This is a genomic window from Saccharopolyspora sp. NPDC000995 (assembly GCF_053599315.1).
Map to the genome: position 1 here is coordinate 1 of NZ_JBSFLZ010000043.1, position 45,797 is coordinate 45,797.

Annotated in this window: 41 protein-coding genes and 1 riboswitch; of the genes, 19 read left to right on the forward strand and 22 right to left on the reverse strand. The window is 70.1% G+C overall.

Translation table 11 applies throughout. The features are described from left to right. Positions 1 to 172: 172 nt before the first annotated feature. The 3 genes from ACWDKQ_RS16410 to ACWDKQ_RS16420 form a co-directional block, all read right to left on the reverse strand. Positions 173 to 1,291, reverse strand: a complete 1,119-nt coding sequence (locus tag ACWDKQ_RS16410) for an XdhC family protein (RefSeq protein WP_450139584.1) — start codon at positions 1,289 to 1,291, stop codon at positions 173 to 175. Between the two features lie 203 nt (positions 1,292 to 1,494). Beyond that, positions 1,495 to 2,619, reverse strand: a complete 1,125-nt coding sequence (locus ACWDKQ_RS16415; RefSeq protein WP_450139585.1) for a vWA domain-containing protein — start codon at positions 2,617 to 2,619, stop codon at positions 1,495 to 1,497. A gap of 84 nt (positions 2,620 to 2,703) precedes the next feature. Next, positions 2,704 to 3,591 carry an AAA family ATPase gene (locus ACWDKQ_RS16420; protein WP_450139586.1) on the reverse strand — a complete coding sequence of 296 codons (888 nt, stop codon included), beginning with the start codon at positions 3,589 to 3,591 and terminating at the stop codon, positions 2,704 to 2,706. A 486-nt stretch (positions 3,592 to 4,077) separates the two neighbouring features. Here ACWDKQ_RS16420 and ACWDKQ_RS16425 point away from each other — a divergent pair, with 486 nt between their 5' ends. Both ACWDKQ_RS16425 and ACWDKQ_RS16430 read left to right on the forward strand, forming a co-directional pair. After that, complete coding sequence (locus ACWDKQ_RS16425; protein WP_450139587.1) at positions 4,078 to 4,635, forward strand: suppressor of fused domain protein; 558 nt, start codon at positions 4,078 to 4,080, stop codon at positions 4,633 to 4,635. 335 nt (positions 4,636 to 4,970) lie between these two features. Further along, positions 4,971 to 5,219, forward strand: coding sequence for a PspC domain-containing protein (locus ACWDKQ_RS16430; RefSeq protein WP_450139588.1), 249 nt, complete (start codon positions 4,971 to 4,973; stop codon positions 5,217 to 5,219). Between the two features lie 81 nt (positions 5,220 to 5,300). Here ACWDKQ_RS16430 and ACWDKQ_RS16435 read toward each other — a convergent pair whose 3' ends face one another. Further along, a complete protein-coding gene (locus ACWDKQ_RS16435) occupies positions 5,301 to 7,301 on the reverse strand; it encodes a beta-N-acetylhexosaminidase family protein (RefSeq protein ID WP_450139589.1) in 2,001 nt (666 codons plus the stop codon). A 149-nt stretch (positions 7,302 to 7,450) separates the two neighbouring features. Between ACWDKQ_RS16435 and ACWDKQ_RS16440 the strand changes: the two genes are divergently transcribed. Next, positions 7,451 to 8,116 (forward strand): hypothetical protein, encoded by a 666-nt coding sequence (locus tag ACWDKQ_RS16440; protein ID WP_450139590.1) that lies wholly within the window; start codon positions 7,451 to 7,453, stop codon positions 8,114 to 8,116. On the opposite strand, the gene ACWDKQ_RS16445 is transcribed toward ACWDKQ_RS16440, so the two are convergent. The 5 genes from ACWDKQ_RS16445 to ACWDKQ_RS16465 all read right to left on the reverse strand — a co-directional run bounded on the left by ACWDKQ_RS16445 (position 8,106) and on the right by ACWDKQ_RS16465 (position 13,398). After that, on the reverse strand, positions 8,106 to 8,765 hold the full coding sequence (locus ACWDKQ_RS16445; RefSeq protein ID WP_450139591.1) for a copper homeostasis protein CutC: 660 nt from the start codon (positions 8,763 to 8,765) through the stop codon (positions 8,106 to 8,108). The genes ACWDKQ_RS16440 and ACWDKQ_RS16445 overlap by 11 nt on opposite strands. A 249-nt stretch (positions 8,766 to 9,014) precedes the next feature. Continuing rightward, positions 9,015 to 10,643 (reverse strand): chaperonin GroEL, encoded by a 1,629-nt coding sequence (gene groL, locus ACWDKQ_RS16450; protein ID WP_450139622.1) that lies wholly within the window; start codon positions 10,641 to 10,643, stop codon positions 9,015 to 9,017. A 246-nt stretch (positions 10,644 to 10,889) separates the two neighbouring features. After that, positions 10,890 to 12,128: a serine/threonine-protein kinase gene (locus ACWDKQ_RS16455; protein WP_450139592.1), complete on the reverse strand. Its 1,239-nt coding sequence runs from the start codon at positions 12,126 to 12,128 to the stop codon at positions 10,890 to 10,892. A 158-nt stretch (positions 12,129 to 12,286) separates the two neighbouring features. Continuing rightward, positions 12,287 to 12,490 carry a cold-shock protein gene (locus tag ACWDKQ_RS16460; protein WP_450139593.1) on the reverse strand — a complete coding sequence of 68 codons (204 nt, stop codon included), beginning with the start codon at positions 12,488 to 12,490 and terminating at the stop codon, positions 12,287 to 12,289. A gap of 224 nt (positions 12,491 to 12,714) precedes the next feature. After that, positions 12,715 to 13,398 carry a TIGR00266 family protein gene (locus ACWDKQ_RS16465; protein WP_450139594.1) on the reverse strand — a complete coding sequence of 228 codons (684 nt, stop codon included), beginning with the start codon at positions 13,396 to 13,398 and terminating at the stop codon, positions 12,715 to 12,717. A 314-nt stretch (positions 13,399 to 13,712) separates the two neighbouring features. Between ACWDKQ_RS16465 and moeA the strand changes: the two genes are divergently transcribed. From moeA to ACWDKQ_RS16490, 5 genes are all read left to right on the forward strand, one after another. Next, positions 13,713 to 14,957, forward strand: a complete 1,245-nt coding sequence (gene moeA / locus ACWDKQ_RS16470) for a molybdopterin molybdotransferase MoeA (protein ID WP_450139595.1) — start codon at positions 13,713 to 13,715, stop codon at positions 14,955 to 14,957. 100 nt (positions 14,958 to 15,057) lie between these two features. Continuing rightward, complete coding sequence (locus ACWDKQ_RS16475) at positions 15,058 to 17,025, forward strand: M48 family metallopeptidase (protein ID WP_450139596.1); 1,968 nt, start codon at positions 15,058 to 15,060, stop codon at positions 17,023 to 17,025. 526 nt (positions 17,026 to 17,551) lie between these two features. Beyond that, positions 17,552 to 18,274, forward strand: coding sequence for a phosphatidylserine decarboxylase (locus ACWDKQ_RS16480; protein WP_450139597.1), 723 nt, complete (start codon positions 17,552 to 17,554; stop codon positions 18,272 to 18,274). Then, positions 18,271 to 19,212, forward strand: coding sequence for a CDP-diacylglycerol--serine O-phosphatidyltransferase (pssA, locus tag ACWDKQ_RS16485; RefSeq protein WP_450139598.1), 942 nt, complete (start codon positions 18,271 to 18,273; stop codon positions 19,210 to 19,212). Before ACWDKQ_RS16480 ends, pssA begins: the two co-directional genes overlap by 4 nt. A 240-nt stretch (positions 19,213 to 19,452) precedes the next feature. Further along, a complete protein-coding gene (locus ACWDKQ_RS16490) occupies positions 19,453 to 21,675 on the forward strand; it encodes an AAA family ATPase (RefSeq protein WP_450139599.1) in 2,223 nt (740 codons plus the stop codon). 35 nt (positions 21,676 to 21,710) lie between these two features. Here the strand turns inward: ACWDKQ_RS16490 and ACWDKQ_RS16495 are convergent, their stop codons facing one another. Beyond that, a complete protein-coding gene (locus ACWDKQ_RS16495; RefSeq protein WP_450139600.1) occupies positions 21,711 to 22,340 on the reverse strand; it encodes a LytR C-terminal domain-containing protein in 630 nt (209 codons plus the stop codon). After that, the gene (locus ACWDKQ_RS16500; protein WP_450139623.1) at positions 22,340 to 22,645 is read right to left on the reverse strand and encodes a DUF3263 domain-containing protein; all 306 of its coding nucleotides are present in this window, start codon (positions 22,643 to 22,645) and stop codon (positions 22,340 to 22,342) included. The genes ACWDKQ_RS16495 and ACWDKQ_RS16500 overlap by 1 nt, the downstream gene beginning before the upstream one ends. A 320-nt stretch (positions 22,646 to 22,965) precedes the next feature. Between ACWDKQ_RS16500 and ACWDKQ_RS16505 the strand changes: the two genes are divergently transcribed. Continuing rightward, complete coding sequence (locus ACWDKQ_RS16505; RefSeq protein ID WP_450139601.1) at positions 22,966 to 23,541, forward strand: peptide deformylase; 576 nt, start codon at positions 22,966 to 22,968, stop codon at positions 23,539 to 23,541. Here the strand turns inward: ACWDKQ_RS16505 and ACWDKQ_RS16510 are convergent, their stop codons facing one another. Further along, positions 23,542 to 24,198 carry a Uma2 family endonuclease gene (locus tag ACWDKQ_RS16510; RefSeq protein ID WP_450139602.1) on the reverse strand — a complete coding sequence of 219 codons (657 nt, stop codon included), beginning with the start codon at positions 24,196 to 24,198 and terminating at the stop codon, positions 23,542 to 23,544. 196 nt (positions 24,199 to 24,394) lie between these two features. Between ACWDKQ_RS16510 and thiC the strand changes: the two genes are divergently transcribed. The 4 genes from thiC (at position 24,395) to ACWDKQ_RS16530 (ending at position 29,568) form a co-directional block, all read left to right on the forward strand. Continuing rightward, positions 24,395 to 26,044, forward strand: coding sequence for a phosphomethylpyrimidine synthase ThiC (gene thiC, locus ACWDKQ_RS16515; RefSeq protein ID WP_450139603.1), 1,650 nt, complete (start codon positions 24,395 to 24,397; stop codon positions 26,042 to 26,044). 343 nt (positions 26,045 to 26,387) lie between these two features. Further along, positions 26,388 to 27,254, forward strand: coding sequence for a bifunctional hydroxymethylpyrimidine kinase/phosphomethylpyrimidine kinase (gene thiD, locus ACWDKQ_RS16520; RefSeq protein WP_450139624.1), 867 nt, complete (start codon positions 26,388 to 26,390; stop codon positions 27,252 to 27,254). 172 nt (positions 27,255 to 27,426) lie between these two features. Next, positions 27,427 to 29,412 carry an FUSC family protein gene (locus ACWDKQ_RS16525; RefSeq protein WP_450139604.1) on the forward strand — a complete coding sequence of 662 codons (1,986 nt, stop codon included), beginning with the start codon at positions 27,427 to 27,429 and terminating at the stop codon, positions 29,410 to 29,412. Between the two features lie 21 nt (positions 29,413 to 29,433). Next, complete coding sequence (locus ACWDKQ_RS16530) at positions 29,434 to 29,568, forward strand: hypothetical protein (RefSeq protein ID WP_450139605.1); 135 nt, start codon at positions 29,434 to 29,436, stop codon at positions 29,566 to 29,568. 31 nt (positions 29,569 to 29,599) lie between these two features. Here the strand turns inward: ACWDKQ_RS16530 and thiG are convergent, their stop codons facing one another. From thiG to thiO, 3 genes are all read right to left on the reverse strand, one after another. Then, positions 29,600 to 30,364 carry a thiazole synthase gene (thiG, locus tag ACWDKQ_RS16535; protein ID WP_450139606.1) on the reverse strand — a complete coding sequence of 255 codons (765 nt, stop codon included), beginning with the start codon at positions 30,362 to 30,364 and terminating at the stop codon, positions 29,600 to 29,602. 147 nt (positions 30,365 to 30,511) lie between these two features. Then, on the reverse strand, positions 30,512 to 30,712 hold the full coding sequence (thiS, locus tag ACWDKQ_RS16540; RefSeq protein ID WP_450139607.1) for a sulfur carrier protein ThiS: 201 nt from the start codon (positions 30,710 to 30,712) through the stop codon (positions 30,512 to 30,514). Next, positions 30,700 to 31,830, reverse strand: coding sequence for a glycine oxidase ThiO (thiO, locus tag ACWDKQ_RS16545; RefSeq protein ID WP_450139608.1), 1,131 nt, complete (start codon positions 31,828 to 31,830; stop codon positions 30,700 to 30,702). Before thiO ends, thiS begins: the two co-directional genes overlap by 13 nt. Then, positions 31,821 to 31,926, reverse strand: a riboswitch (TPP riboswitch). Its footprint overlaps the gene before it by 10 nt. 121 nt (positions 31,927 to 32,047) lie before the next feature. Between thiO and thiE the strand changes: the two genes are divergently transcribed. After that, positions 32,048 to 32,719 (forward strand): thiamine phosphate synthase, encoded by a 672-nt coding sequence (thiE, locus tag ACWDKQ_RS16550; RefSeq protein ID WP_450139609.1) that lies wholly within the window; start codon positions 32,048 to 32,050, stop codon positions 32,717 to 32,719. Positions 32,720 to 32,831: 112 nt separating this feature from the next. Here the strand turns inward: thiE and ACWDKQ_RS16555 are convergent, their stop codons facing one another. From ACWDKQ_RS16555 to ACWDKQ_RS16565, 3 genes are all read right to left on the reverse strand, one after another. After that, positions 32,832 to 33,959: a S1 family peptidase gene (locus ACWDKQ_RS16555; RefSeq protein WP_450139610.1), complete on the reverse strand. Its 1,128-nt coding sequence runs from the start codon at positions 33,957 to 33,959 to the stop codon at positions 32,832 to 32,834. Between the two features lie 156 nt (positions 33,960 to 34,115). Beyond that, the gene (locus tag ACWDKQ_RS16560; protein WP_450139611.1) at positions 34,116 to 35,039 is read right to left on the reverse strand and encodes a hypothetical protein; all 924 of its coding nucleotides are present in this window, start codon (positions 35,037 to 35,039) and stop codon (positions 34,116 to 34,118) included. A 251-nt stretch (positions 35,040 to 35,290) separates the two neighbouring features. Next, a complete protein-coding gene (locus ACWDKQ_RS16565; protein WP_450139612.1) occupies positions 35,291 to 36,046 on the reverse strand; it encodes a GntR family transcriptional regulator in 756 nt (251 codons plus the stop codon). Positions 36,047 to 36,356: 310 nt separating this feature from the next. Between ACWDKQ_RS16565 and ACWDKQ_RS16570 the strand changes: the two genes are divergently transcribed. The 4 genes from ACWDKQ_RS16570 (at position 36,357) to ACWDKQ_RS16585 (ending at position 40,527) form a co-directional block, all read left to right on the forward strand. Further along, positions 36,357 to 37,625 carry an extracellular solute-binding protein gene (locus ACWDKQ_RS16570; RefSeq protein ID WP_450139613.1) on the forward strand — a complete coding sequence of 423 codons (1,269 nt, stop codon included), beginning with the start codon at positions 36,357 to 36,359 and terminating at the stop codon, positions 37,623 to 37,625. Positions 37,626 to 37,627: 2 nt separating this feature from the next. Beyond that, positions 37,628 to 38,593 (forward strand): carbohydrate ABC transporter permease, encoded by a 966-nt coding sequence (locus ACWDKQ_RS16575; RefSeq protein WP_450139614.1) that lies wholly within the window; start codon positions 37,628 to 37,630, stop codon positions 38,591 to 38,593. Then, positions 38,590 to 39,411, forward strand: a complete 822-nt coding sequence (locus ACWDKQ_RS16580; RefSeq protein WP_450139615.1) for a carbohydrate ABC transporter permease — start codon at positions 38,590 to 38,592, stop codon at positions 39,409 to 39,411. Before ACWDKQ_RS16575 ends, ACWDKQ_RS16580 begins: the two co-directional genes overlap by 4 nt. A 66-nt stretch (positions 39,412 to 39,477) precedes the next feature. Continuing rightward, positions 39,478 to 40,527 carry an SIS domain-containing protein gene (locus ACWDKQ_RS16585; protein ID WP_450139616.1) on the forward strand — a complete coding sequence of 350 codons (1,050 nt, stop codon included), beginning with the start codon at positions 39,478 to 39,480 and terminating at the stop codon, positions 40,525 to 40,527. Positions 40,528 to 40,751: 224 nt separating this feature from the next. Here the strand turns inward: ACWDKQ_RS16585 and ACWDKQ_RS16590 are convergent, their stop codons facing one another. Further along, the gene (locus tag ACWDKQ_RS16590) at positions 40,752 to 41,594 is read right to left on the reverse strand and encodes an amidohydrolase family protein (RefSeq protein WP_450139617.1); all 843 of its coding nucleotides are present in this window, start codon (positions 41,592 to 41,594) and stop codon (positions 40,752 to 40,754) included. A gap of 234 nt (positions 41,595 to 41,828) precedes the next feature. Between ACWDKQ_RS16590 and ACWDKQ_RS16595 the strand changes: the two genes are divergently transcribed. Next, positions 41,829 to 42,791 carry an N-acetylglucosamine kinase gene (locus ACWDKQ_RS16595; protein WP_450139618.1) on the forward strand — a complete coding sequence of 321 codons (963 nt, stop codon included), beginning with the start codon at positions 41,829 to 41,831 and terminating at the stop codon, positions 42,789 to 42,791. Positions 42,792 to 43,003: 212 nt separating this feature from the next. Here the strand turns inward: ACWDKQ_RS16595 and dapA are convergent, their stop codons facing one another. The 3 genes from dapA to ACWDKQ_RS16610 all read right to left on the reverse strand — a co-directional run bounded on the left by dapA (position 43,004) and on the right by ACWDKQ_RS16610 (position 45,658). Further along, entirely contained in the window at positions 43,004 to 43,843 is an 840-nt protein-coding gene (dapA, locus tag ACWDKQ_RS16600; RefSeq protein ID WP_450139619.1) for a 4-hydroxy-tetrahydrodipicolinate synthase, read from the reverse strand. Between the two features lie 29 nt (positions 43,844 to 43,872). Then, positions 43,873 to 44,517, reverse strand: a complete 645-nt coding sequence (locus ACWDKQ_RS16605; protein WP_450139620.1) for a DUF3159 domain-containing protein — start codon at positions 44,515 to 44,517, stop codon at positions 43,873 to 43,875. A gap of 409 nt (positions 44,518 to 44,926) precedes the next feature. After that, positions 44,927 to 45,658: an ESX secretion-associated protein EspG gene (locus ACWDKQ_RS16610; RefSeq protein ID WP_450139621.1), complete on the reverse strand. Its 732-nt coding sequence runs from the start codon at positions 45,656 to 45,658 to the stop codon at positions 44,927 to 44,929. Between the last annotated feature and the right edge of the window lie 139 nt (positions 45,659 to 45,797).

Below are 45,797 nucleotides of genomic sequence, written 5' to 3' on the forward strand. Positions count from 1 at the left end.
CGAAGCCCTCATCGCTCTCGTCATGCTCGCCCTCGGCGGCCACCCACCCACCCTCCCCGGACGAACCTGACACCCACGGAAGCAGCAGAAGAGCCGGAAATTGCGGAAGTTCCTCCACAGCCGCGCGGGGTTGTCCACAGCCGCGGGGTGTCATGACGTCGAAGACGAATGCTCACGAGTGGTGGTGGATGGGCCCCTCGACATCGGAGAGCCGCACGCCGCGGCCGCCCCAGCGCAGCGCGATCAGCTCGGCCGCGATGGACACCGCAGTCTCCTCCGGGGTCCGCGCGCCCAGGTCCAGGCCGATCGGCGAGGACAGCTTGGCGAGCTCGTCCCCGGTCAAGCCCTGCTCGCGCAGCCGCCGCAGCCGGTCCTCGTGGGTGCGGCGGGAGCCCATCGCCCCGACGTAGCCCAAGTTCTGCCGCAGCGCAGCCTCCAGGACCGGCACGTCGAACTTCGGGTCGTGGGTGAGCACCATGACCGCGGTCCGCTCGTCCAGGCGCCCGGCATCCGCCTCGGCGGCCAGGTAGCGGTGCGGCCAGTCGACGACCACCTCGTCCACGCCGGGGAACCGGCTGTGCGTGGCGAACACCGGCCGCGCATCGCAGACCGTGACCCGGTAGCCGAGGAAGGCGCCCATCCGGGCCATCGCGGAGGCGAAGTCGATCGCGCCGAACACCAGCATCCGCGGCGGCGGCTCGAAGGAGTTGACGAACACCCGCAGCCCTTCGCCGCGGCGCTGCCCTTCCGGGCCGTACTCGATGACGCCGCTGCGGCCGCTGGCCAGCATGCCGCGCGCATCGTCGACGACCGCGTCGTCTATCCGCGCCGATGCGAGGCTGCCGCTGGTGCGCTCGCGCCACACCAGCAGGTGCGACCCGACCTTGCTCTCGTCCGGGTGCTCCAGGACGGTCGTGACCGCGACCGGCTCCTCGGCCCGGACCGAGGCCGCGACGGAATCGAGCTCCGGGAAGGTCTCGTGGTCCACCCGCTCCACGAAGACGTCGAGGATTCCGCCGCAGGTCAGGCCGACGGCGAAGGCGTCGTCGTCGCTGACTCCGTAGCGTCGCAGGACCGGATCCGCGCCTTCCAGCACGCCGGTTGCCTCCTCGTAGACCGCGCCCTCGACGCAGCCGCCGGAGACACTGCCGACGGCCTCGCCACCGCTGGTCACCAGCATCGACGCCCCGGGCGGCCGCGGCGCCGACCGAAACGTCGCTACCACGGTGCCCAGCCCGACGGCCTCGCCCGCTTCCCACCGCTTGGTCAACTCGTCCAGCACGTCACGCACAGCGCACCTCCGCTTCCTCAACGCCTCCCGGCGCAGCGCCATTTCCGCCGGAACGCGACTCCGGCGCGGCGCCCGGCTTGGGGTATGGGGCGAACGGCCTGTTCACCTCACCTATCGAGGCGAACGGCTCGTTCGCCCAACCGGGCCGTGCCGGAATGCGTGCCCCGACTACCCGGTCAGTTCTGCCAAAGTCCGACACTTCGCTACTCCGGTGCTATCCGCGGCTGGGACAACCGGTGCACCCACGACCACACGTCCTCCAGTGAACGCAGGCTGTGTCCCGCCACCATCCGGTCAACGTGCGGCATGGCCGCGACAATCCCGGACTGCACCGGCTGGTAACCGTCGTGCCCGGCGTGCGGGTTCGCCCAGATCACCGCCCGAGCCAACCGCCGCAACCGCCGCATCTGGTCGCCCAGTTCGGCCGAGTCGCCGCGCTCCCAGCCATCGGAGAACAGCACGACGACCGAACCGCGCGCGATGCCCCGCTGCCCCCACCGGTCCAGGAACACCCGGAGCGTCTCGCCGAGCCTGGTGCCACCGGAGAAGTCCGGCACGGCGCGGGAAGCCGCCTGCAACGCGGCCTCCGCATCGCGCTGCCGGAGCTGCCGGCTCACCCGCGTCATCCGGGTGCCCAACGTGAAAACCTCGGTGCTGGCGGGGGAACGCCGAACCACGACGTGCGCGAACCGCAGCAGCGCATCCGCATACGGGCTCATCGACCCCGAGACGTCGATCAGCAGCACCACCCGGCGCGGTCGCCGAGAACGCTTCTGGCGCTGCAACCGCAATGGCTCGCCACCGGAGCGCAGCAGCTCGCGGAGCGTCGCGCGCGGACTGAGCGGGCCGCGCTTGCTGCGGCGATGCCGCAACGCGGGGCGCGACGGCGGCTCCGGGCGCAGCACCGCGAGCATGCGCCGCAGATGCTCGCGCTCCGCAGCACCTAGCTCCGCGAGGTCCCGACGGCGGAGCACCTCGGCTTCGCTGGCGGCGGCGGCAAGCGGCCTGTCCGCGTCGCCGTCCTGGTCGCCGCCGTCAGCCGTGGAGAGCGCAGCGATCCGCGCCGGACGCGGCAGCGGACGGCCCAGCGGCTCGGCGGAGCGCGCAGCGCCGCCGAACCAGCAGCCGAAGGCTGCGTCGTAGCGCGCAACGTCGTCCGGTTCGGAGCACAACGTAAGGCGGCCCGCCCAGTAGACCGCGCAGCGGTCGTCGAAGCCAACGTGCTCGGTGGCGGCGAGGAAAGCCTGGACGCGGGTGGGGCCGCAGGCCATCCCGGAGTGCCGCAGGGCGCGGGCGAACCCGACCAGGCCGGTCGCGGTGTGCTCCATCAGCCCCCTCCTGAACGTTGCGTTTCGGTGGTCCGCAATTTCCATGGAAATCGAAGGTTCGATTTTCATGGAAATTGCGGACGGTCAGGGCGCCACGAGGCCCGCGGCGCGGACCCTTTCGGCGTCCTCCCGGTACTTCAGCACCGCGCCCAGCGTGGTCGCGGCGATCTCGGTGTCCAGTTCGTTCTGGTCCAGCGCTTGCAGCGCCTGCGCCCAGTCCAGCGCCTCCGCCACCCCGGGCGGCTTCAGCAACTCCATCTGCCGCATCCGCTGCACCGCCGCGGCCACCTGCTCCGCCAGCCGGGCTTCCAGACCCGGCAGGCGGCGTCGCAGAATCGCCACCTCCCGCTCCAGGTCCGGGTGCTCCAGCCAGTGGTAGAGGCAGCGGCGCTTCAGCGCGTCGTGCACTTCGCGGGTCCGGTTGGACGTCAGGATCACAATCGGCGGCACCGACGCCCGCACCACTGCGAACTCCGGAATGGTCACCGCGTATTCCGACAGCACCTCCAGCAGGAACGCCTCGAACTCGTCGTCGGCGCGGTCGATCTCGTCGACCAGCAGCACGCAGGGCGACTCCTGCAACGCGCGCAACAGCGGCCGCGCGAGTAGGAACCTCGGCGTGTACAGCGAAGATTCGGCGGCGTCGGCGTCCATCTCGCCTCCGGAAGCCGCCTCCAGGGTGCGCAGGTGCAGTAGTTGGCGCGGGAAGTCCCAGTCGTAGAGCGCTTGCGCGGCGTCGATGCCCTCGTGGCACTGCAACCGGATCAGGCCCACCCCCAGCGCCGTAGCCAGCGCCTGCGCCAGCGCCGTCTTGCCGGTACCGGGTTCGCCCTCGCACAGCAGCGGGCGGCGCATCCGCATCGCCAGGAAGGCCGCCGTCGCAATGCCCTCGTCGGGCAGGTAACCGGTCTTGTCCAACGCCGTCGCGACCTCGGCCGGGGACTTCATGTCGAGCCCGTCATCCACCGCCATGCCGCCGAGCGTATGCGAACAACCGGCACCAAGGCGATCATCCGATCATCCGGCAAGCAGGTCGCGGACCGCGTCGCCCACTGTGCCAACCTCCAAGGCGGGGATCGGCTCGCCGCGCACCAGGTACCGCCGGAGCACGGCGTAGGGCAGGTCGATCACCACCGGTCGACGAGGCCACCGCCGGAGCGCTGATCGACTCGCTGGCGAGCCCGCACGAATAGCTATGGCCGCACGACCAGTGGCCCGCGATGCGGTTCGATCGGCCGCTCGGCGTGGGCGCCGCGGGCGGTCACGGCCCGGTCCGCTACCAGGTCGTCGCATACGTGCCCGGCCGTTGAATCCGGTTCCGCTTCACGGCACCGCGCGCTTTCGACCGGGACCCAGGAATTCACCGTGCACCGCGACGTGCGCGCACCCCGGCCCACTGGTCGTGGTGGGTGCGCTTGCTCGTTTCCGTAGGATCACGGGGGTTTCGGAGGTTGGTGCATGAGCCGGTTCAGCGGGTTCCCCGCGCACGTTGAGACGCACATCGGCCGGGTCCGCGGCGCCCGTAGCCGGGACGCCAACGGCCGCGACCGGGGCTACTACCTCGTCTACTGCGACCACCCGGACGGCGCACACGTCTCGGTGCTGACCAGCGGCCTGCGCGAGCGCACCGCGGGCGCGCCGCTGCCGCAGGAACTCGTGTGCACGTTGCAGGCAGACCAGGAGCTCTACGCGCGACACCTGACCGGCGTGGTCGCCGAGCTGCTGGTGGAGAGCAACAGCCGGGTCGGCTACGGCGCGCTCATCATGAACGACCGGATCCTGTTGCCGGACACGGAGATCTGCGGCGCGCTCGCCGCACCTCACCCCTACCTCGGCGACTCCTTCGACGTCCTGCTGAGCGAAATCGGCGAACCGGTCCTCCAGCTGATCACGCTGGTCCCGATCACCCGGGCCGAGGCGCAGCTGGTGGCCCGCTACGGCCGAGACGCGCTGTACGACCGCTGGGAGCAGCAAAGCTCCAACCTCCTGGACATCCACCGCCCCTCCGCCGCCTGAACTGAATAAAGCCTGTTCCAGGCCCGTTTCGCGTGGCCGTGCGGGTAGCGGAACGTCGTCAGACGCCGCCCGCCCGCCGGGATCCTGACTCGTGCACGACCCGCGCAGCGCTGGGGCCCTCCTCGACAGATGACGTCTGAGAACCCGCGGCGGGCAAAGTGACCAAGCGGCTGGCGCCGCTTCGAAGACACCTGACCCGTGAGCACTTCTGGGCGCTGCAGCACCGAAAATCGCCGGGTTCCACCTGCTTCTCAGGGGCCGGCCATCGGCGAATCCGGGTGGGGTCGGGGTTGTACCCCGAGGCTTTTCGCTCCCCCGCAGCCCAGACTTGGGGCATGCCCGAGAACATCTCCTCCATCGACAGCAGCCAGACCACCAACGGCAGAACGGCCGAGCGGCCGACGTGGAAGTTCCGGCGGAGCCGGGACGACGCCATGATCGCCGGCATCTGCAGCGGCATCGCCAAGGACCTCCGCGTCGACGCCGTGCTCCTCCGCGTCCTGCTGGTCGCCGCCACCCTGCTCGGCTTTGGCGCCGGGATCGTGATCTACCTGGTCTGCTGGGTGCTCGTACCCCAGGAATGACCGGCATCCCGACCAGCAGTTTCAAATTGGAACTGCGATCACCGATGTGAGGCCAGCAGTTTCAACTGAAGCTGCGCGACTTCACCGGATGCCGGGCGCCTGTTCGACAAACTTGTCCAGGACCCCGTCGCCGACCAGGACCTGCCCCTGGGGGCGGACTTCGCCGGGCGGGGTGCGGATCTGCTTGGCCCGATCCGCGAACTGCCGCGCCGCGGCGAAGTGCTCGAAGGTGCGCCCCTCGTCGCCGTCCGCCCGCGCCTGCAGGCCGTCCATCGTGGCAACCAGGGCGTCGCCCCAGAGTTCGGTGGCCGTCAGCCATTGCTTCACGTCGCCAGCGAAATCCGCCGGCGCACCCTTGCCGATCTGCTCCGGGGCGTCCGCGATCGCCTGCGCGTAGCCGCGCAGCTCCCGCACCGCGCCCGCGCGATCGCCGCGCTCCCAACCGACGCGGAACTCTTCGATCCGCCGCGCCAACTCCGGCGCCTGCGGCAGCCACGGTCGGCCGCTGGGCAGCGGCGCCATGTGCTCCAGGTCGAAGAAGACCATCAGCGCGTCGACGGTCGCCGGGTCGGCGACCAACCCGGCCTGCCCGGCAGCCCGTTTCCCCGCCAGGTACTCGGCCGCCGCCCGCCAGGCCCGCTGCGGGTCGAAAGCCGTGTCGTTCCAGGCGAAATCGGCCGCGCCGAGCTCCACGACCTTGCTCGCCGCCGCTAGGTTCATCGGGTTGGACACGTCGCCGACGAGCTGCCCGCTCAACCCCTGCTCCCGCTTGTCGTACGGGCCGAGCAGCACCCGCCCGAGGGAGCCGTCGAAGTCGTTGACCGGGTAGTTGTCCCACAGGAAGAGCTTGCGCCCCCAAACCTTCTCGGCCTGCTGCGCATCGGAAACGGTGATCTGGCGCGGGATCACGCCGTCGCCGGTCCACATCACCACTACCCGCGGGTCGAGCGCCGAGCGAATCGCGGTCTTGTACGCCGAGTCCTCCACGTCGGAGTACTCGGTCGGCACGAACTGCAACGGCGCCGCACCAGGATGCGCATCGACGAATTCGCGCTGCACGCGGTTGAGCAGCTCCACCTGTGCCTTCCCGGCCGCGCCCTCGGACGGCTGGCCGTACTTCGCCTGGTCGCCCGGGCAGTTCCAGCGGGTGTAGGAGATGTCGTCCAGCGGCACGGAGAAGTCGCGGACGCCCTCGTCGTACACCGTTTGCAGCTTCGCCAGCAGCGCGCGGAAGTCCGCGTCGTCGCTGTAGCAGATGGAGGTTCCCGGCGAGAGGGCGAAGGTGAACTTCACGTGGTGCGCCTGGGCCTGCCGGATCAGCTCCTGCACCTGGGCGAGCTCGTCCGCCGGGTACGGCTCGCGCCACTTCTCCCGGTGGTAAGGGTCGTCCTTGGGCGCGTAGATGTAGGTGTTCATCTTGACGTCGCCGTAGAACGCCAACTGGTCCATGCGCTCGGCGTGCGTCCAGGGTGGACCGTAGAAGCCCTCGACGGTGCCGCGCAGCGGCATCGACGGGTGGTCCACGATGCCGACCCCGGAGATCCGGCCCGGCGAGGCGATCTGGCGCAGCGTCTGCACGCCGTAGTAGGCGCCGGCCGCGTCGGATGCGCCGATGAACAGGATCGCGCGGTTGCCGCCTCGCCCGGCCAGCACGTAGCCCTCGGGTGGCAGCGGCGCGGGTGCGGCGTAGCCGAGCTCCTGCAGGCCCTTCACCACCGACGGCGAGTTCCGGTCGCCGATGCGGATGCTCAGGACGCTGTCGCCGGCGGGTGTGCCGGGCTCGCGCACCGTCACCCCGCTCGCCCCGGCGAGCGTCAGCACCTGGACCGCGAGGTCACGGGTGGGCTGGTCGACGAGCGGATCGACGACCACTTCGACCCTGCCCCGCACCGGGATGTCGTCGCCGAGCCGCTTCATCTCCTGCGGCTGCGGCGTGACCTGCGGCAGGCCGGTCGCTGGTAGCGACTGCGACGGTGGCGCGGTCGTCGGCGGCGCCTGCGGCGTGGTGTTCGTGCAGCCCGCCAGCACCGCGCTCGTGAGCGCCGCGACCAGCGCCGACCACCGGACCTTTCGACCGAGCATGTCCCCTACCTCAACCTGGACTCCCACCGCCCCCCAAGGACATCACACGCCGATTACGCCCGCCGACGCACCCGAAACTAGACACCCCGAAATCATTCGTGCTACAAACGATTTACTCAACGAATAATAACTGAAGGCGGAGCTCGCCCATGAACACCCAACAGGCCCCATCCCGGCAGGTCGGCCCGCCACTGCTGATCGTCGGCATCGTCTTCGTCGCGCTGTTCCTGGCCGGACTGGTCATCTCGACCGCGATGGCGGGCGGCGCGACCTACCCGAGCCCCTTCGAAGCGCCAGAAATCGTCGAGCGCTACCTGACGGCGCACGGCGGGGCGGCGGCGGTCGCCGGGTTCTTCCAGCTCGCCTCGGCCTTCCCGCTGCTGGTGTTCACGGCGACCGCGGTGCACCGCCTGCGGGCCACCGGCGTGACCGTGCCCGGCACCTACATCGCTGTGGTGGGCGGCGTGCTCAGCGCCGGATTCACGATCCTCAGCGGGCTGTTCCAGTGGGCCGTCTCCCGGCCGGTCGTGCTGAGCAGCCCCGACGCGATGCACCTGGCCCACCAGGTCTCCTTCGGCCTCGGCGGACCGGCCTACGCGGCATCCTTCGGCCTCCTGGCGGCCGGGCTCTCGGTGCCGGTGCTCATCATGCGGCGTGGGCCGCGCTGGGTCGGCTGGCTCGGCCTGGCCGTCGCCGCCGTCGGCATGCTGTCCACGCTGACGCTGATCGTCCCGGTCTTCGCCTACCTAATCCCGCTGACCCGTTTCCCCGGTTTCATCTGGCTGATCGCGATGGCCGCGACGCTCAGGCGGTGAGGTTCCGCCAGCTCCGCACCCGATCCGCCCGCACCGACCCGTCGGCGCGGGCGCCGGTGCCGATGTGGAAGGCGCGCGCCCCGGCGGCCCGCAGGTCGGCCACGTGCTCCTGGCGCAGGCCGCCGCCGACGAGCAGCGTCACGCCGTCGACGTCCTGCCGCGCGGCGAGTTCACGCAGGTCGGCAAGGCCCTCGTCGACCCCGCCAGGTGCGCCGGCGGTGAGCACGGTGTCCGGGCCGAGCGAAACCGCGTGGTCCCAGGCGAGCCGGTACTGGGCGCAGTGGTCGACCGCGCGATGGAAGGTCCACGGGCAGCCGTCGAGCTCTGCGACGACATCGCGAGTCGCGCCGACGTCGACCTGGTCGTAGTCGTCGAGGAACCCAAGGACGAACTCCTGCGCCCCGGCCGCGCGCAGCTCTCCGACCCGCCGCCGCAAGGCGTCGACGTCCGCGGCGAAGTCAGGCTGATCGCGCACCATGACCCGAACCGGCAGATCCGTCGCCGCGAGCACGCTGCGCACGGTGGCCGGATCCGGCGCGAGGCCGTCGGCGGCCAGCTCCCGCACCAGCTCCAGCCGGTCGGCGCCGCCCTGCTGAGCGGCCTCGGCCTCGGCGGCGTCGAGCACGATCACTTCCAGCAAAGCACCCACACCGGCACCGTAGCCGGACGGCGGAAAGACTGCGACGCCCACCTATTCCGGCTGGTCAAGGTGCATGAGTCCGGTACTAACGGGTGCGCTTTGCCTTTGCTCTCGGCGAGGGGATCGCAATTTCCATTGAAATCGAAGGTCCGATTTCCATGGAAATTGCGTGGGACGGACACCGGACGGTGCCCCGAGACGTTCGAAGGGCCGCCCCCGAGCGGGGACGGCCCTTCGTAAACGCGGCAGCAGCGTGGATCAGAAGTCCATGCCGCCCATGCCACCGGTCGGGTCCGGAGCGCCGGCCTTCTCCTTCTCCGGCTTGTCCGCGACCACGGCTTCGGTGGTCAGGAACAGCGCGGCGATGGAAGCGGCGTTCTGCAGCGCCGAGCGGGTGACCTTGGCCGGGTCGAGGACGCCGGCCTGGACCAGGTCCTCGTACTCGCCGGTCGCGGCGTTGAGGCCGTGGCCGGAGGTGAGGCCCTTGACCTTCTCCGCGACGACGCCGCCCTCGAGGCCGGCGTTGACGGCGATCTGCTTCAGCGGTGCCTCGACGGCGATCTTCACGCTGTTGGCGCCGGTCGCCTCGTCACCGGTCAGGTTGAGGCCGTCGAAGGCAGCCTGCGCGGCCTGCAGCAGCGCGACGCCGCCACCGGCGACGATGCCCTCCTCGACCGCGGCCTTGGCGTTGCGGACCGCGTCCTCGATGCGGTGCTTGCGCTCCTTGAGCTCGACCTCGGTCGCCGCACCGGCCTTGATGACGGCCACGCCGCCAGCCAGCTTGGCCAGCCGCTCCTGCAGCTTCTCGCGGTCGTAGTCGGAGTCAGAGCGCTCGATCTCGGCGCGGATCTCGTTGACCCGACCGGCGATCTGCTCGTCGTCGCCGGCACCCTCGACGATGGTGGTCTCGTCCTTGGTGACGACGATCTTGCGGGCGCGGCCCAGCAGGTTCAGGTCCGCGTTCTCCAGCTTGAGGCCGACCTCTTCGCTGATGACCTGGCCACCGGTCAGGATCGCCATGTCCTGCAGCATCGCCTTGCGGCGGTCACCGAAGCCGGGGGCCTTGACAGCGACCGACTTGAAGGTGCCGCGGATCTTGTTGACGACCAGGGTGGCCAGGGCCTCGCCCTCGACGTCCTCGGAGATGATCAGCAGCGACTTGTTGGCCTGCATCACCTTCTCCAGCAGCGGGAGCAGGTCCTTGACGTTGGAGACCTTGGAGCTGAGCAGCAGGATGTACGGGTCCTCCAGGACCGCCTCCATCCGCTCCGAGTCGGTGACGAAGTAGGGCGAGATGTAGCCCTTGTCGAAGCGCATGCCCTCGGTGAGCTCCAGCTCCAGGCCGAAGGTGTTGCTCTCCTCGACGGTGATGACGCCTTCTTTGCCGACCTTGTCCATCGCCTCGGCGATCAGCTCGCCAATCTGGCGGTCGCCAGCCGAGATCGCGGCGGTGGCGGCGATCTGGTCCTTGGTCTCGATCTCCTTGGCGTTCTTGAGCAGCTGCTCGGCGATCGCCTCGGTGGCCTTCTCGATGCCCCGCTTCAGGGCGATCGGGTTGGCGCCGGCGGCGACGTTGCGTAGGCCCTCGCGCACCAGCGCCTGGGCCAGCACGGTGGCGGTGGTGGTGCCGTCACCCGCGACGTCGTCGGTCTTCTTCGCGACCTCCTTGACCAGCTCGGCCCCAATCTTCTCCCACGGGTCCTCGAGCTCGATCTCCTTGGCGATGGAGACGCCGTCGTTGGTGATGGTCGGCGCGCCCCACTTTTTCTCGAGCACGACGTTGCGGCCCTTCGGCCCGAGCGTCACCTTGACGGCGTCAGCGAGGGTGTTCATGCCGCGCTCAAGACCGCGGCGGGCGTCCTCGTTGAACGCGATCATCTTGGCCATTGCGGTGTGGTCCTCCACCTGTCTGGACGCCGCGGTGGTGGGTTTGCGCACCCCACGGCAGGACTCGTGCTCGGCCAGGCTCGGTGCCCGCGACGGACGACCGTGCGGCGGCGCCGTCGGGTGGCACCGCCGGAGACGGCCTCACCGTCCCGGCCTGGCACTCAACCTTGCTGAGTGCCAATACCGTGTTTAGCACTCTCACCAGTCGAGTGCAAGCGGCGTTCCCGGTGCGGCGGAGCGCGACCGTCAGCGGGTCGGGACCGAAGTCGGCAGGTGGTTGTGGTTGTAGGAGGAGGTTTCCGAAGTCGTCGCGTCCGTACTGCTGCCGCCGGAACCGCCGATGGAGTTGGCCATCACAACGAAGATGACCACGATGACCACCAGCGCGACACCGGCGAGCACCGGCACGATCCACTTCGCCGAACCGCCCGACTTGGTCGCGAACGCCGCCGAACCGGCCGGGATCGGCGGGCGCAGCCGAACCGGGTCGTTGCCCGGCGGCGGCAGCGGGCGCGGCGGCTGCTGGTACTGCGGGTAGCCGTGCGGCGGACCGGTAGGCGCGGTCGGGCCGTACTGGACCGGCTGCGGGCCGGACATCGGAGCCACTGGAGCCACCCGAGCCGCCTGTCGGGACGGTGGTGGCGTGTCCCCGGCCGCCACCCCGAGCGCGGCGCGGGCCGCCGCGACCAGCTCCTTGCAGTTGCCGAAGCGCTGGTCGGGGCTCTTCGACATGCCGCGGCGCAGCACCTCGTCGATGCTGCCGGGCAGCACCACCAGCGCGGTCGCGGGCGGCGGCTCGGCGCCCAGGTGCCCCTGAATGACCTCCTGCACCTGCCCCTGGAACGGCGGTCGCCCCGTCAGGCAAGCGAACAGCATGCAGCTCAGCGCGTACTGGTCGGTGCGACCGTCCACCGGCTCGCCGCGCAGGTGCTCGGGGGCCGCGTAGGTCGGCGAGCCCAGAAAGTCGCCGCTGGCGGTGCGGTGCCCGGTCGCACCGCGCCGAGTGAGCCCGAAGTCGGCCAGGTAGACGTGCTCGTGGACGGATTCGCGCGAGGTCACCAGCACGTTGGCCGGCTTGAGGTCCAGATGCACCAGGCCGCGCTCGTGCAACATGTCCAGCGCCTCGGCGATCTGGGAGAGCAGCTCCATGGCCCGCTTGGGCGAGATCGGCCCGTCCTTGATCAGGCTGGCCAGATCGGAACCGTCGACCAACCGCATCGCGATGTAGAGCATGCCGTTGACCTCGCCGAAGTCGTACAGCGGCACGATGTTCGCGTGGTCGATGGCGGAAGTGTTGCGCGCCTCGTCGACGAACCGCTCGCGGAACTCCGCGTCACCGGTGATGTGCTCGCCCATGACCTTGAGCGCGACCTTGCGACCCAGACGGGTATCGGTGGCGCGGTACATGACGCTCATCCCACCGCGGCCGAGCACTCCGTCGATCTTGTAGTGGCCGAGGCGCTGCCCGGTGAGGTCTTTCGACACGCGCAGCAGCCTAACGTTTCGAGATCACGCCCGTCTTTCGGTTCGGCAACACCGTCTCGGGTTCGCCACACCGTGACGAGTCGATTCCGGACCGGCCGAACGCGCCACGGCCCGGCTCCCCACCCAGAGGAACCGGGCCGTGCACATGACGTTCTTCCTCAGACCCTGCGGACTCCGTCTGCTTGGGTGCGGCCGTCACGTCCCGCTTTCACTTCGAATTCCACTCGATCCCCTTCGGAAAGGGTTCGGAAACCAGACATGTCGATCGCGGAGTAATGGACGAACACATCAGATCCACCGTCCGTTGCGATGAATCCGTAGCCCTTCTCCGAGTTGAACCATTTGACCGTGCCGACCGCCACGGCGTCCTCCTCATGAAAAGTGATGCACGACGCGGCAAGCGTCGCTGGAGCAACGGCCACGCTACCCCAGAAATGGGGCCTCGTCGCGGGTTAGGCAATGCGACTTTTCCGTTAAACACTGAGCCGAACGGGTGCCATCGGCGGCCACGTTCAGTTATCGAAGTGGAAGTGACCTCGCGAATTCGTCCGAATGAACGAGTCCATTTGCGCTCTCGGCGAAATCATCAAGAACGAGCGCCTAGTCCATTCGCCTGCAACCAGGTGACGAGTCCTCGAGGATTGCGAGTTTGGGTCAGCACCTGGCCGGGACCCGCGAAATCGAACACCAGACCCTCACCGCTTTTGAGCGACTGCACCACGCCCTGGTTCATTTGCCGCAACCGGCTCTGCACCGTATCGGCGTAGGCCACCACGTGGCCGGTGTCGATCGTTACGTACTCGCCGGGCTGCAGCGTCACCACGTCCAGCGCGCCGTAGCAGGACACCACCACCGGGCCCTGGCCGACGAAGTGCGTCAAGAAGCCGCCCTCGCCGCCGAAGAGGTTCTGGAAACCGCCCCACTGCGTCTCCAGCTGCACGGTGCTCGCAGAGGCGAGCCAGCAGCCCCTGGTCACGCACCAGCCGACCCGGCCGTCGAGCTCCAGCACGTTCAGGTCGCCGGGCAGGTTCGGCGCCACGTCCACCCAGCCGCCCTGCTGCGGGGCCGTGTAGGTCGAAACGAAGAACGACTCGCCGCCGAGCGCCGCGCGGGCCAGCGACTTGAGGAAACCGCCCTGGGCGCGCGCCTCGACGGTCACGCCGTAGCTGGTGGCGAGCATCGCGCCGGATTCGACCTGCACCGGCTCGCCCGGGGCGAGCATCAGCCGGGCCACCCCGAACGACGGCGTGTGACGAGTGCGAACCTGCACCGGAACCTCCTATCTCTGGCACAAGCACGGCCGGAAGCGCGCCGGTTCGGGCTGGCCACCCACCGTCGGGCAAGCGGTGCCAGCCGCTTTCCACCACGCGAGCGAGGTGACCACCCGCGAGTTCCCGGAGGTCTTCTCGCGAGGGCAGCCCCGACGTGGCGCACCGGAGAGGAATCGGGACCCCGGAATCGAGAGGGCGTGGCGAAGTTCCGCTGCGGGAAAACCTACGCAGTACGACCCACGCTCTCCCTGAGAGTCTGCCACGCACGATCATTGCGACGATTCGCACGCCGGTAGGGACAGCAGGGGTGTCGATGACCGATGATCTGGGCGTGTCGCACGGAACCGGAAGCCCCGCCCTGACCACGGTCGCCGACCACCAGTCGAAGATCGCCGCCTTGCTCGCCCCGACCCCGGTGGCGGCGAAACCGCTGGCGGACTGCCTGGGCCTGGCCCTCGCCGCGGACCTGGCCGCGCCGATCTCGCTGCCGCCGTTCGACAACTCCGCGATGGACGGCTACGCCGTCCGCTTCGTCGACCTGGCCGGTGCGACCCCGGACCAGCCGGTGCGGTTGCCGGTCCACGAGGACATCCCGGCGGGCCGGGTCGACGCGCCGCCGCTACAGCCCGGCACCGCGCACCGGATCATGACCGGCGCCCAGATGCCGCCGGGCGCGGACGCGGTGATCCCGGTGGAACGCACCGATGGCGGAATCGAGCAGGTGCAGGCGTTCGCCTCGGTGCAGCCGGGGGCGCACGTGCGGCGCGTGGGCGAGGACGTCTCGGTGGGCGCCACGGTGCTCACAGCAGGCACAACGCTGGGGCCCGTGCAGCTGGGCGTCGCGGCCGCCGTCGGGGCTTCGGAGCTGCCCGTGCACCGGCCGGTCCGGGTGCTGGTGCTGTCCACCGGTTCGGAGCTGGTCGCCCCGGGGACCGAGCTGCAGCCGGGGCAGATCTACGAGTCCAACGGCTTGATGCTGGCCTGCGCGGTGCGCGAAGCCGGCGGCGAAGCGACGCTGCTGCGGTTCGTGCCGGACGATGTCGATGCCTTCCACGCCGCGCTCGCCCCGCGCCTGGCCACCACTGATCTGCTGATCACCTCCGGCGGCGTCAGCGCCGGGGCCTACGAGGTCGTCAAGGACGCGCTCACTGGCACGGGCGTCGAATTCACCAAGGTCGCGATGCAGCCCGGGATGCCGCAGGGCTGCGGCCGCTACCGCGACGGCATGGCCGTGGTGACGCTACCGGGCAACCCGGTCAGCGCGATGGTTTCATTCGAGGTCTTCGTGCGGCCCGCGCTGCGCGCCGCGGCCGGGCACCACGCCACCCGCCGCCCTGTGCGGCAGGCGACGCTGGTCGAGCCGCTGTCCGCGCCGGCCGGCAAGCGGCAGTACCGCAGGGGCCGGTTCGACCCGGCCACCGGCACCGTGACGCTGCAGGGCGCGCCCGGCTCGCACCTGTTGGCAGGCCTGGCCAAGGCGAACTGCCTGCTGGAGATCGCCGAGGACGTGACCGAACTTGCCGCGGAGTCCGCAGTGGACGTGATGCTGCTGGATTGAGCGGGAACGCGGCGAGCCCGAAGATCACCTTGTTGACGGATCGCCGCGCTTCCCCGAGACTGCACCACCGTCCCGACCCACCCCTCCGGAGTGCTGCACCGTGCGTGGCCCCTGGCGCGCCGCCCTGGCGCTGGCGTTGCACATTGGCTTCTTCCTCGCGCCGATCGCGCTGGTCCTCGGGCTGCTCGCGATCGCGGCGCTCACCTTCCGGTACGACCAGGGCGGCGGGGCGAAGGCCGCGCTCGCGGCGGTCGCGGTCGGCGCGATCTTCGCGATCGGTCTGCGCGCCGTGCTGCGCAACCGGGTGCGGCCGCGCGGCGTCCAACTGGGCCGGACCGAGCAGCCGCAGCTGTGGCGGATGGCGGAGTCGATCGCCGCCGCCGCCGACGCCCCGGTGCCCGACGAAATCCGCATCACCTCCGAACCGAAGGCGACCATCCACGAGGACACCGCGCTGCTCGGCTTGCGTACCCGCGCCCGGTACCTGGAGCTTGGGCTTCCGCTGCTGGCCGCGCTCAACGTCAGCGAGCTGCGGGCCGTGGTGGCGCACGAGCTCGGCCGGTTGACCGGCCGCAACCGGCTGACCGTGACGGCTTACCGCGCGTCGGCGAGCGTCGAGCGCACCGTCGCGGGCCTCACCGGCGGCCCCGTCAAGTGGCTGTTCACCCGCTATGCCCGGCTGTTCACCGCGGTCACCGCCACCACCGGCCGCGACCTGGAGCTGGCCGCCGACGCCATCGCGGTCCGGGAAGTCGGCACCCGCACAGCCGTCACCGCGCTGCGCAAGGCGATCGCCATCGAGATCGGCTGGCAGGGCTACACCGACGACTACCTCAGCATGGCCAAGTCGGTCGGCCACGCGCCGGACGTGCTGCTGGGCTTCCGGTCCTTCATGGAGCACCCGGGCCGCAAGCCGCAGCTCGCCGAGCGCGTCAAGCAGACCATCGCGGAGGAGGCCGACGGCAGCCGCACGCGCCCGTCCGCGCGCAAGCGCATCGAGGCGATGAAGCGGATCAAGGTGGGCAACAAGGAGCTCGACGACCGGCCCGCGTTCGCCATGCTGCGCAACCCGCGCAAGAGCGTGCCCGAGCTCGAAGACCGCCTGATGGTCGAAGGCCTCAAACGGCGGCTCGCGTGGCCGGAGCTGGCCCGGCTGGCCGGCGCCGCGCACGTTGCCGAGCGGGCCGCGCTGCTGAGCTCCGCCGCGGCGCAGAGCGGCCTGCCGGTCGAGCCGACGATCGTCGGCATCCTGCCCGCCATACATCGCGGCCAGGGCCACGACCTGGTCAATCCGGTGCTCAACCCGGGCCTGTGCCCGGAACGCATCGACGAGGCGGCGGTCGACACGCTGACCGAACTGCTCGGCTGCGCCGTGGTGGACGCGCTGATCTGCGCCCGGCGGGCGCACCACGAACTGGACTGGGGCGGCCCGTCGACGGTGCGGCTGGCCAACGGGCAGCCGCTGGACCCTGACCGGCTGGTCCGCCCGGCGGTCTCCGACCCCCGGCTGATCCCGGGGCTGCACCGGGCGCTGGTCGACCTCAAGGTGCCGTTGACCCACGCGCGTCGGCCCGCCGCCGAGCCCGAGCCGACGCTGGCTGGGATCGTCAGCCCGGTGCAGTGCGCCGACGGCAACTACGACCTGCTGGTGACCGACCGGGGCCTGGTGCTGCTGCCCAGTTCGGCCAGCACCACGAAGCGCCTGCTGGCGGGCACCCTAGCCCGGTTCCGCAAGGCCGAGCAGGAGCAGCTCGCCGAGCTGGCCGCGACGCCGATCAGCGAGCTCCGGAAGCAGCCCGGCGCGCAGTGGGTGGACAGCCGGGACGTGGCCAGCGCCCGGCTGGACCAGGACCGCGGCGGCTGGTCCCTGTCGCTGGAGCTGTACCTCGACGAGTACGCGGTGTCCGAGCTGGAGGACGTCGGCGCGCGCGACGGCGAGGACGGCATGTCCGAGCTTGAGCTGCGCAGCACCGCCGACGGCGTGGAGCACGGCGACCCGTACCGGGGCCTCGGCGAGTTGATGGGGGCGCGGATGAACCTCGACGAGCCTGCCTACGCAAATGAGTGAAAATCGTCCGAACCTCGATAACTCGCTGTCATGTAACGGCCGACTCAGGTCCTCCAAAAGCGGCTACGGGCTTTTTGTGAACTCAATTACACTGGAAACTGCGTTACGAACCGTCGATCAAATACATCTCCAAGACGTCCGCATGAACCCACTCCTGTTACCGGTGGGGCGGACACGCCGAGGACCGTGCGCCGTCGGGGGGTGCACGGACCCGCACAGGGGAGGCCGTTCGACGTCTACGGGGAGACGTCGGATGGCCTCCCCGCCGGTTGCGCGACATTCGCGGTCCCCAACGCTCTCTTCACCCGAGTGGGTGACATGAGTGTCGTCTTGACGGTAGCATCCCCGGATCGAATAAATGCAGGTCAGCAAGGCAGTTCTTGATCAACTGCGCCCCCTGGCGTCGGTTGACCCGAGGCGTCCGCGATGCTGTACCGACGACGGCACCGGTCGACACCCCGTTCGCTCCGGGACACCCGACCGAACCGCCGCACCATGACCGCCGACGCAGGGGCGTAGCAGCTCGATGACCACCGCGAAAGAACCGAAGAAGAACCCGCTGGCGCACCTCGCCGCGCTGGCCCGCGACACCATCCCGCCGATGCACCCGGCAGGCCGCCCGTTCGTTCTCGGTGCCGCCATCGCGACCCTCCTGCTGCGCCGCCTGTGGCGCCCGGCGGGCGTGCTCGGCGGCATCGTCACCGCGTGGTGCGCGTGGTTCTTCCGCGAGCCGGCCCGCACCACGCCCAGCCGCGAGGGGCTCGCCGTCGCACCCGCCGACGGCACGATCTCGCACATCGAGCCCGCGGTCCCCCCGACCGAGCTCGGCCTCGGCGACGAGCCGATGACCCGCATCAGCGCCTTCCTCACGATCTTCGACGTGCACGTCCAGCGGATCCCGCTGAGCGGCAAGATCGAGACCGTCGCCTACCGGCCCGGCAAGTTCCTCTCCGCCGACCTGGACAAGGCCAGCGAGGACAACGAGCGCAACTCGATGGTCATCCGCGCCGACGACGGCACCCAGGTCGCGGTGGTGCAGATCGCCGGCCTCGTCGCCCGGCGCATCGTCTGCTCCGTCTCCGAAGGAGACGTGCTCCAGGCCGGCAGCACCTACGGCCTGATCCGCTTCGGTTCCCGGGTAGACCTCTACGTGCCCACCGCCAGCCGGATCCTGGTCGAGCCCGGCCAGCGCACCATCGGCGGGGAGACCGCCCTCGCCGAGCTACCGCGGGGGAAGCGCGCCTCATGAGCATGCACACCGCGCCAGGCGTCCGGTTGCTGCCCAACGCGATCACCGTGCTGGCGATGTGCGCGGGGCTGTCCGCGGTCCAGTTCGCGCTCAACGGCCAGCCCAAGGGCGCGATCGCGGCCGTCGCGGTCGCGGCCGTGCTCGACGCCCTGGACGGGCGGATCGCCCGGCTGCTCGACGCCACCTCCAAGATGGGTGCCGAACTCGACTCGCTGTCCGACGCGATGTCGTTCGGGGTCGCCCCGGCGTTGACGCTGTACGCGTGGCAGCTGCAGGACAACCGGGCCGGCTGGATCGTCGCGCTGATCTTCGCGGTGTGCATGGTGCTTCGCCTGGCGCGGTTCAACACCCTGCTCGACGACACCGACCAGCCCCCTTTCACCAAGGAGTTCTTCGTCGGGGTGCCCGCCCCGGCCGCCGGGCTGCTCGGGCTGCTGCCACTCGTCCTGACCGCGCACTTCGGCTACCTGGGCTGGTGGGCGAACCAGAACGTGGTGATGGTCTGGATGGTGCTGATCGCGGCGCTGATGGTCAGCCGCGTTCCGACGCTGTCGCTGAAGACCGTCAAGGTGCCACCGCGGGCCGCCGCGCCGCTGCTGGTGATGGTGGCGCTGCTGGCAGCGGCGATCATCATGTTTCCGCTGATCTCGCTGGCCATCGCCATGGTGCTCTACCTGCTGCACGTGCCCTACGCCGTCTACCGGCACAACTGGCTGGCCAAGCACCCGGAGGCGTGGAGCGCGCCACCGCGGGAGCGGCGCGCGATCCGGCGGCGCACCCAGCGGAGGCTCGGCCTGCGCCCGCCGCTGCGGCGACGCGTAGCGGGAGCCGCGAGGCGGGTGCGGCTGCCGCGGAGGCACAGCCACCCGGACGGCCCGCGGCGAAGCTGGCGGCGCCTGGAGTTGCGGCGCAGCCGCAACGACGGCCCCCCACGCTAGCGGGCGCCGAACCCCGGTGCACCGGGATTCGGCGCAATTTCAACGGAAATCGGAAATCCGATTTCCGTTGAAATTGCGGAAGTGTCCACAGCCATCCGGCGTTGTCCACAGTCAACCGGCGTTGTCCACAGCCATCGGCGTGTCGGGCGCACGGCACACCGGAGCTCACCACCAGCCCGGAACTCCCCGTCGAAGGCCGAAGGCACCGGTGCCGGATGGCGGCGCGGTTAAGCTCGCGGCGTGCCGTCGATAACGTTGACCGCCCGTCTCTCCCCGTCCGCCAAGGACACCCGTCGCGGGGTCGTGCGCCTGCACCCCGAGGTGCTCGACGCCCTGGGGTTGCGGCCGTGGAACGCCGTCCAGCTGACCGGCGCTCGGGTCACCGTCGCGCTGGCCGCTGCCGCCGAGGTCGGCAGCCCGACCGGGATCCTGCTGCTCGACGACGTGGCGTTGATGAACCTAGGCCTCACGGAAGGCTCCGAGGTCGGCGTCTCGCCCGTGAAGGTCGCGGCGGCGAAGCGGGTGAGCATCGCGGGCTCCCGGCTGGCCCGCGCCACCGTCGCCCCCGAGACTGTGCGGTTGGCGTTGACCGGCAAGGTCTTCGGCACCGGCGACGCGGTGTCGCTGCTTCCGCAGGACGTCGCACCGGCGACCACCGCGAACGCCGGCGAGGTGCGCCGCAAGCTCTCCATGGCCATCGGCATTACCTGGACCAACGAGCTGATCACCATCGCCGCCACCGAACCGCCCGGTGCGGTGGCCGTGCAACCGTCCACAGTGGTCGAATGGCGGGACGGCGCGACACCGGGAACTACCCCGGCCCCGCAAGCGGCACCGCAGCCCGAACCGGCACCGGTCGAGCCGACCGAGCCGATGGTCCCGGTCGCCGACCTCGTCGGCTCCCGCGAAACGGCGAAGCGCCTCACCGAATGGCTGCGACTGGCCTTCGAACAGCCCGAGCTCCTGCGCCGCCTCGGCGCCGAACCGCACCTCGGCGTGCTGCTCAGCGGCCCGGCCGGGGTCGGCAAGGCCACCCTCGCCCGCGCCGTGACGAGCGCGATCGGCGCTGACCTAGTCGAACTAGCCGCGCCCAGCGTCGCTGCGCTCGAACCACGCGCCGCCGCCAAACGCCTGCAGGACGCGATCAACCGCGCCACCACCTCGGAGGGCGAGTGCGTGCTGCTGCTGACGGACGTCGAGAGCCTGCTGCCGGGCACCGGGCCGCCGCCGCTGGCCACCGTGGCGCTCGACGCAATCCGCGACGCGATCGGCACCGACCGGCTCGCCGTGGTCGTCACCAGCTCGCAGCCGCAGGCGATCGACCCCAGGCTGCGCGAGCCCGGCATGGTGGACCGGGAGCTCACCCTCGGCCTCCCCGACGACGCCACCCGCGCGGACCTGCTGCGCGTGCTGCTACGCAACGCGCCGCTGACCGACGACGTGCGGCTCGCCGAGGTCGCCGAGCGCGCCCCTGGATTCGTCGTCGCCGACTTGGTGGCGCTGTGCCGGGAAGCCGCCGTCGGCGCTGCGCTGCGGCACCAGGACGACGCCGTGGATCCCCGCATCCAGCAGCAGGACCTGCTGGACGCGCTGTCGTCGGTCCGGCCGATCTCGATGTCCACATCGGACAACTTGCAGACCGGCGGGCTGACGCTGGACGACGTCGGCGACATGGCCGAGGTGAAGCAGTCCCTCACCGAGACGGTGCTCTGGCCGTTGCAGTACCCGGACTCGTTCACCCGGCTCGGGGTCGAGCCGCCGCGCGGAGTGCTGCTGTACGGACCGCCTGGCTGCGGCAAGACGTTCCTGGTGCGGGCCCTGGCGGGCAGCGGGCGGCTGAACGTGCTCGCGGTCAAGGGCGCGGAGCTTATGGACAAGTGGGTCGGCGAGTCCGAGCGAGCGGTCCGCGAGCTGTTCCTGCGGGCCGCGAATGCCGCGCCGACGCTGGTGTTCCTCGACGAGGTGGACGCGCTGGCGCCCCGCCGCGGCCAGTCCTCGGACTCCGGGGTGGCGGACCGGGTGGTCGCCGCTGTGCTGACCGAGCTCGACGGCGTCGAGCCGATGCGCGACGTGGTCGTACTCGGCGCCACGAACCGCCCGGAGCTGGTCGACCCGGCCCTGCTGCGCCCGGGCCGACTGGAGCGTCTTGTCTACGTCCCGCCGCCGGAGGCAACAGCCCGCGTGGCGATCTTGCGATCCGCGGCGAAGAACACGCCGCTGGCCTCCGATGTGGACCTCGCCGCCCTCGCCGAGGAGCTCAACGGCTACTCCGCCGCCGACTGCGCGGCCCTGATCCGCGAAGCGGCCCTGACGGCGATGCGCGAATCCCTTTCTGCAGCGGAGGTTTCCGCAGACCACCTCGCCACGGCCCGCCAGGCGATCCGCCCCTCGCTCGACCCGGCCCAGCTCGCGTCCCTGGAGGCTTACGCCCAGCAGAGGTGGGGACGCCCGCTACCGATGTAGTTGGTAGCAGGCGCCCTCCACCTCGAACGGGACCGTCACTTGGTGTTGGCGTGGCCCTTGTAGTCGTTGGTGATGATCGCGATCAAGCCCGGCGTGGCGTCCTGGATGCCAACGAATCGGGGCTCCGCGCGTGCTCCGAAGCGGACCGCCATCTCCTGCGCCTCCTGCTCCTCGACGGTGCCGGGCCGGAAGTAGATCGTCGTGGTGGGGATGAGCCCCGCCGCGTAGTTTCCGACCTCCGGCACCTGGTAACCCGAGCTCCGGAAGTCCTCCGCGGCTCGGTGCGCCAATCCGCTGATCGTGCTGTTGTTGTAGACCCGAACCAGGACCTTGGCCGTCGCGTTGCCAGAACCGACGGGCACGTCCCGGTTCGGCGTGCCCTGCGGCGGCGCGGGCGGCGGGCTGTCCTGTGTGGCCGGTGGCGGCGCGACCTGCGACATGGCGGGCGGCACCACGCCGGAATCGGCGGGCGGATTCTGGGTCAGTGACATGACCGGCGGGTTGTTGCCCGGTTCCGGGGGCAGCGGCTGGGCGGAATTCGACGCGCCGCCGCCGGAAACCAGCGTGACGATGCCGACGACGGCCGCGATCGCACCGGCCCCGATCAGACCGAATCCGATGATCTTGGCCTTGGCGGGTCCGGTGGACGGTTCCCCTGAAGTCATCAGTGCAGCTCGATTCCCAGTCGTTGGGCGGCCCGTGCGCGCTGCCTACCCGCCCTTGCCTTGCGCAGCCTCTTGATCAGCATAGGGTCTTCCAGCGCGGCGGCCGGACTGTCCAGCAACGCGTTCAGCAATTGGTAGTACCGCGACGCGGACATGTCGAACAGCTCGCGGATCGCGCGCTCCTTCTTCATGCCCTCGCGTTTCCACCACTGCGACTCGAAGGCGAGGATGCCCCTCGCCCGATCGTCGAGTTCGTTCTCCGGCGCCGACGGCTGGGGCGGCACCGGCTGGGGCGGCGGTTCCACGATCCGCTCGATCGGCTGGGTGATCGGCTCGGCGAGTCGCAACCGCCGACCGGGTGCCGGATCAGATGTTGCCTGCTGTTGTTGCAGGCGCGCCAGCTGTTCGCACTGACGGGCGATCTCCTGTGCGGTCAGCATTTGGGCGGCGTCCATCTGGCTCCTCGCCTCGCGATTCGGGACTTCCCGCGTTCGCGGGAATCACACGGCTGTGATTCCCCCTCAATTACACCATGCTCCGATTCGCGGCCGGAGCGGATCACACTGCGAGCAACGCGCGAGAGCACCCCGGCGCAACAGGCGCCCAAAGCGCTAAAGTCCCGCTCATGGCTGTTCACCCGATCTGCGTTGTCGGCGACCCGGTGCTGCACAACCCCACCCGTCCGGTGGAGCGGTTCAACGACGAGTTGCGCACCCTCGTCGACGACCTGTTCGAGACGATGGCCGCCGCCAACGGGGTCGGGCTGGCGGCCAACCAGATCGGCATCGACTTGAGGTTGTTCGTTTACGACTGCCCCGACGACGAGGGCGTCCAGCACCGCGGCCTGGTGGTCAACCCCGAGCTGACGACCTCCGAGATCCCGCACACCATGCCCGACCCGGACGACGACTGGGAGGGCTGCCTGTCGGTCCCCGGCGAGTCCTACCCGACCGGCCGGGCGAGCTGGGCGAAGGTCACCGGGTCCGATGTGGACGGAAAGCCGATCGAGGTCGAGGGGACCGGTTTCTTCGCCCGCTGCCTGCAGCACGAGACCGATCACCTGGACGGCCACCTCTACCTGGAACGCCTGGTCGGCCGCCACGCCCGGGCGGCGAAGAAGATGGTGAAGCGCAACGGCTGGGGCATCCCCGGCCTGACCTGGGACCCGGCCGAACACGGCGACCCCTTCGCCGATGACTGATCAGAATTCCTTGGTACTGAGCATCAGATTGAATGGCTCAGGAATTTTGACAACCTTCCCGAAAGGCGCGCGCCAAAGCTCTTGATAGCTCCCGGATTGCGGGTCGGAGTACAACGAAATCGATGGCCCCCCAGCCCAGAAGCGGTCGATCAACAAGTAGAGCGGCACGCCGCCAAGCGCGTATCCTTTGAGTTTCGTTTCTCGATCAGTGCGGGCGTTGCTCCGCGACGTGATCTCGACGGCGAGCAGCACCTGATCCGCAACTACTGGATCACCCGGAGCCCCTGCGTCCAACGCCTCACGCGGGACGACAGCAAGATCTGGCACATAGGTCTCACCGGTCGCCGGAATGACCACCCCCTGCGCGGGAGTCAACTCCCAATTATCGGGGACCACCCTGGCCAACGCCTTGAGCACAATGGAATTGACCTTGTTGTGTGGTTTTCCCGGCGGCGGCGTCATCACGATCGCTCCTTCAATGATCTCCGCGCGCCAGCCCGTGCTCGGCAGTTGCAGGCTCTGCCAAGCCTCAACAAGCTCATACCAGGTCGAGCGTTCAAGCGCAGGGGCAGCGGTCATAGCGCGATCACTTCCTGTATCGATGTCATCGCACACCGTAATCATCACCCCTGACAAAGTTGCGATCGCCCTGGTCAACGAGCCTAATGGCAATCCGCGTTGCCGTCATCGTGGCGAACGGGGGTTGGCAGGTTCGGCGGGTCCGGCTAGCCTCGGGCCGCGACAAAACAAAACCGCGGGAGCTCGCACCAACAGCGGGCTGAGAGGGCGGCTGGAGAACTCCGGGGCCGCCGACCGCACGAACCTGACCGGGTAATGCCGGCGTAGGGAGTGGATGGCAGTGGCCGACGTGCGTCCGAACACGTCCGAGAACGGAACCCAGATCACCACCGGGCCGATCAGCGGCTCGCGAAAGGTGTTCCGGAACACCGAATCCGGCCTGCAAGTGCCATTCCGCCGCATCGAGCTGACCAACGGCGAGCACCTCGACGTGTACGACACCTCCGGGCCGTACACCGACGAGAACGCCAACGTTGACGTCCATAGTGGACTTCAGCGGATGCGAGCGGAGTGGACCGACGGCCGGGAGCACCGGACCCAGCTCAGCTGGGCCAGGGCCGACGTCATCACTCGGGAGATGGAATACATCGCGACTCGCGAAGGGGTCCCGGCGGAACTGGTCCGGGACGAGGTGGCCAGCGGCCGGGCAGTGATCCCCGCCAACCGCCGCCACCCGGAGAGCGAGCCGATGATCATCGGCAAGAAGTTCCTGGTGAAGGTCAACGCCAACATCGGCAACTCCGCGGTGACTTCCTCCGTCGAGGAGGAGGTGGAGAAGATGGTGTGGGCCACCAGATGGGGCGCCGACACCGTCATGGACCTGTCCACCGGCAAGCGGATCCACGAGACCCGCGAGCAGATCCTGCGCAACTCGCCGGTGCCGATCGGCACCGTGCCGATCTACCAGGCGCTGGAGAAGGTCAACGGCGATCCGGCCGAGTTGACCTGGGAAATCTACCGCGACACCGTCATCGAGCAGTGCGAGCAGGGCGTGGACTACATGACCGTGCACGCCGGGGTGCTGCTGCGCTACGTGCCGTTGACCGCGAACCGGGTCACCGGCATCGTGTCCCGGGGCGGCTCGATCATGGCCGCGTGGTGCCTGGCGCACCACCGGGAGAGCTTCCTGTACACGCACTTCAGCGAGCTCTGCGAGATCCTGCGCGACTACGACGTCACGTTCTCCCTCGGCGACGGCCTGCGGCCCGGCTCCATCGCGGACGCCAACGACCGCGCGCAGTTCGCCGAACTGGAGACCCTCGGCGAGCTCACCCACATCGCCCGGGAGCACGACGTGCAGGTGATGATCGAGGGTCCGGGGCACGTCCCGATGCACAAGATTGCCGAGAACGTGCGGCTGGAAGAGCAGCTGTGCGGCGAGGCGCCGTTCTACACGCTCGGGCCGCTGACCACCGACATCGCCCCCGCCTACGACCACATCACCTCCGGCATCGGCGCGGCGATGATCGCCCAGGCGGGCACCGCGATGCTCTGCTACGTCACCCCGAAGGAGCACCTAGGGCTGCCAAACCGGGACGACGTGAAGACCGGCGTGATCACATACAAGATCGCCGCGCACGCCGCCGACCTGGCCAAGGGCCACCCGCGCGCGCAGGAGCGGGACGACGCGCTGTCCACGGCGCGGTTCGAGTTCCGCTGGACGGACCAGTTCAACCTGTCGCTGGACCCGGACACCGCGCGCGAGTTCCACGACGAGACGCTGCCCGCCGAACCGGCCAAGACGGCGCACTTCTGCTCGATGTGCGGGCCGAAGTTCTGCTCGATGAAGATCACCCAGGACGTCCGCAGGTTCGCCGAGGAGCGAGGCCTGACGAGCGTCGAGGCGATCGAAGCGGGCATGCAGAAGAAGTCCGAGGAGTTCGCGGACGCTGGAGGCAAGGTCTACCTCCCGCTCGCCGACTAGATCCGGCGACAGTGCTCCAGCCTCGCCTTGCGTGGCGATGCGAGTAGCGCAACCTCAGACGCCGCCTGGACTCCGCCGATCCCGACCGGTGTATGACCTGATACGCGGCTTCGGGGCAGTCCTCACCAGGCGGCGTCTGAGAACCCGCGGCGGTGCAAGTGTCGTAGGCCGGCTAAGCGCCTCCGGCGCATCAAAAACAAAAGACCGGGCCGTTTCCACAGGTCATTGCCCGCGAGTGCTTTTGGGCGATGTAGCGCCTATCAGCGCTCACGGTGGCTGGCCTGCGGAAACGTTGCCTCGCGCCCTGGACGATCGGTAGGAGCCGGGCCGTAACATGAGGTGGATGCACGAGATCTCGGCCGGGCACGAAGTCCGGCCCGCGAACGACACCGCCCCTCCGACCGCGTTGACCATCGCAGGATCGGATTCCGGCGGCAGTGCCGGGATGCACGCGGACCTGCGCACCTTCTTCGCCTTTGGCGTGCACGGCATGACCGCGGTCACCGCGGTGACCGCGCAGAACACCGTCGGCGTCACCGGCCTGGTGGAGATCCCGCCGGAGACCGTCGCCGCGCAGGTCGACGCGGTCGCTTCGGACATCGGTGTGGACGCGGCAAAGACCGGGGTGCTCGCCTCGGCCGCCACCATCGAGGCCGTGCTGGACGCCTGCGACAAGCACGGCATCGGCCGCGAAGCCCGCACGCCGTTCGTCGTGGACCCGGTCGCGGCCTCCCGCAGCGGCGAACCGCTGCTGCGCCCGGACGCGCTGGATGCCTTGCGGTACAAGGCTTTTCCGCGCGCCACGCTGGTCACCCCGAACCTCGACGAGGTCCGGCTGCTGACCGGGATCGACGCCCGCACCCGCGCGGACCTGCTCGACGCCGCGAAGGCCATCTTCGACTTCGGCCCGCAGTGGGTGCTGGTGAAGAGCGGTCACCTGGCCGACGACCCGGAGTGCATCGACGTGCTCTTCGACGGCAACGAGGCGATCCCGCTGCCCGGCCCCCGCTACGCGACGGTGCACACCCACGGCGCGGGCGACGTGTTCGCCTCGGCGATCACGGCCGCTTTGGCGAAGGGTGCCTCGATGCCGGACGCGGTGCGCAGCGGGAAGCGGTTCGTCACCCGCAGCGTCTCGCACGCGTACCCGCTCGGGGCCGGGGTGGGCCCGGTGTCGACGTTCTGGAGCGTCAGCCCTCGCTCCTTTTGAAACCCCCAACCGCCCCCCTAATAGAGTGATTTTTGTCCCGGATATGTAACCCGAATGGCGTGCCCCATCGACACAGTGGTTGAGAAGCGCGTATTTCCCGAGACTGCGGGACATCCGCGGTTGCGGTCTGCTGCGCGCTGCGCGCACGACGACGACAGGGGTTTGCAACAGCGTGGCTAAATCGGTGTGGACACGAGTGCGGGGACTGCTGGCCACCGAGGCAGGAGCGCCGGACCCCCGACAGCGGCAGTACGCCATGCTGGCGCTCGTCGCCGTGGTGGCCGGCACCGCCATCGGATGGATCTTCGACCTGCAGACCCCGGCGCTGATCGCCGGGTTGACCGCGGTGCTGGCGCTGGTAGCCACCGGCGGCCAGTCGCTGCGATCCGACCTGCGCCGGTTCGTCTGGTTCACCCCGGCGCTGGTGCTCGTGATGACCGTCGGCCCGCTGCTGGTGAACATCCCGGTGCTGGCCGGGCTCGCGGTGGCGCTGGTGGTCTTCGGCAGCGGCATGCTGCCCGCGCTGGGCGAGCACTACCGCATCGGCGGGCAGACCTTCGCCGCCGCGACGCTGGTGTCCACCACCACCGGGATCGGCTCCGACCAGCCGGTGCTGATGCTGCTCGCCTCGACCGCAGCCGGCGCGCTGTTCGCACTGGTCCTGCGGGTGATCATCGGCCTCGGCGATCCGACCAGGGCGACTCGCGTGGCGGTCGCCCGAACGCTGCTCGAACCCGGGCCAGGCGTGGTCGAATCGGCCGCCGCCGCGTGGCGCGCCGACGGTTCGGCCACCTGGCTCGGCCAGGTGCTGGCCGGCGCGGCTCGCTCCCGCGCGGCGCGCGAAACCCTGCTCGCGCAGGCCCAGCAGAGCGACCGGGCGGAAGCCGCCCGCCTTGAGCAGATCGTCGCGGAGGCCGACCAGGTCGCCGCCGAACTCGCCCGTGCAGTGCGCTCCCGCGCCTGCACCGGACTGCCAGCCGCGGCTCGCCGCGACCCGGCGCAGGCCGTGGTGGCGCGCGGCGGACGGCAGGACCTGCCGGACGTGGTCCAGGGCCTCAACCAGGGGCTGGACCGGATCCGCGCCGCGGTGATGCGCCGCGTCGAGACCCCGCTGCCGCCGCCGGCTCCAGGCGCGCGCCGGGAGCGGGTCATGGGCGCGGTCCGCGCGCACCTCTCGTTCCGCTCGTCGCTGTTCCGGCACGCGCTGCGCTGCACCCTCGCGGTCGCCTTCGGCATGGTGATCGTCCTGCTGCTGCGCGACCCCTCGGCGTCCAGCCTGCTGCTCGCGCTGTACGTCGTGCTGCAGCCAGCGGCGCGGGACAGCATGACCGGCGCGTTGGAGCGGACCGGTGGCGCGGTGCTGGGCGTGACCGCACTAGCCGTGCTGATCACCCTGCTGCCGGGGACGTTCCTGCTGGTGCCGCTGGTGATCGGCGGCATGCTGCTGAACATGACACGGCTGCGCGCGGACTACCAGGCGCTGCTCGGCTGCCTGATCGTGGTGACCGTCGTCGACCAGGCGATGCGGCTGGACCGACCGCTGGTCAACGTGGGCATCAGCTTCGCGGCGAACACCGCGGTCGGAGCGGCCATCGCGCTGAGCGTCGGCTACGTCAGCTACCTGGTCCTGCCCAGCAGCATCCTGCCGGACGTGCGCGGCGCGGTGCGGTCCACGGTGTGGGCGGTGTCCGAACTGCTGCGCAGCGTGCGAGCGGCCGGCCAGGGCGTCGATCTGCCCGTGGCGCTGCAGGCGGCGAACGTGCTGGCGCTGCGGCGCACCCAGGACCTGCTGGGCATGCCGGCAATGCTCGACGGGACCGGTGAGGAGACCGACGACGACCGCGCTACGCGTGCGGCGGCAATCGCGCTCGACGCGTTGCGGCAGGACGTCGCGACGCTCGCGTTCCGGCCTGAAGCCGAGCAGGCAGTCGCGGTTCCGGCGCTGCGCGCGGTGGACGACCTGCTGGGCGGCAAGCCGACGGCGAAGATCCCGGACGTGCCGGCGGGCAGCGCCCCGGCGACGGAGCTGCTGGCGAGCTCGCTGGTGGAGAACGCCCTGCACGCCCGCCAGGCGATCGACCGGACCTTCGGCTACGACAGCCCGTGGAAGAGCTACACGATCAGCTTCGTCCGCCCCGAACGCCTCCACATCCGCTGACCCGGGTACCGAACCCGGATGATGTCGCTGGTGCTGGCCGCCAAGCTGCTGGCGGTCGGCGCCGGCGCGGCGATCATGATCGTGGACGGCTTCATCGGCATCGGTGTGGGCTGGCGGCTCGGCAGGGACCGGCCAGCCCCCGACCGGTTCTGGTGAGCCGGTCCCGGTCGGCCAGCGCCCTCCGCTCTCACTCCAGCGGACGGCCGGGGCTGGAGGCCTGGGCCCAGAAGCGCTTGGGAATTCGGCCCGCCAGGGACGCCAGGCGGCCTCCCTCGACCGCCGCTCGCATCGCCGCCGCCATGCGCTCCGGGTCCTGGGCGCGGGTCACCGCAGTGGCCAGGAGGACGGCGGAGCAGCCGAGCTCCATCGCCAGCGCCGCGTCCGAGGCCGTGCCGATGCCCGCGTCCAGCACGACCGGCACCGATGCGCGAGAGACGATCATCTCGATGTTGTGCGCGTTCCGGATGCCCAGGCCGGTGCCGATCGGCGAACCGAGCGGCATCACCGCCGCGCAGCCGACCTCCTCCAACTTCAGCGCCAGCACCGGGTCGTCGTTGGTGTAGGCGAGCACCACGAAGCCCTGGTCGACCAGCTGTTCCGCGGCGTCGAGCAGCTCCACCGGGTCGGGCAGCAGGGTGTCCTCGTCGGCGACTACCTCCAGTTTGACCCAGTTCGTCTCCAGCGCCTCCCGCGCCAGCTGCGCGGTCAACACGGCCTCAGCCGCCGTCCGGCAGCCCGCCGTGTTCGGCAGGGCTTCGATGCCGAGCTTGCGCAGCAGGTCGAGCACCCCGGTGCCGCCGCCGGCGTCTGAGCGGCGCATCGCCACTGTCGTCAGCTCGGTTCCGGACGCGATCAGCGCACGCTCCAGGACCGCGAGGTTCGTCGCCCCTCCGGTCCCGGTGATCAGGCGCGAACCGAACTCGCGGCCTGCGATCACCAACGGGTCGTCCATAACTCTCCTAATGATGGGTTCGGGTGGCGCGGAAACCGATGCTCCGGTTCGAGGCGCATGTACTTCATCTGCCCCGCAACGGGTCGGTTCGGGCTGGCCCGCAACCTTCCGGGTTGTAGCCCCTCATCCGGGTGGGGCGGAGCCACGTCACCCTCCTTGCACTGCGGTGAGGACCTCGATGGTGGCATCGGGGCTCAGCGTGGTGCCCGGCCACATGGCACGCGGCACCACCGCCCCGTCCAGCGCCACGGCCACGCCCCGGTCGGGCACCCCGAATTCCTGCAGCACCGTCGCGAGCACTGCGTCGGCGGCTACCTGCCGGGTCTCCCCGTTTATCACGACGTGCACTGCTGTCCTCCCCATCGGCTCGGATCGGCGGCCTTGATCTCGGTGGCAGGCTCCTCGCCGTGCAGCAGCGCGAGCACCGCCTCGACGGTGACCGGGGCGAGCAGGAAGCCGCCGCGGTGATGCCCGGTGGCCGCCAGCACACCAGGTTCCAGCCAGCCAATCACCGGCAGGTTGTCGTCGGTGCTCGGGCGCAACCCGGCCGCGGACTCGACGAGCTGGTACTCGGTGATACCCGGCATCAGCCGCTCGGCGGCGGCGATCAGGTCCCGCACCCCGCCCACGGTGACCTCGGTGTCGAACCCGACTTCGTACTGGGTGGCGCCGAGCACCAGCCCGCCGTCGTCGCGCGGCACCAGATAGGTCTGCCGTCCGCGCACCGGGCCGCGGATCGTGCGGCTGGGCGGCGGCAGCGCCGTGGTCCGCGCGCGCAGGCGGAGGATTTCGCCTTTCACCGGCCGGATTCGGTCCTTCAACGCGGGGTGCAGCGCGCCCGAGTGGACGCCCGCCGCGATCACCGCGACATCGCAGTCCACAGTGGAATCGTCTTCGAGCTCCACCGCGCCAGGCCGGACCCGCTTCGCGTTCGCGGCGACGAAATCGACGCCTGCCGCAGCGGCGGCCGCGCGCAGCGCAGCCAGCGCGAGGCGGTTGTCGGCCGCGAGGTCGCCCGGCACCTCAAGCCCACCGCGCACCGCCGGTCCCAGGGATGGCTCCAGGTGTCGCACCTCCCGGCTGGTCAGGCGGGTGACGGTGCGGCCGAGCCGGGCGAGGTGATCGACGAGGCTGTCCAGCTCGGCCCGGTCGGCGCTGTCCACGCCGACGACCAGGGTTCCCTCACGGCGCAATCCCGAAGGCAGGCCGGAGGCTCGACCGAGCTCGTCGGCGAACGCCGGCCACAGCCGCAGCGACGCCTCGCCCAGTTCCAGCAGTTCCTCTTCGCCGGGCCACGCCTCGGCGATCGGCGCCAGCATCCCGCCGGCCACGTTGGAAGCCCCGGACGCCGGTTCGGCGTCGACGAGCTGCACCCGATGTCCCGCGGCGGCTGCGCGCCAGGCCACGGACATGCCGATCACGCCGCCGCCGACAACGACGACGTACTTCTTCCGTCCTTCAGACACTTCACGCTCCCTGCGCCGGCATGACCCGGATCAGGTTCGACGGTCGGGGCCAACGCCCCCTCTCAGCCCGGTACCCGGACTCCCGTGCTCACCGAGGACCACCGTACCGGGCGAGGATCGCGACGTCAGGAGCGAGGTCGAGCAATTTTCACGATGCCCGGGGCGTGAGCGCCAAGCGCGTCCGGCGACCGCGCCGCAGGGGGCTACCCTGTGGAACATGCCTGGATTGGACGGCTTCGGCATCCGCGCCCGCCTCGACGAATCGCGGCTATACCTGTGCACCGACGCGCGCACCGAGCGCGGTGATCTCGCGGAGCTCGCGGACGCCGCCTTGGCCGGCGGGGTCGACATCATCCAGCTGCGGGACAAGAAACCGAACGGCGCTCCGCTGGAGGCCCGCCACGAGCTGGCGGCGCTGGAGGTGCTGGCCGAGGCCTGCGTGCGGCACGGCGCGCTGCTCGCGGTGAACGACCGCGCTGACGTAGCGATGGCTGCCGAGGCCGACATCCTGCATCTCGGGCAGGACGACCTGCCGGTAGAGATCGCCCGGCGCATCGTCGGCGAGCACGTCGTGATCGGCCGGTCCACGCACGACGTGGTGCAGGCCGATGCCGCGGCCACCGAACCCGGTGTGGACTACTTCTGCACCGGTCCGGTGTGGACGACCCCGACCAAGCCGGGGCGCCAGGCGGCTGGGCTCGACCTGGTGGAGCACGCCGCGGAGCACCGCGGGCACGGTCGGCCGTGGTTCGCGATCGGCGGCATCGGCCCGGACAACCTCGACGAGGCACTCAAGGCCGGGGCGGAGCGGATCGTCGTGGTCCGCGCGATCACCGAAGCCGAGGACCCCCGGGCGGCAGCCCGAGAACTCCGCGACCGCCTGGGCTGACGCCCGTCGATCCCTGGCCCGCACCGAACGTGCACCGAGAGCAGTTGCACTGAAACCGTGACACTCCGGACATGACGCGGCCCCTGGCTGATCGCCGGGGCCGGTCGGGGAGTTACTGGGTGAGCAAGCTCAGGCCGTAGGCCTGGAGGATCTCGTTCACCGGCTGGAAGTAGGTCGTGCCGCCGGAGGTGCAGTCGCCCGAACCGCCCGAGGTCACGCCCTGGGCCTGGTTGCCGGACAGCCACGAACCACCGGAGTCACCGGGCTCTGCGCAGACGTCGGTGCGGGTCAGGCCGGTCACGGTGCCCTGCGGGTATCGCACGGTCTGGTTCTTGGCCTGCACCGAACCGCAGCGCCAGCCCGTGGTGGAACCGGAACGGCAGATGGACCCGCCCACGGCGGACTCGGTGGAGCCGGCCACGCTGACGTTGCTGCCGTTGTACTGGTTCACCAGCGCCCTCGGAGTCTCCTCGGCACCGACCCGGACCCAGGCGTAGTCGTTGTCCGGGAACGACGAGCCCTCGAACCGGCCAGTGGGCTGCGACGTGGTGTCGCCCTCGTTGCCGCAGTGCCCGGCGGTCACGAAGCCGCCCCGCACCGAAAACCCGACCGAACAGCGGGCGCTGCCGATGTAGTAGGCGTTGCCACCGATTACGTCGGCCAAGGTGCGCGGGTTCTCGATCGACTCCACAACCCGCACCGCGTCCGAGAGAACGCCAGTGGACCGCACGAACTGCGCCGCCTCAACGGCACTGCCCAACCTGGTGGTGACGACGACGGAGTTTGTGCGGCTGTCGGCGTACCAGCCGGAAACCTGCTTGGGGGCTGCGGCGCTGCGAAGGTTCAGGCCCTCGACTACCCCGTTGAGCTCCTCGATGGAGTAGTCGACAAGCGTGGGCTCGGCACCGGCCGCCCGCACCGCGTCGAAGGCGGCCGGGTCGGTGACGCCGACGACGAGCTTGCCCCTCGCCGGGTCGAAGTACGCCCCGCCGAAGGTGCCACCCAGCGAGCCGCGGAGCTGCTGCTCCGCGCGATTGGCGTCGGCTTCCTGGTCGAGCCGCTGGAGGGCCTGGTCCCGGTCGAGTCCCAGATCGCGCTGCATCGCGTCGAGCAGGGTCACCGCTTCGCTCGCGAGCGGCGCGGTTTCAGTGGTGGCGGTGGCTGGCATGGTCAGCGCGGCCACTGTCCCCGTCGCCAACATCACGGTCCCGGCCACCCGGGCCGCGAGTCTGCGCTTCATCTGATGTCTCCCTCTATGAGCTGGATCTCAGAGCCCCGTCGCCGATCCAGTATCAGAGGAAATCACCAGCCCCACATCTCTCTTTCGCCCCATAGCGTCCAAAACGCCCCGTGCGCAACTCGATCGAGTTGCACAGGGGCGCCTGACCTGTGGTTTTTATCGCCCAGAAGTGGACTGCTGCAGCTCACCCGTCCTAGCGGCGGGGTCGCGCGGGTCGACGACGCCCGATTCCGGTGCCTGACTCGGCGGCTCGGTCGAGGTCGGAGCCTGCGTCGGCTGCTGGGTGGGTGCCGGGGCCTCCGCGGTGGGTTGCTCCGCCGGCTGCTGGGTGGGTTTCACCTCCATCGACGGCTGCGGCTGCTCGCTCGGGGTCTCCTGCGGCTTGGCCGGCTTGGCCGGGGCGCTGGGCATTGGCTGCGAATCGCGGTGCAGCACCTGGCCGAGCGTCGTTCCGCCGTCGCCACCGGAAAGCGGCTTGCCGGTCACACCTTCGACGCCGGTGACGATCAGCATGCTCAGCACGAAAGCCGCCGCGCAGCTAGCGGCCACCACGACCCACCGGCCCCGGAGCTTGCGCCGATCGGAGCTCGGCCCCCTCTCGACGACCTCGGTCGCCTGCTCCGTTCCGGGCCAGCTCAGCATTCGGGTGGCGGCCTCGGTGTCGATCTTCGCCGTGCGGTCCTCGTCCACCACCGTTTCCCCGCCCGGCCAGTGCATGCCGGGCGTCAGGCGGATGTGCCGCGTCGCCTCGACCTTCTGGCCCTCCTTCGACACGAAGCGCGTGACGGTGGTCCGCTTGAGCCGCTTCTCGGAGGCCTTCGCGGCGGCGTGCACGGCCTTCGCCTTCGCGCTGTCGAACGACCGCTGGTAGAGCGCCCCGCCCACGGTGATGACCACGCTCGTCAGCGCGGCGCCGAGCATCGTGCCCGCCACCCCGAGCCGGGATCCCAGGAAGGCCGCGGTCACCGAGGCCAGCGCCGCTCCCGCGACCTGAGTCGGTGACAGGTCGAGCTTCTTCCTGGACTTCTCCCCCTCCTCTGCCGATTCCTGCTCGCCGGACTCCTCTTTCTGCCTGACCATGGCTCCCACGCTCTTGATGCACTCTCTCCAGAACGTTCTAACGGGGGAGCACAAGCGGTTTCTCCATAACGTTGCCGAACCGTGAGGACTCCCACTTACGCGTAACGCCGCGGCCCACAACGACGAGGGGCACCCGACGGGGTGCCCTTCAAACGGAGAAAACACAGTTTTAGCGCAAACCGGCGCGTTTAGCGCAAACCGGCGCGTTTAGCGCAAAACCGGCGCGTTTAGCGCAAAACCGGCGCGCCGGTTCAGTTGGGCGGGTTGAGCCGCGCGACGAACTTGTAGCGGTCGCCGCGGTAGATCGACCGCACCCATTCCACCGGGCGCCCCTCGGTGTCGAACGAGTGCCGGGACAGCAGCAGCATCGGCAGGCCGACGTCGGAGCCGAGCAGCTCGGCCTCCTCCGGGCTGGCGAGCGCTGTCTCTATCGTCTCCTCGGCGTGCCCGAGCTCGACGTCGAAGTTCTCGCGCAGCACCTGGTACAGGGAGCCGCCGGATTCCAGCCGACCGGTCAGTCCGCGGAACCTGGCCAGCGGCAGGTGGGTGGTCTCGATGGCCATCGGCTCGCCGTCGGCCAACCGCAGGCGGCGCAGCCGCAGCACGGTCGAGCTCGGCTTGGTCCCGAGCAGCGCGGCCAGTTCCTCCGCGGCCGGTTCCTCGACGACCTCCAGCAAGCGCGAGGTGGGCTGGCGCCCCTGGGCACGCATGTCCTCGGTGTAGCTGCTCAGCTGCAGTCGCTGGGCGACCTTCGGCTTGGCCGCGAAGGTGCCCTTGCCCTGCACCCGCAGCAGCCGCCCTTCCACGGTCAGCTCGGCCAGCGCCTGGCGCACCGTCGTGCGCGAGACGTCGAACTCGGCGGCCAGCGAGCGCTCGGTAGGAATCGGCGCACCCGGCGGCAGGGATCGGAGCATGTCCAGCAGGTGTTGCTTGAGTCCCCAGTACTTCGGTTCGCGTTGTGCGCGTCCGGGCGAGTCTGCCCCACCGGACACGGACGTTTCGAGCATCGTTCCTCCTACCGCAACCTTGCCGCCATTGTTCCGCTCCCCGAGGCGTCGAGTCGTCGCCATGCCGAGTCCTATACCTCAGCATGTCCGAGAGTCGGCCGTGCGAGCGTCGCGGACGGCGGGGTTGCCGTCACGATGCACGAGCGCCCGAAGCTCAAGCCAGCCTTATTCGTGCATGAACAGTAGCGCTGAAAAGTCTTGACATCGCGTGCCACGGACCACAATCTTCATCACATTGGTCTACACCAAAACGGCGGGTGTTCGGTTCAGCACCCGCGGCTCCGCACTGGCGCGGAGGAAGGGGCGAACGTTGAAGACCTGGAGAGCACGCGCAGCGGCAGCCGCCCTGTCGTTGACACTCGCCGGCTGCGGCGGCGGGGCTGGCGAGAGCGACAACAAGCTGACCGTCTGGTTGATGGACGGCTCGGCGCCCGACGTGCTGATCGACAAGCTCAACAAGGAGTTCGAACAGGCCCACCCGGGCATGAAGGTCGACTACCAGATCCAGCAGTGGAACGGCATCCAGGATCGCCTGACCACCGCCCTGACCAGCAACGACCCGCCGGACGTGATCGAGCTCGGGAACAGCCAGACCGCGCAGTTCTCCTCCGCGGGCACGCTGCTGGACCTCACGGGCGACGCCGAGGGCATGAACAAGTCGCAGTGGGTGCCGGCGCTGGCCGAGTCCGGCGCGTGGGAGGGCAAGCAATACGCCGTGCCGTTCTACGCCGCCAACCGCGTCTTCGTCTACAACAAGGAGCTGTTCCAGCAGGCCGGCATCACCCAGCCACCCACCAACCGCGACGAGCTGCTCGCCACGATCACCAAGCTTGAGCAGAAGCACGGCGCGGACCCCGACTTCCAGTCGCTCTACCTGCCGGGCCAGTCCTGGTACGCGTTGCTGTCGTTCATCTGGGACTCCGGCGGCGACCTCGCCGTCCGCGACGGCGCCAACTACAAGGGCGCCCTGGACACCCCCGGGGCCCGCGAGGGCGTCGAGTTCTACCAGCAGCTGGTCAAGACCTCGGAGACGTCCGCCCCGGCCGACACCGACGAGGCCGAGCCGCAGCAGGCCGAGGTGTACGCCAAGGGCAAGGTCGCGATGATGATCGCGCTGCCCTGGGAGGTGCAGACAGCGGCGAAGACGAACCCGCAGATCGCCGAGCTCTCCGGCGCCTTCCCGATCCCGTCGAAGCACCCCGGCAAGACCGCCCCGGTTTTCCTCGGCGGCTCCACCCTGGCCATCCCGGCGGGCAGCGCCGACGCCGCGGCCGCCAAGGACTGGCTGAAGCTGCTGACCAGCCAGAAATACCAGACCCAGATCGCCGACAGCGGCGTCGTGCCGGGCGCCTCGCAAGACACCAACTCGCTGGAGAAAAACCCGGTCAGCGCGGCCATGGCCGTTGCGTCGAGAAACGGCAAGGTGCCGCCGGCGGTCCCGCAGTGGGCGGCCATCGAGTCCGGGCACAACCCGCTGAAGGACATGATGACGGCGGTGCTGACCGGCCAGAAGTCGGTCGTCGACGCCACGATGGAGGCGAACGACAAAATCACCAAGGCGCTGGCGGGCAAAAACTGACCATGACCGCCACGCATACCCGCCCGGCGCCGGGCACTGCGGGTTCGCCCGTGGTGCCCGGCGCCCGGCGCCGCCCGCGAGTCCGGGAGGCGATGCCGTACCTGCTGCTCGCCCCCGCGGTGCTCGCCCTGATCACCCTGCTCGGCTGGCCCGCGGTGAACGTCGTCGTGACCAGCTTCCGCAAGCTCGACCTCGGTGAGCTCACCCGCGGCGAGTTCACCTGGATCGGCTTCGACAACTACGCCCAGATCCTCTCCAACCCCGAGTTTTGGACCGTCACGGTCCGGACCGTGGTGTTCACCGCGTGCATCGTGGTGACCACGGTGGTCGGCGCCCTGCTGCTGGCGTTGCTGATGAAGCACGTGCCGGCGGTCCCGCGGGTAGTACTGCAGGTCAGCCTGCTACTGGCCTGGGCGCTGCCGCAGCTGGCCGCGACCACGGTATTCCAGTGGATCTTCGACCAGCAGTACGGCATCTTGAACAAGACGCTGGTGCTGCTCGGCTTCGACTCCTTCGCCGGGAACTCCTGGTTCTCCAGCGGCACCAGCACACTGACCGTGGTGGGCATTCTGATCGTCTGGCAGGCCGTGCCGTTTGTGGCGATGACGCTGTACGCCGCGCTGCTCGGGGTCTCCAAGGACCTCTACGAATCGGCCGGGATCGACGGCGCGGGCGGTTGGCAAACGTTCACCTCGATCACCTGGCCGCACCTCAAGCCGGTGCTGATGATCGTGACGTTCCTGTCGATCCTGTGGGACTTCAAGGTGTTCTCGCAGGTGTGGGCGATGCGCGAGGGCGGCCCGGACGGCGGGAGCACCACGTTGCCGGTCATGCAGTACCTCGAAGGCATCGCGGGTAAGCACTTCGGCGTGGCCGCCGCGGTCAGCGTGCTGATGGTGCTCGTGCTCGTCGTCGTCTGCGCCCAGTACCTGCGGCTGCTGCTGCGCTCTCAGGAGGTGGAGCTGTGAGGACCCGCCGGATCGGGTTGTCGGTGCTGGCCGTGGCCATCGCGCTGGTGTTCGCGTTCCCGACGTACTGGATGTTCGCCAGCTCGCTCAAGCCACGCGGCGAGGTGCTGTCGACGTCCTACGACCTGGTGCCGAACTCGGTCACGTTGCAGAACTACGCGACCGCGCTGCTGGGCTCGGACTTCCTCCGCTACCTGGGCAACAGCCTGCTGGTCACGCTCACCGCAGTGGGCTGCTCGCTGGTCGCGGGCACGTTGGCGGCGCTGGCGATGAGCCGGTTCAGGTTCCGCGGGCGCAAGGGCTTCCTGATGCTCGTGCTGATCGCGCAGATGGTGCCGTTCGAGGCGCTGATGGTGCCGATGTTCCTGTTCATGCGGGATCTGGGGCTGCTGAACAAGCTGCCCTCGCTGATCCTCGTCTACTGGATCACGACGCTGCCGTTCACCATCTGGTCGCTGCGCGGGTTCATCGACGGGATCCCGATGGACTTAGAGGAGGCCGCGATGGTGGACGGCTGCGGCCGGGCCGAGGCGTTCCGGCGGGTCACCCTGCCGCTGCTGGGGCCGGGCCTGGTGGCCACCTCGGTGTTCGCGTTCATCACGGCATGGAACGAGTTCCTGTACGCGCTGATCTTCATGCGCTCCGAGGACCTCCAGACGCTGCCGGTGTTCCTGAAGACCTTCCAGAGCGCGTTCGGCACGGACTGGGGCGCGACGATGGCCTCGGCCACCTTGTTCACGCTGCCGGTCCTGGCGTTCTTCCTGGCGGTGCAGCGCAAGATGGTGTCGGGCGTCACGGCGGGCGCAGTGAAGGGCTAGCGGCGCTTCGCGCCTGACAACCCGCGGCAACCCCACATAGTATTGGTCTAGACCTGAAGGGAAGGGATGGGCCTGATGACCGCCACCCCCGGTCAGCACATGACCGACGAGATCTCCCAGCAGCCCGCGATCTTTGCCGACCTGCTAGCCGGCCGGGAAGCGATCGCCGAGGTCGCCGCGACGATCGCGCAGCGCCGGCCGCGCTTCGCGCTGCTGGCCGCGCGTGGCTCCAGCGACCACGCCGCGCTCTACGCGAAATACCTGATCGAAGTCCTGCTCGAACTGCCCGTCGGGCTGGCATCGCCATCGACGACCACGCTCTACGGCGCACAACCGGACCTGACCGACGTGCTACTGGTGTCGGTCAGCCAGAGCGGCGGGTCCCCGGACTTGCTGGAGGTCACCGAGTCCGGCCGCAAGCGCGGCGCGCTGACGGTCGCGGTCACCAACACTGCGGACTCGCCGCTGAACTCCGCTGCGGAGCTGTCGGTGGACATCCGAGCGGGCCGCGAGAAGGCGGTGGCCGCGACCAAGACCTACAGCGCGACGTTGCTCGCCCTGTACCTGCTCATCGACGCGGTCCGGGGCGGGACCGGCACGAACGTGGAGCCAATCCCCGAGCTGGCCGCGACCGCCCTGGACGCGGTTCAGAAGGTGGTGGACGACGCGGTGCGCCGGTACCGCTTCGCGGAGCGGATGGTCACCACCGGCCGCGGCTTCTCGCTGGCCACCGCCTCCGAAGCGGCGCTGAAGCTTGCCGAGACCAGCTATCTGTCGGCCCGCTCCTACAGCGGCGCCGACCTGCTGCACGGCCCGGTCGCGGCGGTCGACGAGGACACCGCGGTGCTCGCGATGTGCAGCAAGGGGCGCGGCGGCGACGCGATGCGCGAGGTGCTCGACGTGGTCCACGAACGCGGGGCGGACGTCTGCGCCATCGGCTCGGCGGCATCGGACGTGCGCGCCTCGCACCGCATCCAGGTGCCGGACTGCGTCGAGGAGCTGGCACCGGTGCTGGAGGTCCTACCGGTCCAGCAGCTGGCCCTCGGGCTGGCGCTGGCCCGCGGATCCGACCCCGACAACCCGCGAGGCCTGAAGAAGGTCACCCGCACCCGGTGACGGTTGCGGAAGGAGAAGCGAACGGCCTGTTTACTCCGCCTATCGACGCGAACAGTCCGTTCGCCCCACTCCGGCGGCGCTCAGCGCGGCGCGGGCCTTTCCACGGCGGCACAAGTTAACGCCCGCCTCACCGAGGGGGCGGGGTGAGACGGGCATCGCCAGGCTACGCCGAACGGAGCAGGCCGCAAGCCCCGGGGCGCGGTGTTCGGTAGAGGCTAAAGGTCCTAAATGTCGTACACCTCGCGAGCCGTGGCGTCGAACACCGCCGACCGCTGCCGGTCTCCGAGGCCCGCAGTCAGCTGCCGGGCCAACTCCACAACCTGCCCGTAATCGGCGGCCAGCAGGCACACCGGCCAATCGGAGCCGAACATCAGCCGCCCCGGCCCGAACGCCTCCAGCAACGCCTCCGCGTAGGGCGCCAGCCTCACCGGATCAGGTTGCCGGGCCCAGTCGTCCTCGGTGACCAGACCGGACAGCTTGCACACCACGTTCGGGAACGCGGCCAGCGCCCGGATCCGGCTCGCCCACGGCTCCAGCTTGCCGGTGGCCACCGGCGGCTTCGCGCAGTGGTCCAGCACGAAGGTCAGCTGCGGGAACTGGCCGACCGCCTTGATCGCGGCCGGCAGCTGGTGCGGGCGGACCAGCAGTTCGTACACCAGCCCGGCGGCCTCGACCGCCGCCAGCCCGTTGAGCACGTCCGGGCGGATCAACCAGTCCGGATCAGACTCGTGCTCGACCTGGTGCCGGATGCCCTTCAGCCAGCCGCCGGACGGGTGGGCCTGCAGGCGACCGATCTGCTCGCGGGCGTCCCGCGCGGTCAGGTCGACCCAGCCGACCACCGCCGCGATGCGGTCCACGCTGTCGGCCAGCACCAGCATCTCGGGTGTCTCGTCCGGGTCGGCGGCGGTCTGCACCAGGACCGTGGCGTCCACCGCGGAGCCCTTGAGCGCCGCCTGCAGGTCGGCTGGCCGGAAGTCGCGGCGCAGCGGCTCCATCCCGGCCCCGACGATCCACGGCTGATCCCGGACGTCGAGGTCCCACAGGTGGTGGTGGGTGTCGACGGTCATCGAGCTCCCCCGCAACGGCCCGCGTTTCCGGCGGTTACCGCAACCGAACCATCCAAACAGGACAGTCCGGGGCATGACCCGGCAAGGTCATCCATGTCCAGCTCCCCGACTGATCAAGCAACGCCTCGATGTATAGCCGCTCGCCACTCCAGATTCCAGGGGTTTGCGGGAACGGTCGTGACCGGTTTTATCGCGCCCACCACCATTCCCGGTCGCGGCGGGTAGAAAGAGCGCATGCACGGCGACGAAGCGGCCCTCGTACTCGGCTTGGACATCGGCGGCACCAGCAGCCGGGCCCTAGTAAGCGACCTGTCGGGGCGGGTGCTCGGCCGCGGCGAAGCGGCCGGCGGCAACCCGAACTCGCACCCGGCCGACCAAGCGGTGCGGCAGATCGCCAACGCCACGCGGTCCGCGGTCGCCGAGATCGATCCGGCGGCAGTGCGCAACTGCGTGATCGGCATGGCCGGGGTCAGCAAGATGGTCGATCCGGAGTTCAGCACGCTCTTCGACCACGCGTGGTCCCGGCTCAGCCTGCACTGCCCCAGGCGAGCGATCAGTGACTGCGAGGTGGCCTTCGCGGCGGGCACGCCGGAACCCGGCGGAACGGTGCTGATCGCGGGAACGGGGGCCATCGCGGCCCGGATCGAGCAGCACCGGATGGTCGCGACCATCGGCGGCCACGGCTGGCTGCTCGGCGACGAGGGGTCGGCGTTCTGGCTGGGCCGCGAAGCGGTGCGGGCAGCGCTTCGCGCGCTGGACCGCGACGAACCGCTGCACGGGCTCACGGCAGCCGTGCGCGATCGACTCCTGCCGAACGCACCGGATGCGCCGACGGCGCAGCGCAAGCAGCTGATCAGCACGGTGAACGCGGCCCCGCCGATCCGCTTGGCGGAGCTCGCACCCCTGGTCACGGCGGCCACGGACGAAACGGCAGCCGACATCGTCCTGCGCGCCGCCCGCGTCCTGGCCGACACCGCTGCGGCCACCCGCGCCCACGGCGAAGCCAGAACGATCGTGCTGGCCGGCAGCCTGCTGGCACCGGGCAACCCGGTCCGCGAGGTCCTGCGCGGCACGCTGTCAAAGCGCGGCTTCCGGGACCAGCGCACCGCAGGCCCTGGTGAAGTGGGCGCGGCCTGGCTGGCGGCTCTGGACCTCACCGCGGACGCGGAAACCCTCCACGAACGCCTGCTCGGCTGACCATTTGTGACGGCTTCCCGCGAGCGCTGCGCGCAGGTCGCCGTCTCCTTCACGACCTGTCGCGCCGCAGCGTGGTCAGTCAGTGCTGCGGGGTCCAGAACTGGCGGCATCCTGCTGGTCCGCTGAGCGGCTTTCTCGATCTCCGCGCTGCGCTGATCAGCCAGGACCGCGGGTCTGCTGGGCGGCTCCGGCTCAGCAGACCCGCGGCGCCATCACAACCCGACGTCCTGCAAACCCTTGCGGATGACGGCCAGTTCCGACTCGTCCGCGTCGACCAGCGGGAGGCGGACGCCTCCGACCCGGTGGCCGGTCAGGTTCAGCGCCGCCTTGACCGGGATCGGGTTGGTCGTCACCGACAACGCCGCGTACAGGGGCTTCAGCACGGCGTCGATCTCCGCTCGGTGCTCCGGCTCGTCGACCATTCGCCGCATCAGCGGACCCACCAGGTGGCTGGCCACCAGGATGCCGCCGAGACCTCCGAGGTCGAGGGCCGTCGCGAAGCCGTCGTCGTTGCCCGCGTACAGGCCGAGGCCGTCGATCTGGGCGAGCGCGGCGTTGTCCGCCTGCTTGACGTAGTCGATGTGCTCGACCTGGGCGAGCTCGGCGAGCAGGTCGTGCGGCAGCGACAGGCCGATTCGGGACGGCACGTTGTAGAGCACCACCGGCTTGTCCGTGGCCCGAGCGATCTCGGTGAAGTGCCGTACCAGCCCGCGCCGGTTCGGGCGGTTGTAGTACGGGGTCACCGAGAGCACCGCGTCGGCACCGAGCGCGGTCGCCCGCTCCGTCATCTCGCAGGCGTGCACGGTGTTGTTCGACCCGGTCGAGGCGATCACCGTGACACCCGCCGGACGTTGCGCGCAGGCCAGCTCGATGAGCCGCAGGTGTTCCTCGTCGGTGAGCGTGGGCGCCTCGCCGGTCGTCCCGCAGACCACGATGCCGTCGGAGCCGTGGTCGATCAGGTGGCGGAAAAGCGCGAGGAAGGCGGATTCATCGACGCGCAGCTCGTCGTCGAACGGGGTGACTATCGCGGTGATCACGCTGCCGAGAGACATGACCGCATTCTGCTCCTCGAGCCGCGCGGTCACGACCGCGGATGCCGCAGCCCGGGGTGCTCCGGCGGCAGCGACCGCCGCACCACCCACCAGCTCGCCGCCACGCAGACCGCCACCAGCGGCCAGGTCAGCACGACCTGCGCGATGGTCAGCGCACCGGTGGCGCCCAACAGCCACAGCGGGATGAACACGGCTAACCGCACCACGTACTGCCCGACCCAAACCCAGCTCGCCCGGCTGTAGGCGCGCAGCAGCACCGGATCGCGGCGCCACCGCCGGGCCTGGCCGAGCGCCGCGCCGACGACCACGCCGAGCAGCGGCCAGCGGATCACGATGCTGATCATCCAGACGAGCGCGCTGAGGGCGTTGGACGCCAGCCGGGGCAGGAAGAAGTCCGCGGCGTCGCCGGTGTACAGCGCGATCAGGGCACCGCCCAGGACCGCGAGCAGGCTGATCAGCACCGCCAGCGGCCGGGCGCCCCGGCGCAGCCGCCAGCCCGCGATCAGCGCGCCCACCACCACGGCCGCGCCGCCACCGATGGCGATCGACTCGCCACCGAGGAACCACCCGAGTCCGAACGCGATCGGCGGCAGGCTCGCGTCGACCGCGCTGCCGCGGCCGCCGAGCAGCCGCACGAACGAGTCGCGGTCGTCGCGGTCCGTTGCGATCTCCACCTGCCGGTCCTGGGTCACGGAACCCAGCCTGCCCTAGCCAGGGCCCCGCCCGCACCCACCACCCGTGGCGCGAACCCTGTCCGGTTCCGGAAGTCCCCCTGCTCGTCCGCACGGCTTACTCCTGCGGCGGAGCTCAGAGCCCGAGGCGCGTGCGGGCAATGCTGACCTTGCGATGCGGCGCAGCGGGCTGGGACGTTCCCCGTAACGATCTTGGTGCCCTGGAAAGACTGTGGACAACTTCGGACTGCCGTGGACAACTTCCGCAATTTCAATGACCGTTTGCCAACCTCTTCTTGCGTTGCAACGCGGGTAACGGAACCTAGCGGTCTTCTCGGCTGTGGGGTCCCGGACTTGTGCATGAAGCTCATTGAAATTGCGGAAACCTAGTTCCGTGTGCCGTCTTAGACGATCAGTGCCGGCGGGCGCGGTCGAGGAGGGCCGCCAGCTGGCCAGCGATGCGGGGCTTGTCCGCCGGGCGGCAGGTGACGACGTCCTGGCCGTCGGCGCGCTCGCCCTGCAGGATGTAGCGGCCCCGGTCGTTGTCGAACCAGATCAGGTTCGGGAGCCGGTCGCGCGGCCCGCCCCGGCGGGAGCCGCCGACCACGAAGTGCCCGAGCCGGTACTTCTGCGCCGACGTGATCGCGCGCAGCTCGGCCAGCCCGTCGATGTCCGCATCGGTCGGGCGGCCGTGGCTGCGGTCCGCCACCGCGCGCACCTCACCGCCACCGCCGGGCGGCGCGTCGGGCAGCAGGTCGGCGCACACCCTCGGCAGGGCGTCCGGGGCGAGAAAGCTCATCCGCAACTCCGTGCCGTCGAACACGCCGACCACGCCGACCTCCCCCGTCGCCACGACCCGCGCGGCGAGCCGTTGCCCGGCGCGCACGTCGAGCAGCCCGGCGGCGGCGATCGACACCTCGGAGCTGCACAGCAGGTACAGCGCGTCCTCGACCTCGGGCTCCGGTCGGCCGTTGCGAGCCAGGCCGGTCGACTCCAGCTCCTGCAACACCTGGGCGGCGAGCCGGTTGCGGTCGTCCGCCTCGCCGATTCGCGGGAGATCGAACGGGTACTGGCGCACGGTGAGGTTCAGCTGCTCACCGAGCAGGTCGACGGCGGGGATCGACAGGGTGATCGTCTCGACCATCACAGCTCATTTCGAGTCGGGGTGCGCTGACCGGGGCCCCCGGCCGGCCGCCAAACCCGGCCCCCGCCGTGGCACGTCGTGTTGGGCAGGCCAGGCCAGGGAGCCGCCGTCGTCACCGCAGAAAGGGAAAGCGTAGAGG

Coding starts and splice junctions, on each gene's coding strand:
- ACWDKQ_RS16530 (WP_450139605.1), top strand. CDS start 29,434: ATGTCGCTGGTGCTGGCCGCCAAGCTGCTGGCGGTCGGCGCCGGCGCG.
- thiD (WP_450139624.1), top strand. CDS start 26,388: ATGCACGAGATCTCGGCCGGGCACGAAGTCCGGCCCGCGAACGACACC.
- ACWDKQ_RS16420 (WP_450139586.1), bottom strand. CDS start 3,591: ATGGCGGTGGATGACGGGCTCGACATGAAGTCCCCGGCCGAGGTCGCG.
- ACWDKQ_RS16430 (WP_450139588.1), top strand. CDS start 4,971: ATGCCCGAGAACATCTCCTCCATCGACAGCAGCCAGACCACCAACGGC.
- moeA (WP_450139595.1), top strand. CDS start 13,713: ATGACCGATGATCTGGGCGTGTCGCACGGAACCGGAAGCCCCGCCCTG.
- ACWDKQ_RS16575 (WP_450139614.1), top strand. CDS start 37,628: ATGACCGCCACGCATACCCGCCCGGCGCCGGGCACTGCGGGTTCGCCC.
- dapA (WP_450139619.1), bottom strand. CDS start 43,843: ATGTCTCTCGGCAGCGTGATCACCGCGATAGTCACCCCGTTCGACGAC.
- ACWDKQ_RS16440 (WP_450139590.1), top strand. CDS start 7,451: ATGAACACCCAACAGGCCCCATCCCGGCAGGTCGGCCCGCCACTGCTG.
- ACWDKQ_RS16560 (WP_450139611.1), bottom strand. CDS start 35,039: ATGGTCAGGCAGAAAGAGGAGTCCGGCGAGCAGGAATCGGCAGAGGAG.
- thiG (WP_450139606.1), bottom strand. CDS start 30,364: ATGGACGACCCGTTGGTGATCGCAGGCCGCGAGTTCGGTTCGCGCCTG.
- thiC (WP_450139603.1), top strand. CDS start 24,395: ATGGCAGTGGCCGACGTGCGTCCGAACACGTCCGAGAACGGAACCCAG.
- ACWDKQ_RS16585 (WP_450139616.1), top strand. CDS start 39,478: ATGGGCCTGATGACCGCCACCCCCGGTCAGCACATGACCGACGAGATC.
- ACWDKQ_RS16495 (WP_450139600.1), bottom strand. CDS start 22,340: ATGACTTCAGGGGAACCGTCCACCGGACCCGCCAAGGCCAAGATCATC.
- ACWDKQ_RS16565 (WP_450139612.1), bottom strand. CDS start 36,046: ATGCTCGAAACGTCCGTGTCCGGTGGGGCAGACTCGCCCGGACGCGCA.
- ACWDKQ_RS16415 (WP_450139585.1), bottom strand. CDS start 2,619: ATGGAGCACACCGCGACCGGCCTGGTCGGGTTCGCCCGCGCCCTGCGG.
- ACWDKQ_RS16480 (WP_450139597.1), top strand. CDS start 17,552: ATGACCACCGCGAAAGAACCGAAGAAGAACCCGCTGGCGCACCTCGCC.
- ACWDKQ_RS16555 (WP_450139610.1), bottom strand. CDS start 33,959: ATGAAGCGCAGACTCGCGGCCCGGGTGGCCGGGACCGTGATGTTGGCG.
- thiE (WP_450139609.1), top strand. CDS start 32,048: ATGCCTGGATTGGACGGCTTCGGCATCCGCGCCCGCCTCGACGAATCG.
- ACWDKQ_RS16610 (WP_450139621.1), bottom strand. CDS start 45,658: ATGGTCGAGACGATCACCCTGTCGATCCCCGCCGTCGACCTGCTCGGT.
- ACWDKQ_RS16505 (WP_450139601.1), top strand. CDS start 22,966: ATGGCTGTTCACCCGATCTGCGTTGTCGGCGACCCGGTGCTGCACAAC.
- pssA (WP_450139598.1), top strand. CDS start 18,271: ATGAGCATGCACACCGCGCCAGGCGTCCGGTTGCTGCCCAACGCGATC.
- ACWDKQ_RS16595 (WP_450139618.1), top strand. CDS start 41,829: ATGCACGGCGACGAAGCGGCCCTCGTACTCGGCTTGGACATCGGCGGC.
- ACWDKQ_RS16425 (WP_450139587.1), top strand. CDS start 4,078: ATGAGCCGGTTCAGCGGGTTCCCCGCGCACGTTGAGACGCACATCGGC.
- ACWDKQ_RS16590 (WP_450139617.1), bottom strand. CDS start 41,594: ATGACCGTCGACACCCACCACCACCTGTGGGACCTCGACGTCCGGGAT.
- groL (WP_450139622.1), bottom strand. CDS start 10,643: ATGGCCAAGATGATCGCGTTCAACGAGGACGCCCGCCGCGGTCTTGAG.
- ACWDKQ_RS16435 (WP_450139589.1), bottom strand. CDS start 7,301: ATGCTCGGTCGAAAGGTCCGGTGGTCGGCGCTGGTCGCGGCGCTCACG.